This window comes from Micromonospora sp. NPDC005252 (genome assembly GCF_042872475.1).
Taxonomy (GTDB): domain Bacteria; phylum Actinomycetota; class Actinomycetes; order Mycobacteriales; family Micromonosporaceae; genus Micromonospora.
Genome location: NZ_JBIAKN010000001.1, coordinates 644,524 through 701,272 on the forward strand (window position 1 = coordinate 644,524; position 56,749 = coordinate 701,272).

At 72.2% G+C, this 56,749-nt stretch carries 53 protein-coding genes, 1 tRNA gene and 1 pseudogene (2 of these 55 running past the window's edge); 40 read left to right on the forward strand and 15 right to left on the reverse strand.

From position 1 onward, the window contains the following. Positions 1-561, reverse strand: the 5' portion of a protein-coding gene (locus tag ACFYPH_RS03150) for a hypothetical protein (protein ID WP_355062948.1). It extends 453 nt beyond the left edge of the window; the window shows 561 of its 1,014 coding nt (coding positions 1-561); it begins with the start codon at positions 559-561; its stop codon lies beyond the left edge, outside the window. A 590-nt stretch (positions 562-1,151) separates the two neighbouring features. Continuing rightward, positions 1,152-2,060, reverse strand: a complete 909-nt coding sequence (locus tag ACFYPH_RS03155) for a cyclase family protein (protein ID WP_355062949.1) — start codon at positions 2,058-2,060, stop codon at positions 1,152-1,154. A 370-nt stretch (positions 2,061-2,430) separates the two neighbouring features. Between ACFYPH_RS03155 and mfd the strand changes: the two genes are divergently transcribed. The 4 genes from mfd to ACFYPH_RS03175 all read left to right on the forward strand — a co-directional run bounded on the left by mfd (position 2,431) and on the right by ACFYPH_RS03175 (position 9,673). Next, positions 2,431-6,072 (forward strand): transcription-repair coupling factor, encoded by a 3,642-nt coding sequence (mfd, locus tag ACFYPH_RS03160; RefSeq protein WP_387178482.1) that lies wholly within the window; start codon positions 2,431-2,433, stop codon positions 6,070-6,072. Positions 6,073-6,188: 116 nt separating this feature from the next. Continuing rightward, entirely contained in the window at positions 6,189-6,956 is a 768-nt protein-coding gene (locus ACFYPH_RS03165) for a hypothetical protein (RefSeq protein WP_355132831.1), read from the forward strand. A gap of 2 nt (positions 6,957-6,958) precedes the next feature. Next, entirely contained in the window at positions 6,959-7,963 is a 1,005-nt protein-coding gene (locus tag ACFYPH_RS03170; RefSeq protein WP_354854139.1) for a nucleoside triphosphate pyrophosphohydrolase, read from the forward strand. A gap of 90 nt (positions 7,964-8,053) precedes the next feature. Continuing rightward, positions 8,054-9,673, forward strand: coding sequence for a DUF885 domain-containing protein (locus ACFYPH_RS03175; RefSeq protein ID WP_354854141.1), 1,620 nt, complete (start codon positions 8,054-8,056; stop codon positions 9,671-9,673). A gap of 19 nt (positions 9,674-9,692) precedes the next feature. Here ACFYPH_RS03175 and ACFYPH_RS03180 read toward each other — a convergent pair whose 3' ends face one another. Further along, positions 9,693-10,385 carry a hypothetical protein gene (locus tag ACFYPH_RS03180; protein WP_387178487.1) on the reverse strand — a complete coding sequence of 231 codons (693 nt, stop codon included), beginning with the start codon at positions 10,383-10,385 and terminating at the stop codon, positions 9,693-9,695. Positions 10,386-10,598: 213 nt separating this feature from the next. Here ACFYPH_RS03180 and eno point away from each other — a divergent pair, with 213 nt between their 5' ends. From eno to ACFYPH_RS03205, 5 genes are all read left to right on the forward strand, one after another. Continuing rightward, the gene (gene eno / locus ACFYPH_RS03185; protein WP_355132839.1) at positions 10,599-11,882 is read left to right on the forward strand and encodes a phosphopyruvate hydratase; all 1,284 of its coding nucleotides are present in this window, start codon (positions 10,599-10,601) and stop codon (positions 11,880-11,882) included. 78 nt (positions 11,883-11,960) lie between these two features. Continuing rightward, the gene (locus ACFYPH_RS03190) at positions 11,961-12,599 is read left to right on the forward strand and encodes a septum formation initiator family protein (RefSeq protein ID WP_363938802.1); all 639 of its coding nucleotides are present in this window, start codon (positions 11,961-11,963) and stop codon (positions 12,597-12,599) included. A 34-nt stretch (positions 12,600-12,633) separates the two neighbouring features. Further along, positions 12,634-13,191, forward strand: a complete 558-nt coding sequence (locus ACFYPH_RS03195; protein ID WP_354854148.1) for a DUF501 domain-containing protein — start codon at positions 12,634-12,636, stop codon at positions 13,189-13,191. Continuing rightward, positions 13,188-13,709 (forward strand): amino-acid N-acetyltransferase, encoded by a 522-nt coding sequence (locus ACFYPH_RS03200; protein ID WP_234584104.1) that lies wholly within the window; start codon positions 13,188-13,190, stop codon positions 13,707-13,709. The genes ACFYPH_RS03195 and ACFYPH_RS03200 overlap by 4 nt, the downstream gene beginning before the upstream one ends. A gap of 35 nt (positions 13,710-13,744) precedes the next feature. After that, positions 13,745-14,686, forward strand: coding sequence for an exopolyphosphatase (locus tag ACFYPH_RS03205; RefSeq protein ID WP_387178491.1), 942 nt, complete (start codon positions 13,745-13,747; stop codon positions 14,684-14,686). A gap of 96 nt (positions 14,687-14,782) precedes the next feature. Here ACFYPH_RS03205 and ACFYPH_RS03210 read toward each other — a convergent pair whose 3' ends face one another. Beyond that, the gene (locus ACFYPH_RS03210) at positions 14,783-14,974 is read right to left on the reverse strand and encodes a hypothetical protein (protein ID WP_387178494.1); all 192 of its coding nucleotides are present in this window, start codon (positions 14,972-14,974) and stop codon (positions 14,783-14,785) included. Positions 14,975-15,062: 88 nt separating this feature from the next. Between ACFYPH_RS03210 and ACFYPH_RS03215 the strand changes: the two genes are divergently transcribed. The 12 genes from ACFYPH_RS03215 to ACFYPH_RS03270 all read left to right on the forward strand — a co-directional run bounded on the left by ACFYPH_RS03215 (position 15,063) and on the right by ACFYPH_RS03270 (position 25,084). Further along, positions 15,063-15,428: a hypothetical protein gene (locus ACFYPH_RS03215; protein ID WP_387178497.1), complete on the forward strand. Its 366-nt coding sequence runs from the start codon at positions 15,063-15,065 to the stop codon at positions 15,426-15,428. A 138-nt stretch (positions 15,429-15,566) separates the two neighbouring features. Further along, positions 15,567-15,899 carry a PadR family transcriptional regulator gene (locus ACFYPH_RS03220; RefSeq protein WP_234584103.1) on the forward strand — a complete coding sequence of 111 codons (333 nt, stop codon included), beginning with the start codon at positions 15,567-15,569 and terminating at the stop codon, positions 15,897-15,899. Then, complete coding sequence (locus tag ACFYPH_RS03225) at positions 15,896-16,909, forward strand: HAAS signaling domain-containing protein (protein WP_363938794.1); 1,014 nt, start codon at positions 15,896-15,898, stop codon at positions 16,907-16,909. The genes ACFYPH_RS03220 and ACFYPH_RS03225 overlap by 4 nt, the downstream gene beginning before the upstream one ends. Before the next feature lie 130 nt (positions 16,910-17,039). After that, a complete protein-coding gene (locus ACFYPH_RS03230) occupies positions 17,040-17,546 on the forward strand; it encodes a hypothetical protein (RefSeq protein WP_363938792.1) in 507 nt (168 codons plus the stop codon). Positions 17,547-17,757: 211 nt separating this feature from the next. Further along, positions 17,758-18,444, forward strand: a complete 687-nt coding sequence (locus tag ACFYPH_RS03235) for a dienelactone hydrolase family protein (RefSeq protein ID WP_354854158.1) — start codon at positions 17,758-17,760, stop codon at positions 18,442-18,444. Next, positions 18,437-19,177, forward strand: coding sequence for a uracil-DNA glycosylase (locus ACFYPH_RS03240; RefSeq protein ID WP_355062969.1), 741 nt, complete (start codon positions 18,437-18,439; stop codon positions 19,175-19,177). Before ACFYPH_RS03235 ends, ACFYPH_RS03240 begins: the two co-directional genes overlap by 8 nt. 20 nt (positions 19,178-19,197) lie before the next feature. Continuing rightward, the gene (locus tag ACFYPH_RS03245) at positions 19,198-20,007 is read left to right on the forward strand and encodes a DUF4129 domain-containing protein (RefSeq protein WP_387178502.1); all 810 of its coding nucleotides are present in this window, start codon (positions 19,198-19,200) and stop codon (positions 20,005-20,007) included. Between the two features lie 22 nt (positions 20,008-20,029). Beyond that, complete coding sequence (locus ACFYPH_RS03250) at positions 20,030-20,617, forward strand: hypothetical protein (protein WP_387178505.1); 588 nt, start codon at positions 20,030-20,032, stop codon at positions 20,615-20,617. Beyond that, positions 20,617-21,624 carry an AAA family ATPase gene (locus tag ACFYPH_RS03255; RefSeq protein WP_387178507.1) on the forward strand — a complete coding sequence of 336 codons (1,008 nt, stop codon included), beginning with the start codon at positions 20,617-20,619 and terminating at the stop codon, positions 21,622-21,624. Before ACFYPH_RS03250 ends, ACFYPH_RS03255 begins: the two co-directional genes overlap by 1 nt. Beyond that, on the forward strand, positions 21,624-23,066 hold the full coding sequence (locus ACFYPH_RS03260) for a DUF58 domain-containing protein (RefSeq protein ID WP_387178510.1): 1,443 nt from the start codon (positions 21,624-21,626) through the stop codon (positions 23,064-23,066). Before ACFYPH_RS03255 ends, ACFYPH_RS03260 begins: the two co-directional genes overlap by 1 nt. A 19-nt stretch (positions 23,067-23,085) precedes the next feature. Beyond that, a complete protein-coding gene (locus ACFYPH_RS03265; RefSeq protein ID WP_355062975.1) occupies positions 23,086-23,649 on the forward strand; it encodes a hypothetical protein in 564 nt (187 codons plus the stop codon). 103 nt (positions 23,650-23,752) lie between these two features. Continuing rightward, complete coding sequence (locus ACFYPH_RS03270; RefSeq protein ID WP_387178513.1) at positions 23,753-25,084, forward strand: NAD(P)/FAD-dependent oxidoreductase; 1,332 nt, start codon at positions 23,753-23,755, stop codon at positions 25,082-25,084. 58 nt (positions 25,085-25,142) lie between these two features. Here ACFYPH_RS03270 and ACFYPH_RS03275 read toward each other — a convergent pair whose 3' ends face one another. Further along, positions 25,143-27,002, reverse strand: a complete 1,860-nt coding sequence (locus ACFYPH_RS03275) for a hypothetical protein (protein ID WP_387178516.1) — start codon at positions 27,000-27,002, stop codon at positions 25,143-25,145. Positions 27,003-27,103: 101 nt separating this feature from the next. Here ACFYPH_RS03275 and ACFYPH_RS03280 point away from each other — a divergent pair. From ACFYPH_RS03280 to ACFYPH_RS03295, 4 genes are all read left to right on the forward strand, one after another. Then, positions 27,104-27,184: transfer RNA gene (locus ACFYPH_RS03280), tRNA-Leu, on the forward strand. Between the two features lie 111 nt (positions 27,185-27,295). Continuing rightward, a complete protein-coding gene (locus ACFYPH_RS03285; protein ID WP_354854173.1) occupies positions 27,296-28,111 on the forward strand; it encodes a Bax inhibitor-1/YccA family protein in 816 nt (271 codons plus the stop codon). Positions 28,112-28,247: 136 nt separating this feature from the next. After that, entirely contained in the window at positions 28,248-29,006 is a 759-nt protein-coding gene (locus ACFYPH_RS03290; RefSeq protein ID WP_354854175.1) for a Bax inhibitor-1/YccA family protein, read from the forward strand. A gap of 46 nt (positions 29,007-29,052) precedes the next feature. Next, positions 29,053-29,373, forward strand: a complete 321-nt coding sequence (locus ACFYPH_RS03295) for a hypothetical protein (RefSeq protein ID WP_354854177.1) — start codon at positions 29,053-29,055, stop codon at positions 29,371-29,373. 7 nt (positions 29,374-29,380) lie between these two features. Here the strand turns inward: ACFYPH_RS03295 and ACFYPH_RS03300 are convergent, their stop codons facing one another. From ACFYPH_RS03300 to ACFYPH_RS03310, 3 genes and pseudogenes are all read right to left on the reverse strand, one after another. After that, positions 29,381-30,643, reverse strand: coding sequence for an acetyl-CoA C-acetyltransferase (locus tag ACFYPH_RS03300; RefSeq protein WP_387178521.1), 1,263 nt, complete (start codon positions 30,641-30,643; stop codon positions 29,381-29,383). A 78-nt stretch (positions 30,644-30,721) separates the two neighbouring features. Further along, positions 30,722-31,510 carry an SGNH/GDSL hydrolase family protein gene (locus ACFYPH_RS03305; RefSeq protein WP_387179344.1) on the reverse strand — a complete coding sequence of 263 codons (789 nt, stop codon included), beginning with the start codon at positions 31,508-31,510 and terminating at the stop codon, positions 30,722-30,724. Next, positions 31,502-32,583 (reverse strand): annotated as a pseudogene (locus ACFYPH_RS03310) (SGNH/GDSL hydrolase family protein); the annotation flags it as partial. The gene ACFYPH_RS03305 and the pseudogene ACFYPH_RS03310, both read right to left, overlap by 9 nt. Before the next feature lie 150 nt (positions 32,584-32,733). Between ACFYPH_RS03310 and ACFYPH_RS03315 the strand changes: the two are divergent. Both ACFYPH_RS03315 and ACFYPH_RS03320 read left to right on the forward strand, forming a co-directional pair. Beyond that, positions 32,734-33,090: a YkvA family protein gene (locus ACFYPH_RS03315; protein ID WP_354854181.1), complete on the forward strand. Its 357-nt coding sequence runs from the start codon at positions 32,734-32,736 to the stop codon at positions 33,088-33,090. A gap of 72 nt (positions 33,091-33,162) precedes the next feature. Then, entirely contained in the window at positions 33,163-34,533 is a 1,371-nt protein-coding gene (locus ACFYPH_RS03320) for a cystathionine beta-synthase (protein ID WP_354854182.1), read from the forward strand. Positions 34,534-34,765: 232 nt separating this feature from the next. Here the strand turns inward: ACFYPH_RS03320 and ACFYPH_RS03325 are convergent, their stop codons facing one another. The 4 genes from ACFYPH_RS03325 to ACFYPH_RS03340 form a co-directional block, all read right to left on the reverse strand. Then, a complete protein-coding gene (locus ACFYPH_RS03325; RefSeq protein WP_355132859.1) occupies positions 34,766-35,275 on the reverse strand; it encodes a GNAT family N-acetyltransferase in 510 nt (169 codons plus the stop codon). Then, entirely contained in the window at positions 35,272-36,201 is a 930-nt protein-coding gene (locus ACFYPH_RS03330; protein ID WP_363940143.1) for a ribonuclease Z, read from the reverse strand. The genes ACFYPH_RS03325 and ACFYPH_RS03330 overlap by 4 nt, the downstream gene beginning before the upstream one ends. A 363-nt stretch (positions 36,202-36,564) precedes the next feature. Then, complete coding sequence (gene msrA / locus ACFYPH_RS03335) at positions 36,565-37,227, reverse strand: peptide-methionine (S)-S-oxide reductase MsrA (RefSeq protein ID WP_387178527.1); 663 nt, start codon at positions 37,225-37,227, stop codon at positions 36,565-36,567. Between the two features lie 74 nt (positions 37,228-37,301). Then, entirely contained in the window at positions 37,302-37,724 is a 423-nt protein-coding gene (locus ACFYPH_RS03340) for an HIT family protein (protein ID WP_355132863.1), read from the reverse strand. A 137-nt stretch (positions 37,725-37,861) separates the two neighbouring features. On the opposite strand from ACFYPH_RS03340, the gene ACFYPH_RS03345 reads away from it, so the two are divergent. From ACFYPH_RS03345 to ilvA, 4 genes are all read left to right on the forward strand, one after another. Then, a complete protein-coding gene (locus ACFYPH_RS03345) occupies positions 37,862-39,004 on the forward strand; it encodes a cystathionine gamma-synthase (RefSeq protein WP_354854192.1) in 1,143 nt (380 codons plus the stop codon). Positions 39,005-39,016: 12 nt separating this feature from the next. Beyond that, the gene (locus ACFYPH_RS03350; protein WP_387178531.1) at positions 39,017-40,426 is read left to right on the forward strand and encodes an amidase; all 1,410 of its coding nucleotides are present in this window, start codon (positions 39,017-39,019) and stop codon (positions 40,424-40,426) included. Positions 40,427-40,472: 46 nt separating this feature from the next. Continuing rightward, positions 40,473-41,483, forward strand: coding sequence for a DUF4328 domain-containing protein (locus tag ACFYPH_RS03355; protein WP_387178533.1), 1,011 nt, complete (start codon positions 40,473-40,475; stop codon positions 41,481-41,483). Positions 41,484-41,607: 124 nt separating this feature from the next. Further along, complete coding sequence (ilvA, locus tag ACFYPH_RS03360; protein WP_354854197.1) at positions 41,608-42,828, forward strand: threonine ammonia-lyase; 1,221 nt, start codon at positions 41,608-41,610, stop codon at positions 42,826-42,828. Positions 42,829-42,933: 105 nt separating this feature from the next. Here ilvA and greA read toward each other — a convergent pair whose 3' ends face one another. Together greA and ACFYPH_RS03370 are read right to left on the reverse strand one after the other, a co-directional pair. Next, positions 42,934-43,431 (reverse strand): transcription elongation factor GreA, encoded by a 498-nt coding sequence (greA, locus tag ACFYPH_RS03365; RefSeq protein WP_354854199.1) that lies wholly within the window; start codon positions 43,429-43,431, stop codon positions 42,934-42,936. 168 nt (positions 43,432-43,599) lie between these two features. Beyond that, positions 43,600-44,040: a DUF4307 domain-containing protein gene (locus ACFYPH_RS03370; protein ID WP_355062995.1), complete on the reverse strand. Its 441-nt coding sequence runs from the start codon at positions 44,038-44,040 to the stop codon at positions 43,600-43,602. A gap of 198 nt (positions 44,041-44,238) precedes the next feature. Between ACFYPH_RS03370 and mca the strand changes: the two genes are divergently transcribed. From mca to purE, 9 genes are all read left to right on the forward strand, one after another. Then, positions 44,239-45,120: a mycothiol conjugate amidase Mca gene (gene mca, locus ACFYPH_RS03375; protein WP_354854202.1), complete on the forward strand. Its 882-nt coding sequence runs from the start codon at positions 44,239-44,241 to the stop codon at positions 45,118-45,120. A gap of 48 nt (positions 45,121-45,168) precedes the next feature. Further along, entirely contained in the window at positions 45,169-45,462 is a 294-nt protein-coding gene (locus ACFYPH_RS03380) for a hypothetical protein (RefSeq protein ID WP_354854204.1), read from the forward strand. Between the two features lie 230 nt (positions 45,463-45,692). After that, positions 45,693-48,173, forward strand: a complete 2,481-nt coding sequence (locus tag ACFYPH_RS03385; RefSeq protein ID WP_387179347.1) for a putative bifunctional diguanylate cyclase/phosphodiesterase — start codon at positions 45,693-45,695, stop codon at positions 48,171-48,173. Positions 48,174-48,423: 250 nt separating this feature from the next. Next, positions 48,424-49,107, forward strand: a complete 684-nt coding sequence (locus ACFYPH_RS03390) for a hypothetical protein (RefSeq protein ID WP_387178539.1) — start codon at positions 48,424-48,426, stop codon at positions 49,105-49,107. A 568-nt stretch (positions 49,108-49,675) separates the two neighbouring features. Beyond that, positions 49,676-50,737 (forward strand): class I SAM-dependent DNA methyltransferase, encoded by a 1,062-nt coding sequence (locus ACFYPH_RS03395; protein ID WP_387178542.1) that lies wholly within the window; start codon positions 49,676-49,678, stop codon positions 50,735-50,737. Next, a complete protein-coding gene (locus ACFYPH_RS03400) occupies positions 50,734-51,369 on the forward strand; it encodes a restriction endonuclease subunit S (RefSeq protein WP_354854210.1) in 636 nt (211 codons plus the stop codon). Before ACFYPH_RS03395 ends, ACFYPH_RS03400 begins: the two co-directional genes overlap by 4 nt. Positions 51,370-51,410: 41 nt before the next feature. After that, the gene (locus ACFYPH_RS03405) at positions 51,411-53,447 is read left to right on the forward strand and encodes a thioredoxin domain-containing protein (protein ID WP_354854212.1); all 2,037 of its coding nucleotides are present in this window, start codon (positions 51,411-51,413) and stop codon (positions 53,445-53,447) included. Positions 53,448-53,564: 117 nt separating this feature from the next. After that, positions 53,565-54,740, forward strand: coding sequence for a 5-(carboxyamino)imidazole ribonucleotide synthase (locus ACFYPH_RS03410; RefSeq protein WP_387178546.1), 1,176 nt, complete (start codon positions 53,565-53,567; stop codon positions 54,738-54,740). A gap of 31 nt (positions 54,741-54,771) precedes the next feature. Then, complete coding sequence (purE, locus tag ACFYPH_RS03415; protein ID WP_355063003.1) at positions 54,772-55,263, forward strand: 5-(carboxyamino)imidazole ribonucleotide mutase; 492 nt, start codon at positions 54,772-54,774, stop codon at positions 55,261-55,263. Between the two features lie 94 nt (positions 55,264-55,357). On the opposite strand, the gene ACFYPH_RS03420 is transcribed toward purE, so the two are convergent. Continuing rightward, positions 55,358-56,749, reverse strand: partial view of an SCO7613 C-terminal domain-containing membrane protein gene (locus ACFYPH_RS03420; protein ID WP_387178549.1) — the final stretch only. The gene runs 3,510 nt beyond the window's last position; the window shows 1,392 of its 4,902 coding nt (coding positions 3,511-4,902); the start codon falls outside the window, past its right edge; its stop codon occupies positions 55,358-55,360.

The window sequence follows — 56,749 nt, forward strand, 5'->3', positions numbered from 1 at the left end:
GCGCAGTCCGGCGCGGCGCAGGGTGCGCGGGGCGGTGCCGGCGGAGATGCCGAGCACGGTCGAGGCCAGGTATCCGCCGAGGACGTACCCGATGGCCAGGTAGAAGGGGACCAGGCCGCGGGGGTCGGTGCCGGCGACCGGCACCTCGTCGGTCACCCGCAACGGCAGTCCGGCCTGTTGGGCGGCGCTGGTGAGCACCTGGATGACCAGGTCGGTGGCGGACGGTGCGCTGGCGCTGGCGGTGGTGAGGACGAGGCCGCCGTCGGGGGCGGAGCTGAGCACCGCGTACACCTCGCGGCCGGTCAGGCCGTCGTCGGCGGCGCCCGGGTCGGCGTACTCGATGGCTTTGATCTTGTTGGTCCGGTCACGGACGGCGGCCAGGACCGTGCGCGCGGGCTGGTCGCTCGTCGCCACCCCGACCGGCACGTCCCGGGGGTGCGGCTGGTGCAGGGCGCCGACGTACGCGGCGATGAAGGCGGCGGCCAGCGCGAGGGTGCCGAGCAGCAGGCCTGCGGTGCGGGGGAGCCAGTCGCGTACCCGGACCTCCGGCGCCTCGTCCACCACGTCAGCCTAGGGCGACATTCAACCTGTTTGCGGCATTTCCCGGCGAGCGGCGAAGGTGAGCAATTTTCTTCAAGACCGTCCGGGGTGCCTCTCGCAAGGATGGTCCCCGTTGGTCCGGAAGCCACCCGTCCGGGGTGGCCGGATCGGGGCACGCGGGCCTGTTCGGGGAGGTCCGACGCCTGGGCCGGACCTGTCGCGGGCCGCTTCGTGCGCGCCTGGAGGAGCGCCCCAGGACGATCTTGTGCCGGTCCTCCGCGACCGTCTCCGTCCAGCCGTGGTTCTCCACGATGCAGCGCACCTGGTAGATCAGCATTCCGTCCGGATGCCCCAGCACCCGCCACCGGGCGGGCGTTGTGCGGCGACGCGGATCACTGCCGACTCCCTCAGCGGGCATCGTCCCCCCTTGGCGCGGCGACCTTGTCACTACCCGGCCCGATTCTGGTCACTCGCCAACCCCTGGTCCACCCCGAGCGGCGGATCGCTCCGACCCGGCTCTGCGGGTCTGTCCGGCCGGTGCCGGCCGACCTGGGCCGGTTCGGTCGCCAGGCTCGTCGGCTGGGGTCCGCGGGTCGGAGAGTTGGCGTGGATCAGGGATTGACGACGGCGAAGGCGCGGACCGGGAAGGTGCCCATGCCGGCCACCATCGGTGGGGCCGCGGTGAAGCGGAACCCGCTCGGCGGCAGCGCCCCGAGGCCGGTCAGGTGCTCCACGATCGGGACACCGGCGGCGAGCAGGGTGCTGTGCGCGGGGCGTACGCCTCCGGCCGCCGGGCTCATGTCGTCGATGTTGATCGAGTCGATGCCGACCAGGGCCGCGCCGGCGTCGACCAGCGACTGGGCGGCGTCCCCGGTCAGGTACGGCGCCTCCGGCCCGCCGTACCGCTCGGTGCCGAAGTGCGCATCCCACCCGGTGTGCAGCAGCACCGCGCGCCCGGCCACCTCGTACGGGGCCAGCATCAGCCGGTCCACGGCTCGGGTGCCGGCCGGTACGCGGACCAGCACCCCGGGCAGGTCGGCGAGGCGGTCCAGCGACACCCCGGTCAGGTCGTCGCCGCCCGACCAGCGGTGGGCGGGAGTGTCCACGTACGTGCCGGTGTTGGCGATCATGTCGATCCGGGCCACGTGGAACTCGGTGCCCGGCGCGTACCGCTCGCGGGATGCCGCGAAGGTCAACCAGTCGGTGAGTCGAGGAGCGGGCCACCCCGGCAGGGTGGTCATCCCGTCGCGGATCACGTGGCTCAGCTCGACCAGCCGGCGATCGGTGCCGGAGGCGTCGACGCCCCGGCCGCCCTTGTGCGGCTCCTCGATGATCGTCTTCGCGCTGATCCGGACCTCGGCGACCATCAGCAGCCCGAGGTGCCGGACGAACAACGCCGCCAGATCGTCGTCGGTGATCTCCCGACCCGGAATGTCCAGCCGGAAGCCCTCGGTGCGCAGCCCGCCGCCGTTGGCGAAGCTCACCTCCGCGTCGAACTGTGCGCGCCACTGCTCACCCATCCCGAAACCCGACCACGCCTGCCGGCGGCGGTCAAGATCTTTCCCGTTTCCGACCGCCTCGGGCCCGGTCAGCGCTCGCCCGCCGCCCTCTGCGGCAAGATCCGCACAACATCAGGGAAGTTGCTGCCTCCCACGCCCCGGAAGCAACTTCCGGGAAGTTGCGTGGATCTTGGGACGAGGGGTGGCCTGCGCGGGAGCGGACCCGGGCCGGGGTGCGGACCCGGGCCGGGGGTGCGCGGCGCGGGGCGACGCGACCTGGGCGGAACGGGGTGGCTGTCAGTGCACGGGGATAGGCTTGTTGGCGTGCACCCCCCGTCCGGCTGGACGAGGGGCCGCCGTGGTGTGCGCCGACTCCCCTGGAAGGATCCCCTTGCTCACCGGTCTGTTCTCCGCCGCCCTGGCCGACCCCGGGCTGACCCGGGCGCGTGACCTGGCGCGCTCCGGTGCCGCCCAGGTCGACGGCCTCGACATCACCGCTCCGGCTGCGCTGCGCCCGTTCGCGGTGGCCGCCGTCGCGGCCGACCCCGACGGCGCCGGTGGCGGGGCCGGGCGACCCGTGCTGGCGGTGACCGCCACCACCCGGGAGGCCGACGACCTGGCCGCCGCGCTGGGTGCGCTGCTGCCGCCGGAGCAGGTGGTGGTCTTCCCCTCCTGGGAGACGCTGCCGCACGAGCGGCTCTCTCCCCGCTCCGACACGGTGGGCCGCCGGCTGGCCGTGCTGCGCCGCCTCGCGCACCCCGAGTCGACCGACGCGCACGGCGGCACCGGGCCGCTGCGGGTGGTCGTGGCACCCGTCCGTTCGCTGCTGCAACCGCAGCTCAAGGGGCTCGGTGACCTGGAGCCGGTGCAGCTCGCCGCCGGCGAGGAGGCGGACCTGGAGGAGGTCGCCCGCCGGCTGACCGACATGGCGTACGCCCGCGTCGACCTGGTCACCAAGCGCGGCGAGTTCGCGGTGCGCGGCGGCATCCTGGACGTCTTCCCGCCCACCGACGAGCACCCGTCCCGGGTCGAGTTCTGGGGCGACGAGGTGGAGGAGATCCGCACCTTCGCCGTCGCCGACCAGCGGACCATCGAGCAGGTTCCGCTGCTCTGGGCGCCGCCCTGCCGCGAGTTGCTGCTCACCCCGGCGGTCCGTGAGCGGGCCGCCGCGCTGGCCGAGCAGCACCCCGAGCTGGCCGAGATCCTGGACAAGCTGGCCGAGGGCATCCCGGTGGAGGGGATGGAGTCGCTGGCCCCGGTGCTGGTCGGCCCCGACTCGCTGGAGCTGCTGCTGGACGCCATGCCGGCCGGCACCCACGTCCTGCTGTGCGACCCGGAGCGCATCCGCACGAGGGCGCACGACCTGGTGCGTACCTCGGAGGAGTTCTTGCAGGCCAGCTGGGCCGCCGCCGCGGTCGGTGGCCAGGCCCCGGTGGACGTCGGCGCCGCCGCCTTCCGCACCCTGGGCGAGGTCCGCGCCACCGCCGCCGACCTCGGCCAGCCGTGGTGGACGCTGTCCCCGTTCGGTCTGGGTGAAGCCGAGACGGCGCAGGCGCGCCAGCCCTGGGAGGACGCGCCCGAGCAGGCCGTGGTCACCCCGGACGACGCCATCGCGGTGACCCTCGCCGCGCAGCCGGCGCCGCTCTACCACGGCGAGACCGCGCGGGTGGTCGACGACCTCAAGCGCTGGGCCGGCGAGGGCTGGTCGATCGCGCTGGTCTTCGAGGGCCACGGCCCCGCCCAGCGGGCGGTGGAGGTGCTACGCGACGCCGGGCTGGGCGCCCGGCTGACCGAGGAGGTGCCGACCGCGCCCGCCCCCGGCGAGCTGGTCGTCTCCTGCGGCGCGCTGGGCAGTGGGTTCGTCGACGAGGCGTCCCGTTTCGTGCTGCTCACCGGCAACGACGTCACCGGCGGTCGGGGCACCTCGACGCGCGACATGCGCAAGATGCCGAGCCGTCGGCGCAACACCATCGACCCGCTGGAGCTCAAGGCCGGCGACTTCGTGGTGCACGAGCAGCACGGCATCGGCCGGTACGTCGAGCTGGTGCAGCGCACCGTCAACGGCGCCAGCCGGGAATACCTGGTCATCGAGTACGCGGCCAGCAAGCGTGGCCAGCCCGGCGACCGGCTGTTCGTCCCGACCGACCAGCTCGACCAGCTCTCCCGCTACGTGGGCGGCGAGCAGCCGACGCTGCACAAGATGGGCGGCTCGGACTGGCAGAAGTCCAAGGCGCGGGCTCGCAAGGCGGTCCGGGAGATCGCCGCGCAGCTCATCCAGCTGTACGCCGCCCGCAAGGCGTCAAAGGGCCACTCGTTCGGCCCGGACACCCCGTGGCAGCGGGAGTTGGAGGACGCGTTCCCGTGGCAGGAGACGCCGGACCAGCTCGCCGCGATCGACGAGGTCAAGCGGGACATGGAACAGACCGTCCCGATGGACCGGCTGATCTGCGGCGACGTCGGCTACGGCAAGACCGAGATCGCGGTCCGGGCGGCGTTCAAGGCCGTGCAGGACGGCAAGCAGGTGGCGGTGCTGGTGCCGACGACGCTGCTGGTGCAGCAGCACTACAACACGTTCGCCGAGCGGATGAGCCAGTTCCCGGTGCAGATCCGGCAGCTGTCGCGGTTCCAGACCCCGAAGGAGACCGAGCGGACGCTGGAGATGGTCGCCGACGGCACCGTCGACATCGTCATCGGCACCCACCGGCTGCTCCAGACCGCGACCCGGTTCAAGCAGCTCGGTCTGGTGATCGTCGACGAGGAGCAGCGGTTCGGCGTCGAGCACAAGGAGCACCTCAAGACGCTGCGGGCCTCGGTCGACGTGCTGAGCATGTCGGCCACCCCGATCCCGCGCACCCTGGAGATGGCGATCACCGGCATCCGGGAGATGTCCACCATCGCCACCCCGCCGGAGGAGCGGCACCCGGTGCTCACCTTCGTCGGCGCGCAGGACGACCGGCAGGTCGCCGCGTCCATCCACCGTGAGCTGCTTCGCGACGGGCAGGTCTTCTACCTGCACAACCGGGTCGAGTCGATCGACCGGGCGGCACGGCGGCTGCGGGAACTGGTCCCCGAGGCGCGGGTCGCGGTGGCGCACGGCCAGATGGGCGAGGAAGCCCTGGAGAAGGTCATGGTCGGCTTCTGGGAGAAGGAGTTCGACGTCCTGGTCTGCACCACGATCGTCGAGTCGGGCATCGACATCCCGAACGCCAACACCCTGATCGTGGAGCGGGCCGACCTGCTCGGTCTGGCCCAGTTGCACCAGATCCGCGGCCGGGTCGGCCGGGGTCGGGAGCGGGCGTACGCCTACTTCCTCTACCCGCCGGAGAAGCCGCTCACCGAGCACGCCCACGAGCGGCTGGCCACCATCGCGCAGCACACCGAGCTGGGCGCCGGCATGTACGTGGCCATGAAGGACCTGGAGATCCGGGGCGCCGGCAACCTGCTCGGCGGCGAGCAGTCGGGGCACATCGAGGGCGTCGGCTTCGACCTGTACGTGCGCATGGTCGGCGAGGCCGTCTCCGCGTTCAAGGGTGAGCGGCCGGAGGAGGAGGCCGACGTCAAGATCGACCTGCCGATCGACGCCCACCTGCCGCACGACTACGTGAGTGTGGAGCGGCTGCGCCTGGAGATGTACCGCAAGCTCGCCGAGGCACGCGACGAGGAGCGTCTGCGCGAGGTCGTCGCCGAGATGACCGACCGGTACGGCGAGCCGCCGGCCCCGGTGCAGAACCTGGTGGCGGTGGCCCGGTTCCGCCTGCTGGCCCGCCGGTACGGCCTGAGCGACGTGACCATGCAGGGCAAGCACATCCGGTTCGGGCCGCTGCCGCTGCCCGACTCGAAGCAGATGCGGCTCAAGCGCTACCACCCGGACGCCGTCTACAAGCAGGCCACCGACCAGGTCAGCGTGCCCCGACCGACCACCCGTCGGATCGGCGGCGAGCCGCTGCGTGACCAGGCGCTGCTCGAGTGGTGCGCGCAATTGCTCTCCGACGTGCTGGGCGCCCCCGCCCCGCTGGTCGCCGCGGCCGGGTGAGCACGGCGCTTCCGTCGTACCCCCAGGTGCGGGTGCGTCGGAGTCGCCGTGCCGAGCGCGCGGGTGGAGGTGGGGGGCGTCACAGCGCCCGGTGATGGCGTGAGAGAGTGACGGTCATGCGTGCTCGCCGTCTTGTCGCCGTCGCCACCGTGGCGGTCGGCATCGTCGCCCTCTCCGGTTGCCGTGCCGAGCCCGGTGTCGCCGCCTACGTCGGGGATCACCGCATCACCCAGGATGCGGTCACCGCCATGCTGGACGACCTGCGGGCGAAGAACCCGACGCCCCCCGCGGAGGACCCGTCCGCCGCCGCGCAGCCGCGGCTGCCCGGCCCGGCCGAGGTGGCCAGCGTGCTGGTGCTCGGCGAGGTGTGCGGGCGGGTGTCCAAGGAGAAGAACTACCAGCCGCGCGCCCAGGTGTCGCCCGAGCAGGCCGCCCAGCAGTTCGGGCTCTCGCCCGACACCCGGTACGTGCGCTCGGTCGCCGAGCTCTACACCTGCCTGTCCGGGGTGCCGTCCGGCGAGGCGGTCGCCCCGACCGACAAGGAGTTGGCCGACGTGGTCGCGGCGGGTCGCAAGGCCGCCAAGATCCCGGCAAACGTGAGCGACGAGGACGCCGCCCGTCAGCTCGACGGCGAGCAGTCGCGCGACCAGTTGCGCGCCGCGCTCGCGACCCGCAGGTCGCTGGTCGAGGCGGTCGAGAGTCACGACGTGACCGTCAACCCCCGGTACCGGCCGCTGGAGTTCCCGGTGCTGACCTTCGAGGGCAACGCTCCCGCGGTGAGCGTGCCGCTGGGCGAGGCGGGCTCCGGAACGGTCACCGACGTCTCCACCCCGGACGCGGTGCCGTCGAGCGCGAACCCGGACGCCGAGGGCACGGCCAGCTGAGCATGACGGCACGGATCGTCCTGCTGGTCACCTCACCCCGGTTGCCGGCCGGCCTGCTGACCTCGGCCGCCTGGGACGCCGTACGCCAGCATCCGGTCCTGGCCGGCGCGGAGAGCGAGTTGACCACGGCCGTGCGCCAGGCGGGCGCCGAGGTGAGGATCGTGGACGGCCCGGCGACGCAGCCCCTGCTCGACACGGTCGCGGCGCACGGCACGGCGGTCTGGTTGGCCGGCCCGGCCGGCGACGAGGCCCTGGCCCGGGAGCTGGGTCTGCGGCTGGCCCGGGAGCCCGGGCTTGCCGAGTTGGAGCTGATGTACGGCTCGTGGGACCCGCCGGGGGCCCGGCTGCTCGACGCGGTGGCCGTGCTGGACCGGCTGGCCTCGCCGGGCGGCGACCCGTGGAAACGGGCGCAGACGCACCGCAGCCTCGCGGGCTACCTGCTGGAGGAGAGCTACGAGGCGTACGACGCGATGGTCGCGGACGACACCGACTCGCTACGTGAGGAGTTGGGCGACGTGCTGCTGCAGGTGGTCCTGCATGCCCGGCTCGCCGAGGAGCTGCCCGAGGGCGAGCGGTGGACCATCGACGACGTGGCGGGTGGCCTGGTCGACAAGATGATCCGGCGCAATCCGCACGTCTTCGCCGGCGCCGAGGCGGGCACGCTGGAGGAGATCACCGCCAACTGGGAGCGGATCAAGCGGGTCGAGAAGGCGCGCGATTCCGTCCTGGACGGTGTGGCGCTGAGCCAACCCGCCCTGGCCCTGGCCGCGCAGATCCTGGAACGCGCCACCCGCAACGGCATCGAGGTCCCACCTCCGCTGGCCGCCACGCAGGTGGACGCCGAAGCGAGACTGGGCGCGAGCCTGCTGGCAACCGTCGTCGCGGCCCGCGAGGCGGGTATCGACCCCGAAGCGGCCCTCCGCCGGGCCACCCTGGCCTACGCCCAAGCCGTCCGAGCCGCCGAAACCCAGCCCGCACCCCCACCCCCACCCGTCGACCCGCGGTGATCAAGAGGTTCGCGTCAGGATCCGGCTCGGATCTGACCCAAACCTCTTGATCACCGAGGTGGGCGCGGGGGGCTGGGTAGGGTGGGGCCGGTGGAGGAGTTTGGGGTACTCGCGGAGCGGGTTGTTGAGGCTCTGCTGGAGTCGCGGCCGGGGGTTGCCACCTCGGCGGGCGATCATCGGTTCGACGACCGGCTGCCGGATCTGTCCGCCGACGCGCTGGCCGCCGATCGGGTGATGCTCTCCGACGCGGCGAACGCGCTGTCCGAACTGGACCCCGACTCGCTGGACGTCGACGAGCAGGTGGATCACGCGCTGCTCACCTCCTTCGTGGACCGGGAGCTGTTCGAGCTCACCGAGATCCGGTCGCACGAGTGGGATCCGCTGCACCACAATCCCGGTCCGCTGCTGCACCCGCTGCTGGCCCGTCCGTACGCCCCGGCCGAGGTGCGGTTGACGCAGTTGGCCGGCCGGCTCGCCGCCGTACCGGATGCCCTCGCCACCGCCCGCGCGACGCTGCGGGACATGCCGCGGATCCACGCCGAGACGGCGGTCGGGCAGTTCACCGGCACGGCCGCGCTGATCCGCGACGAGCTGCCGCCGCTGATCGCCCAGGCGCCGGGCAGCCTCGACAAGGTCGAGCCGGCGGCCACCGCCGCGATCGCCGCGCTGGAGGAGTTCGTCGCCTGGCTGCGCGTCGGCCTGGCCGCCGACGCGGGCCCCGGCCGCGACCCGCGACTGGGCCGCCGCCGCTGGGAGGCGCGGCTCTGGCACACCCTCGACACCGAGCTGGGGGCCGCCGAGATTCAGCGCCGCGCCTGGGCCAACCTGGACCGGGTCACCGCCGAGATCCGCGACGCGGCCGTCGAGCTGGTCGGTGGCCGGGCCGACGACGAGACGGTACGCCGGGCGCTGGACGTGCTCGCCGCCGAGCACCCGGACGACTCGACAATCGTCGAGCTGGCCGGGGTGACCCTGGACGAGGCGACCGACTTCGTCCGCCTGCACGACCTGGTCACCCTGGTCGACGACCGGTGCGTGATCCAGGAGATGCCGGAATTCGCGCGGGGCGTCGCCGTGGCGTACTGCGACTCGCCCGGCCCGCTGGAGACCGCGGCGGTGCCGACCTTCTACTGCATCGCGCCCACCCCGGCGGACTGGTCGGCGCTGCGCGTGGACTCCTTCTACCGCGAGTACAACGACCACATGGTCCGCAACCTCACCGTGCACGAGGCGATGCCCGGCCATTTCCTGCAGCTCGCCCACGCCCGGCGTCACGTCGGCGGCACGAGGGTGCGGGCGCTGGCCCGCTCCGGCCCGTTCGTCGAGGGATGGGCGGTGTACGCCGAGGAGCTGATGGCCGGGCTCGGCTTCGGTGGCCTGCCGGTGCGGTTGCAGCAGCTCAAGATGCAGCTCCGGATGACCATCAACGCGCTGCTCGACCAGTTGGTGCACGCCGAGGAGCTGCCCGAGGCCGAGGCGATGGCGCTCATGACCGGGCGCGGCTTCCAGGAGGAGGGCGAGGCGGCCGGCAAGTGGCGCCGGTCGCTGCTCACCTCGACGCAGCTCTCCACCTACTTCGTGGGGTACAGCGAGATGGCCGAGATCGCCGCAGCCCGCCCGGACGGGGTGTCGGTGCGCGACTGGCACGACGCGATGCTCGCCCAGGACTGCCCGCCCCCGCGCCACCTGCGCACCCTGCTGGGCATCTGACCCGGCTCGGTCGAGCCGGTCAGGAGCCGCCCGGCCGACGGTCCACCACGCCGGCTCCGGCGGGCGGGTCGAAGGCGTTCTTCTCCACCGTCTCGGAGTAACTGGTCAACGCCAGCTCCATCGGTTTGCCGTCGACCGCGCCGAGGAAGCTGCCGAGCACGCCCTCGGTGGTCACGCAGGCGCTGAAGTCGCCGTCCGAGCGCTGCACCTCGACGCACGCGGCGTGGTGCCCGGCGACTGTGGTGTCGCTCTGCTTGATCACCGCCTGCGGGTCGAGTGCGGCGGCGGTCAGCAGCCCGACCACCACCGGCGGGGTGACGAGACCCTGCCGGTTCGCCTCGGTGAAGAGCGCCACGGTGGGCTTGGTGCCCGGGGTGGGTGGCGCCACGAGCGTGCACGCCATCCGACCGCCGGTCGACGCGCAGCGGGTGACGGCGTCCGGCGTGACGGTGAGCCGCCCACCCGGGTAGGTGTACGCGGAGCGGGCCGGATCCTGCGCCTGCACGATCGCGGCGCTCTGGCCGCCGGGCAGTTGGTAGTCGGCCGAGTAGGTCAACTCCAGCGCCCGGTCCAGGCGGGCGGCGAGGTCGTTGACGAGATCCGAGCGACCCATGGCGGTGCCGGCGTCCTCGTATGTCTGACAGCCGGTGACCGTGAGCGACGCGATGACCGACACGGCGAGCATGCGGAGGGTGGTCGAGGCGGCGGGCATGACGACCAGCCTGGTGGATCAAGTCGGCGCAGCGCAAACCCGTTGCCGGTTGACGCCCGGAAATCCGGGAATGTCCGTCAGTGCGGGGCGACTCGGGTGCGCGGGCGACGCCGTGCCCGATCCCGCCGCCCGATACGCTGCGTTCAACACCTGCCTCAGCCGCACCGTCGCGGCCCACCCACGGACCGGATCACAACAACGAGGAGCGACTCAGTGGCAACCATCGAGGGAATCGTCGCCCGGGAGATTCTCGACTCGCGGGGCAACCCGACGGTCGAGGTCGAGGTCGGCCTGGACGACGGCACGGTGGCCCGCGCCGCAGTGCCCTCCGGCGCCTCCACCGGCGCGTTCGAGGCGATCGAGCTGCGCGACGGTGACGCCGACCGCTACCAGGGCAAGGGCGTGGAGAAGGCGGTCTCCAACGTCGAAGACAGGATCGTCGACCAGATCATCGGGTACGAGGCCAGCGAGCAGCGGCTCATCGACCAGAAGATGCTCGACATCGACGGCACCGACAGCAAGTCGGAGCTGGGCGCGAACGCCATCCTCGGGGTCTCCCTGGCGGTGGCGAAGGCGGCTGCCGGCAGCGCCGAGCTGAGCCTCTTCCGCTACCTGGGCGGCCCGAACGCGCACCTGCTGCCGGTGCCGATGATGAACATCCTCAACGGTGGCGCGCACGCCGACTCCAACGTCGACATCCAGGAGTTCATGGTCGCGCCGATCGGTGCGCCCACCTTCCGCGAGGCGCTGCGCTCGGGCGCGGAGGTCTACCACGCGCTGAAGTCGGTGCTGAAGAAGAAGGGCCTGTCGACCGGGCTCGGTGACGAGGGTGGCTTCGCGCCGAACCTGCCCACCAACGCGGCAGCCCTGGACCTGATCGCCGAGGCGGTCGAGAAGGCCGGTTACCGGCTCGGCACCGACATCGTGTTCGCCCTCGACGTGGCGGCCACGGAGTTCTTCGACAACGGCACCTACACCTTCGAGGGCGCCGCGAAGTCCGCCGAGGAGATGAGCACCTACTACACCAAGCTCGCCGACGCGTACCCGATCGTGTCGATCGAGGACCCGCTGGCGGAGGACGACTGGACGGGCTGGCAGACGCTGACCGCGTCGATCGGCGACCGGGTGCAGATCGTCGGCGACGACCTGTTCGTGACCAACCCGCAGCGCATCGCCCGCGGCATCGCGGAGAAGGCGGCCAACGCCGTCCTCGTCAAGGTCAACCAGATCGGTTCGCTGACCGAGACCCTGGACGCGGTGGACCTGGCCCACCGGGCCGGCTTCAAGTGCATGATGAGCCACCGCTCCGGCGAGACCGAGGACACCACCATCGCCGACCTGGCGGTGGCGACGGGCTGCGGCCAGATCAAGACCGGCGCGCCGGCCCGCTCGGACCGGGTCGCGAAGTACAACCAGCTGCTCCGGATCGAGGAGGAGCTGGCCGACGCGGCGCGCTACGCGGGCGCCGGCGCGTTCCCGCGCTACCGTTCGGCCTGAGACGTGGTCGGGAAGCCCCACCGCGGGGCTTCCCGGCAATCTCTGTAACGCATGGAGCCTCGGGGGAGGGGTGTGACGATGCAGCGCCGCACACCGGGTGGTCAACGTCCCGCCCGTCGACCGGGTCAGTCCGGCCGGCCGGGTGCTGGCCGGGCCGCCCGTGGGTCGCTCCGGGACGCCGGCGTACGCGCCGAACCGCGCGGCGCCGCCGGTCGGGCGCCGGGCGCGGTCCGGGGCGCCGAGGGCGTGCGCTCCGCGAACCGTCCGGCCGCTGCCCGGCGTACGGCCTCGGGCGGCGCCGTGAAGCGGCTCGCCGCACCCCATCCCAATCGCTTCACCGGCCGGGCCACGGTGCTGTGCGCGGTGCTGATCGCTCTCGCCCTCGCGTACACCTATCCGGTGCGCGTCTACCTGGACCAGCAGGCCGACATCGAGCGGATGGAGGCCGCCCAGGCGGCGCAGGAGGCCGAGATCGCCAAGCTCGCCGCCGAGGCCGCGAAGTGGAAGGACGACGAGTACATCACGACGCAGGTTCGGGAGCGGTTCTTCATGGGCCGGCCGGGCGAGAAGATGATGGTGGTGCTGAACGACCCGGAGGGCGCGGCCCGCGACGCCGGGAAGTCGCCCGGCTCGGGCGCCCCGGCCGGTCCGACGACCTGGTACGACACGCTCTGGTCGAGTGTGCGGGCGGCGGACAGCCAGCAGCCGGGCAAGTGAACCACCGACCAGCACACCAGGAGAGACGAGCACCGTGACTGTCGCACCACCGCCGGAGTCGGCGGCGGATTCCGTACCCCTGCCGCAGCGGGAGCCGGCCACCGAGGCCGACCTGGCCGCGGTGGCGGCGCAGCTCGGCCGGACGCCCCGGGGCACCCGGGCGGTGGCCCACCGCTGCCCGTGCGGCCTGCCCGACGTGGTGGAGACGACGCCCCGCCTCGCCGACGGCACCCCGTTCCCGACGCTGTACTACCTGACCTGCCCCCGGGCCACCGCGGCGTGCAGCCGGTTGGAGTCGGCCGGGCTGATGCGGGAGATGGCCGACCGGCTGACGACGGATCCGGAGCTGGCCGCCCACTACCGGGCCGCGCACGAGGACTACCTGGCCCGCCGGGAGGCGATCGGCGAGGTGCCGGAGATCGCGGGCATCTCCGCCGGTGGGATGCCGGGCCGGGTGAAGTGCCTGCACGTGCACCTGGGCCACGCCCTGGGCGCCGGCCCCGGCGTGAACCCGTTCGGTGACGAGACGTTGGCGCTGGTCGAGCCCTGGTGGGCGAGCGGCCCGTGCGTCGACGTGCCCTCGACCGAATGACAGCGCAGGCCGAGGGGCAGATCCTGGTGCGGCGGGCCCGCACCGGGGACGTACGGGGCATCCGCCGCTTGGTCGACACGTACACCGACGACCGGCGGCTGCTGAGCAAGGCCACCGTCACCCTCTACGAGGACGTGCAGGAGTTCCGGGTGGCGGTCCGGCCCGACGACGGCGTCGTGGTGGGCTGCGGAGCGCTGCACGTGATGTGGGAGGACCTGGCCGAGATCCGCACGGTGGCCGTCGACCCGTCCTGCCGTGGCCAGCGGATCGGGCACCGGCTGGTGGGTGAGCTGATCGACGCGGCCCGGGAGCTGGGCGTCGCGCGGATCTTCGTGCTCACCTTCGAGACCCGGTTCTTCGGCTCGTTCGGGTTCCGGGAGATCGACGGCGCTCCGGTGCCGCAGCCGGTCTACGAGCAGCTGCTGCGCTCGTACGACGAGGGTGTCGCGGAGTTCCTGGACCTGGAGCGGGTCAAGCCGAACACGCTGGGCAACACCCGGATGCTGCTGCGCCTGTGAGCGGCGCGGGTCGCCGGTTGTCGTAGGGTTGCCGGGTGACGACGCGTGTTGCGGCCATCGACTGCGGGACCAACTCGATCCGACTGCTGGTCGCCGACCTGCCCGAGAAGTCGGCCGGGCCGCAGGCCCCGCTGACCGACGTGACCCGGCGGATGGAAATCGTCCGGCTCGGGCAGGGCGTGGACCGGACGGGGCGGCTGGCGCCGGAGGCGATCGAGCGGACGCGGGTGGCGCTGGCGTCGTACGCCGCCGACATCGAGAAGTTGGGCGCCCAGCGGGTGCGGATGTGCGCCACCTCGGCCTCCCGGGACGCTTCGAACGCGGCCGATTTCACCGAGATGGTGCGGGCCACCCTCGGGGTCGAGCCCGAGGTGGTCAGCGGCGACGAGGAGGCCCGGCTGTCGTTCACCGGTGCGGTGCGCGGCCTGCCCGCCGACGCGTTGGAGCCGTTCCTGGTCGTCGACATCGGCGGTGGCTCCACCGAGTTCGTGGTCGGTGACCGGGCGGCCGGCGTGCGGTCGGCGATCTCCGTGGACATCGGCTGCGTCCGGATGACCGAGCGGCACCTGGCGGGCGACCCGCCGACGGCCGAGCAGATCGCCGCCGCGCAGGCCGACATCGCCGCCGTGGTGGACCGGGCGCTCGCGGCGGTGCCCGGCCGCGAGGCGGCCACCCTGGTCGGCCTCGCCGGTTCGGTCACCACAGTGGTCGCCATCGCCCAGGGCCTGCGGGAGTACGACCCGGAGCGCATCCACCACGCCCGGGTGTCGTACGAGGCGGTGGTCCAGGTGACCGCGGACCTGCTTTCGCGGACCAGCGCGCAGCGGCTGGAGATTCCGGTGATGCACCCGGGCCGGGCCGACGTGATCGGGGCGGGCGCGCTCGTGCTCCGCGTGATCATGGAGCGGGCCGGAATGCCCTCGGTGGTCGCCTCGGAGCACGACATCCTCGACGGCATCGCCTGGAGCCTCCAGTAGGCAACCCGCGTCCTTGATCGACTCGCTTTCCGTGAAGTCGGGGTGTCAAGGCGGCTCGGATACCCCGACATCGGCGATGTCGTGTTGATCTGAGGGTCAGTCCGTCTTCAGGTCTGGCCGGTGCTGCCGGATCCACGCTTCGACATCGGAACGCCGCCAGATCTGCCCCATCCGTAACACCTGGTGCGGTGCGGGGAAATCGCGCCGGGAAGCGACCACGGAAGCCCGAGCGCGTGAAACGCCACCGAGCATGTCTCGAATCTCCGCGATCCCCACGAACTCGCCCATGGGTTGACGGTAGGTACCAGCGATTGTTCAACGATCGGTAACAGCGACCGTGGTTGACGACCGTCTACGGAAGTAGCACGATCGGGGGATGGCAGCGTCCAGCGTCCCCCCAGTTCACGACCGCCAGCGTCGGGCGGTGCGTCCGCACCTGCCGATGCGCCCCCTCTGGCTGTGCCGGGTGTGCGCCGCCGCTTGGCCATGTCAGCCGGCGCGGCTGTTGTTGACCATGGAGTACCGACGTGACCGGGTCGGCCTGAGCGTCTACCTGGCTGGCCTGTTGTTCGAGGCCACTGCGGATCTGATCAAGCTCAATCCGAATCCGGCGCCATCCCCGGCCGAGCTGTTCGCCAGATTCGTGGGCTGGACCGCCAGGGGGGCCGAGTCTGGCCCGACCGGCCCTGGGCGTCGTGCCGCTGATCCCGCAGACCGGGACGACCCCCCGCGTTCTCGATGATCGACTCAATATCGGCGATGTCGCGGTATCCCGCTGGCCGGAAGTCCCCACATCGCCGATCTGGAGTCGATCACCCGCTCGGCGCGGCGAGGGGCGGATCGTTGACGGTACTTCGCATTGCACACTAGTGTGCAATGCGTGGACACCACACAGTTGTTGAAGGGCGTGCTCGATCTGGCCGTCCTGGCCGTCCTGAAGGAGGAGGACGGCTACGGTTACGACATCCTGCGCCGGCTCCGCGAGGCCGGCCTGGAGGAGATCGGCGACGCCTCGGTCTACGGCACGCTGCGCCGCCTCTTCGCCGCCGGCCTGCTCACCACCTACGTCGTGCCGAGCGAAACCGGCCCGCACCGCAAGTACTACTCACTCAACGCCGCCGGGCGTGACCAGTTGACCCGCTCCGGCAAGCTCTGGCGCTCGTTCGCCACCACAATGGACACTCTGCTCGACGATCGGGGGCTGGCGGCATGACCGTCACGGAGCAGGAGATCACCGACTACGTGGCGCGGGTCCGGGCCGCTCTGGCCGACCTGCCGCCCGACCGGCTCAACGAGCTGACCGAGGATCTCGCCGACCATCTCACCGAGGTCGCCGCCGAGGCCGAGGGCACCCTCGTCGAGCGGCTGGGTGAGCCGGAGACGTACGCCGCCGAGCTGCGCGCCGCTGCCGGCGTCGGCGTGGGCGGTGGGCGCAACCTCGACCAGCGGGTCGCCACCGCCGTGGTCCGGCTCCGCGGCCGGCTGCGCGCGATCGACACCCGGCTCGGCCCACCCCTGGGGTACGCGACGGCCAGCGACTTCCTCCGTCTGCTGCGCCCGGGCTGGTGGGTAGCGCGCGGCTATCTGGCGGCGATGCTGGTCACCGTGATCACCACGGGTGGGAGTTTCGGTCTGCTGCCCCGGTTCGGTGGGGAGCTGCTGGCCGGCCTGATCATGCTCGTCGGTTTCGTGCTCGCCTCGATCTGGCTCGGTCGCCGATCCGGTCAGTTGAGCCGCTGGCCACGGTCCGCCTTGCAGGTCGGCAGCGCGGTGCTTGTGGTGTTCGCGCTCTCGGCCCTGATGCAGGCCGAGAACCGGATGCGCTACGGCGACTACGGCTACGACCCGACGTCTGTCGACAACCCGTACGACCGGATCAGGGACGTCTTCGTCTACGACAGCGAGGGTCGGCTGGTGGAGAACGCCCGGCTCTTCGACGAGAACGGCAACCCGATCCGGCTCGGCTATCCGGACTGCGCCGACCCGGCCGCGGCCTACGGCAATCCGCTGCTGCGGGCCTACCCGTACTGCCCGGACCAGGCGCCCTTCGGGCCGCGAGGCCCGGGCATGCCCGGCCGGCCGACGAGCGGGCCGCAGCCGACCGGCACGTCGACGCCGAGCGAGACCCCGGCGGTTCCGACCCCTGCGCCGAGCACGGCGAGCCCGAGCGTGACGCCGAGTGCCACACCGAGTGGCGACCCGACCCCGACCGCGACGAGCTGACGGGTGATGTGAACCAGATCATGCACACGATGCTGGGAAATAGCTGAACGGACGAGGCGAGCGGGACGACACCGGAAATCAATGATCGTTACGGTGTCGTCTGCTCATCCACCCCTCGGAAGGAACCCCCGTGTCAGAGCAGGTCGCACCGCCCCCCGCGTCCGACGCCGCGCCGCAGCAGCCGGCCGTCGAGACGCCCGCCCAGCCGGGTGTCGAGACGCCGCCCCCGGCCGAGCCGGAGGCGAAGAAGTCCGGTGGGAAGAAGGCGCTCGGCATCATCGGCGCGATCGTCGTGTTTCTCGTCGTCGCCGGCCTGAAGTTCGGTCTCGGCGCGGCGATCGGCAACTTCCTGAACAAGGACGAGACGGCCGACGCCAAGGCCGGCGACTGCATCGCGGAACTGCCCGAGATCAAGGGCGACAAGGAAGAGGAGGTCGACGGCGCCAAGGTCGTCGAGTGCACCTCCACCGACGCCGCCTACAGCGTGGTCGGCCGGATCGACGGGCAGACCGAGGCCCAGGCCAAGGCCGAGACCACCTGCAACGAGTTCTTCAAGGAAGACCAGGAGGGGTACGTCTTCTACAGCATCGAGTCGGGCAAGAAGGGGTACGTGCTCTGCCTGACCAAGAAGGCCTGACCGAAAAGGTCAGACCGACCTGAGAGACCGATGACGGCGGCGGGGGAGCGTTCCCCGCCGCCGTCGGCATACCCCGGTCACCGTCCGGCGAACAGGAGGTGAATGCCACTGTTCCGGCGTCTTCCCGGCGGAGGCGCGGCATGGCAGGCTACCGGCACGTAGGACCACTGGGCGACCAGCCAACGATGACTGACCGCTAGGAGGACGGCCGATGGGCGACATGGTGAGCTACCGCAGCAACGGGGGTACGAGCGAGGGGTATCTCGCGATACCCGCCAGCGGCACGGCCAGCCCCGCCGTCATCGTCATCCAGGAGCGGTGGGGTCTAGTCCCGCACATCCGGTCGGTCGCGGACCGGTTCGCCGAGGCCGGCTTCGTCGCCCTCGCCCCGGACTTCTACCACGGTGAGACCACCAGCGAGCCGGACGAAGCGCAGCGTCTGCTGCTGGCGATGCGGATGGACGAGGCGGCGAAGGACATCGCCAGCGCCGCCGACTACCTCGCGGGGCGGCCGGAGGTAACCGGCAAGGTCGGCGCCGTCGGCTTCTGCGCCGGTGGCAGCCTCGCCCTCTGGTCGGCGACCCTCTCCGAGCGGATCGTCGCCACCGCCGGCTTCTATCCCGTGCTGCCCTGGGAGTCGATGCGCCCCGACTGGGTCGACTACGCCGGCAAGACGGCCGTCATCCACTGCTCCGAAGAGGACGGCACCTCGGCCGCTGAGGGTGTGCAGACCGCACGCCGGGCCATCGAGGAGGCCGGCGGCACCTGCCAGCTCTACGACTACCCGGGCACCTCGCACTCGTTCTTCAACGACGACCGGCCGGAGGCGTTCGACCAGCGTTCCGCCGCCAGCGCCTGGGCCCGCACCCTCGAACTCTTCCGGGCCAAGCTTGGCTGAGCCGCGTACGCCCGACCAGGTCGTCGCCCGCGCCGCGCGGGCGACGGACCTGGCCGACCTCGACGCGGCGGTCAGTGACTGTTTCGCCTGTCCACGGCTGGTCCGGTGGCGGGAGGAGGTGGCCCGCACCCGGCGGGCCGCCTTCCGCGACCAGGAGTACTGGGGTCGACCGGTGCCGGGCTTCGGCCCCGCCGACGCGCGGATCGCCATCCTCGGGCTCGCGCCCGCCGCGCACGGTGGCAACCGCACCGGCCGGATCTTCACCGGCGATCGTTCGGGCGACGTGCTCTTCGCGGCCCTGCACCGGGCCGGGCTGGCGAACCAGCCGACAAGCGTCGCCGCTGACGACGGGCTGGCGCTGCGCGACACCCGCATCTTCTCGGCCGTCCGCTGCGCCCCGCCGGACAACAAACCAACCCCGGACGAGCGGGACACCTGCGCGCCCTGGCTGCACCGCGAGGTCACGCTGATCCGGCCCACCCTGCGCGTCGTGGTCGCGCTGGGCGCGTTCGCCTGGGCCGCGTGGTGGCCGGTGCTGCGCCAGGTGTACGGGCAGCGCCCGCCCAGCCCGCGACCGGCGTTCGGTCATGGGGCACACTGGTCCGGCGCGGCCGTGCCGGAGTTGCTCGGTTGCTACCACGTCAGCCAGCAGAACACCTTCACCGGGCGGCTGACACCGGGGATGTTGGACGATGTCTTCGGCCGGGCCAAGCAGCTGGCCGAAGTGGACTGAGAACGCGTGGGGTGGTGGCGATGACGAACGGAACGCGCCCGCCCACGCCGTCCCCGGTCGCCGGGTCGGGTGTGGTCCGCCCGGTGCTCGGTCTGCTGCGTCGGTGGTGGCCGGTGGGTGCGGTGGCGGCGCTGCTCGCGGCCGCCGCACTGGCCTCGGCGCACTCGTCGATCGGCGCCAGTCAGATCCCGCCGGCCGCGGAGAACGTCCCCTGGGTGCCCGAGTACCCGACGGATATGCCGTCGCCGCCGCCGTCGATCCCGGTCGAGCCGAGGGACGCCGGCGAGGCCACCCAGGCGCACATCCCGCAGTGGATCGCCACCGTGGCGATGGCTCTGCTCGGGCTGGCCATCCTCGCGGTGCTGGGTTATCTCAGCTGGCTCCTGCTCCGTGGCGCGCTGCGCCGCACCTCGCGGGCGCTGCCGGCGCAGCGGGCCCGGCGTACGGCCGAGGGCACCGCCCGCGAAGTGGTCGCCGCCCTGGACGCCGGCCTGGTGGAGCTGGACGACCAGGCCACCGATCCCCGCGTCGCGGTGATCGCCTGCTGGGTACGCCTCGAGGAGGCCGCCGCCGCGGCCGGTGTGCCCCGGCGGCCCGGCGACACCCCGACCGACCTGGTCACCCGGCTGCTGCGGGGTGACCCGTCGACCGGGGTCCCGGCGATCGTCAGCGCCGACGTGCTGGCCGAGTTCGCGCACGTCTACCGCGAGGCCCGGTACGCCACGCGCGAGGTCGACGAGGGCACCCGCGACCAGGCCCGCGCCGCGCTGCGGCGGCTACGCGGTGAACTCACCATCGTGACGACTGGCGCTTCCGAGGTGCCGTCGTGAACCGGCCGGGGGTGGTGCGACGGTGAGCGGCAGCGCCAGCATCGACGACCTGCTCACCTTCGAGGAGGAACGGCCGAGGCAGGCCGAGCGTGAGCGGGGTGGCCGGGCCGGGCGCGTCTTGCGGGCCCTGGCCGGCAACGCCGCAGTGGTCGCCGTGCTGGTCGTCGGTCTGCGGGCGGTCGGTCTGCAGGTGTCGCTGGTGATCCTGGTGGCCGGGGTGTTCGCGGTGTCCGGGGTGCGCCGGGTCGCTGCCGCGCTCGCGCCACCACCGGCGGCGAGGTCTCGTGCTCCGCGTCATCAGTACGACGACGACGGCACCTGGAACTGGGGTGCCCGGGACGCGCTGCGCGCCGCCATCAACGGCTGGGAACTCCCGCTGGACTGGTCCACGACGCGACCCGAACGCTTCACCGGGGTCATCCTGCCCCGGCTCGCGGAACTGGCCGACGAACGGCTGCGCCTCAAGCACTCGGTGACCCGTGAGTCGGATCCCGCCCGTGCCCGTGCCCTGCTGGGCGATCGGTTGTGGACGTTCCTGGAATCCCCGCCCCGCCGCCCCCCGTCGCCGCGCGATCTCGCGGTGATCGTCGCCGAACTGGAGAACATCTGATGAACGACGTGGACCGGAGCATGCCCGCCGCCGAGGTCGGTCGCCTGGCCCGGGCCGTCCTGGACGCGGTCGGCACCGTCGTGGTCGGCAAGCGGGACGCGTTGGAGCTGGTCCTCGCCGGGATCCTGGCCGGTGGGCACGTGCTCCTGGAGGATCTGCCCGGCCTGGGTAAGACGCTCACCGCGCGCTCCTTCGCCCAGGCGCTCGGGTTGGACTTCCGCCGCCTCCAGTTCACCCCGGACCTGCTCCCCGCCGACGTCACCGGCTCCTTCCTCTACGACCAGCGCAACGGCGACTTCACCTTCCGCGCCGGGCCGGTCTTCACCAACCTGCTCCTCGCCGACGAGATCAACCGGACGCCGCCGAAGACCCAGTCCGCGCTGCTGGAGGCGATGCAGGAGAAGCAGGTCTCGGTGGAGGGCGTGACGTACAAGCTGGACGAGCCGTTCCATGTGCTGGCCACCGCCAACCCGATCGAGTACGAGGGGACCTACCCGCTGCCCGAGGCGCAGCTGGACCGGTTCCTGCTGCGGGTCTCCTTCGGCTATCCGGAGCACGAGGAGGAGTGGGAGGTGCTGCGCCGTCGGATGGGCCGCCGCCGCGAGGAGGCGGACATCAAACCGGTCGTCGACGCCGCCACCCTGCGGGCGATGCAGGCCGCCCTGGAGGACGTGGTGGTGGAGGACTCCATCGGCCGGTACATCGTGTCGTTGACCGCGGCCACCCGGGAACATCCGTCGGTGCTGGTCGGCGCCTCGCCGCGTGGCTCGTTGGCGCTGCTGCTGCTGTCCCGGGTGCGCGCGGTGTTCGGCGGCCGGGACTACGTGGTGCCGGAGGACGTCAAGGAGGTGGCGGCGCCCGCCCTGGCCCACCGGATCACCCTGCGCCCGGAGATGTGGCTGCGCCGCGTCGACCCGGCCTTCGTGGTGGGTGAGGTGTTGGAGGCGACGCCCGCCCCGGCCAGCGGCGCGCTGCCCAGCTACGCCGCCGGCGGGCTCCGGCGCTGATGACCGGCCCGACCGCGCCCGCGCCGCGATCCACCGAGCCGGAGTCGTCCGCCGGCTGGGCGCCCACCCCGGCGCTCGGTCGAGCGGTGCTGCTCGCCGGCCTGTTGCTGGTGGCGGGGGTCCTGCTGGGGCGGGTCGATCTCGTCGTGCTGGCGGCCCCGTTCGCGCTGGGCACCGCGTACGCGCTGCGCCGCCGGCCCACGACGCTGCCGCAGGTCTGGATCACCGCCGGGGACGACGGACCGCTCGTCGAGGGTGGCGAGGTGTCGGCCGCCGTCAGTGTCGGCAACCCGGACGCGGTCGACTACGACCTCGTGGTGGTGCGGTCCCGGGTCTCGCCGTGGTTGCGGATCACCCGTGCCGGTTTCGCCGGCACCGGCCCGGCCGACGACGCCCCGCCCGCCGACGCCCCGCCCGCTGCTGGCGCGTCCGCCCGCACCGGCCGCTCCGTCGCCGATCGGCCGTTCGTGACCTCAGTGCCCGCCGCCGCGGCGGTGGACCTCGAGTTGGCCGGCCGGGCTCTGCGCTGGGGCCGGCACCCGGTCGGTCCGGCCGGCGCGCGGGTCGCCACGGCGGGTGGCCTGCTGGTCTCCCGAGCGGTGTTCACCGAGCCGGTCGGGGTGCGGGTCTATCCGCGCACCGAACCGTTCGAGGCGGTGGAGGCGATGCCCCGCGCCGCCGGCCTGGTCGGCGCGCACCACTCCCGCCGGCCCGGTGAGGGCGGCGAGCTGGCCGGCGTACGGATCTTCGCCCCCGGCGACCGGCTCCGCCGCGTCGACTGGCGGGTGTCGCTGCGCGCCCGGCAGTTGCACGTGGCGGCCACCCTCTCCGACCGGGACGCCGAGGTGGTGGTGCTGCTCGACGTGCTCGCCGAGGCGGGGCGCTCCGGCGGCGTGGACGGCTCCGCCTCGGTGCTGGACACCACAGTGCGGGCCACCGCGGCGATCGCCGAGCACTACCTGCACCGGGGCGACCGGGTGTCGCTTGTGGAGTACGGGCCGGGTGCCCGCCGGTTGCGCGCGGCCGCCGGCCGCCGGCAGTACCTGACCGTCCTGGAGTGGCTGCTCGACGTGCGCGCCGAAGCGTCCCAGCACGAGCCGTACGACCAGGTCTTCGGCCCGCAGCAGCTTTCCTCGGACGCGTTGGTGGTGGTCCTCACCCCGCTGCTGGACGAGCGGTCGGCGCAGATGCTGGCGCGGCTGGCCCGCTCCGGCCGGTTCGTGGTGGCGGTCGACACGCTGCCGGCCAACCTGACGCCGCCGAAGGATCGGGGTTGGGCCGAGGTGGCGTACCGCCTGTGGCGGCTGGACCGGGAAACCATGATCGGGCAGCTCCGGGAGCACGGCGTGCCCGTCGTGCGCTGGGCCGGCGCGGGCAGCCTGGACCAGGTGCTGCGGGACGTGGCGCGGCTGGCGACGGCCCCAAGGGTCGGTTCCCGGTGAGGATCGAGGGTGTGGGCAGATGATCGACGCGATCACCGGGCGGGTTCGGGCTGCTCAGGATGCTGTTGCACGGATCAGCGCCGTTCCGCTGATGGTCCGGGCCGCGATCTTCGTCACCGCGCTGGCCGGGCTGGCGCTGGCGTTTCCCGCCGAGGTGTTGACCGGCCGGCCGCTGCTGCTCCTGGCGGTGGCGGCGCTGCTGCCCGCGGTGGGTCCGCGGCGGCTGTGGCCGACCTTCGTGGCGCTGGTCATGGCCGGCGGCTGGCTGCTCGCCACCGACGGATACGGCCGACCGGTGGCGTTGTGGCGGCTGCTCGCCGTCGCTGCGCTGTTGTACCTGGGGCACTCCCTGTGCGCGCTGGCGGCGCTGCTGCCGTACGACGCGATGGTGGATCCGGAGCTGGTCACCCGGTGGTTGCTGCGGGTGGCGGCGGTGCTGTTGGGTACGGCCGTGCTGGGGGTGCTGCTGTTGCAGGCGGCGGGCCTGGGCGGGGAGGCCGGTCATCAGTGGGTCACCGTGCTGGGGCTGGTGGTGGCGGTGGGTCTCGTCGCGTTGCTGGGTTGGCTGCTGCGGCGTAGGTGAACCCCTGAGGCGACAGAGTTATGCAGGTCACAGGGGTTGTGTTCCGTCACAGATGGGGGGCGCGAGCGGGATTACCTGAGCCCGGCGGGGAAAGATAGATGACGTGAATCCGAAGCGGATCCTTGTGGTGGGTGCCGGGCACGTCGGTCTCTACGCGGCCCTGCGCCTGTCAAAGAAGCTCAGCTCCCGTGAGGCTGAGGTCATCGTCGTGGACCCCCAGCCCCACATGACCTACCAGCCGTTCCTGCCCGAGGCCGCGGCGGGGAACATCTCCCCCCGGCACTCCGTGGTGCCGCTGCGCCGGGAGCTGCGCCGGTGCAAGGTGGTGGCGGGAACGGTCACGCGGGTCGAGCACGACCGCAAGGTGGCCACCGTGCAGCCGATCGTCGGCCCGGCCCGGGAGATCGCGTACGACCACGTGATCGTCGCGCCGGGTTCGGTGTCCCGGACGCTGCCGATTCCGGGCCTGCACGAACAGGGCATCGGGTTCAAGACCATCGGTGAGGCGATCTACCTCCGCAACCACGTGTTGGACCGACTGGACGTCGCGGCCGTGACCCCGGATGCGGAGGTGCGCCGCTCGGCGCTGACCTTCACGTTCGTCGGTGGCGGTTACGCGGGCATCGAGGCGCTCGCCGAGATGGAGGACATGGCCCGGGACGCCCTGCGCTACTACCCGGAGCTGAAGCCGGAGGACATGCGCTGGGTGCTCGTCGAGGCCACCCAGCGGGTGCTGCCCGAGGTCGACCGGGACATGGGCGCCTACACGGTGCAGCAGCTCATGAAGCGCAACATGGACATCCGGCTGGACACCCGCCTGGAGTCCTGCGTCGACGGGGTGGTCAAGCTCTCCGACGGGGACAGCTTCCGGTCCGACACGATCGTCTGGACCGCCGGCGTGAAGCCGTCGCCAATGCTTGACGCGACGGACTTCCCGCGTGACGAGCGCCGGCGGGTCACCTGCATTCCCACCCTCCAGGTGGTCGACGGTGAGCGGGTCATCGAGGGCGCGTGGAGCGCCGGTGACTGCGCCGCCGTGCCGGACCTGACCAAGGAGCCGGGCAACTTCTGCTCGCCGAGCGCGCAGCACGCGGTGCGTCAGGCGGCGCGAATGGCCGACAACATCGTCGCGGTGATCCGCGGCCGCGAGCCGGTCAACTACAAGCACAAGCACGCCGGCAGCGTCGCCAGCCTCGGCCTGCACAAGGGCGTCGCCCAGGTGTACGGCATCAAGATGACCGGCTGGCCGGCCTGGTTCATGCACCGGACGTACCACATGAGCCGGATCCCCTCGTTCAACCGCAAGGTCCGGGTGGTGGTGGACTGGTCGCTGGCGTTCTTCCTCAAGCGCGAGGTCGTCGCCCTGGGCCAGCTGCACGACCCGCGCGAGGAGTTCGTCGAGGCATCCCAGCCGGTGGGCGCGCCGCGCGTCTGAGCAAACTGGACGAAAGGGCCCCTCCTGCTCAGGAGGGGCCCTTTCGCGATACTCGGCGTCAGACCCGCCAGATCCAGGCGTCGGCGATGCGGGTGGCCGGGCCGTACAACTGCTCCAGGGTCGCCCGCAGGCTGTCGGCGTGCGGCGCGTCGTCGGCCAGCGCCACGCAGGACGCGCCCCAGAAGTCGACGTCCCGGGCGGCCTGCCGGCGCTGCTCGTCGCCGATGGCCGGCTGGTCGCCGCGGCGGGCGACGTCGGCCAGCAAAGCCGAGGTGGGCTGCTTGAAGGTGCCCATGGCGGCGGTGCCACCGCGCCCGTACGGGCCGATGAAGAACCCCTCGGGCAGGCCGAACCCGGCGTCGGCGGCGGCTGCCCAGCGCATCGGCCACGGTTCCTTGGGGGTGGGCAGTGGCACCGGGACCAGCACACCGCCCGGGCGGACGCACTGCCGCCAGTGCCCGCCGGTGATGAACTCCGGCACGGCGGGCCGCTCGGCGGTCGGCAGTGGGGTCGGGAAGATCGGCAGCAGGGCTGCGATGACGGCGAGCGGCACCAGCCGCCGCGCCCGGCCGGTGCCGCGCAGTGCCCGGTCGACGGCCACGACGAGCACCGTCGCCACGATCGGGAGCAGCGCCAGGCCGAACCGCATCGGCAGCGCGCCGTCCACCACCGGCAACCCGGCCAGCAGGGCGTACGGGCCGGGCAGCGCGGTGCGGGTGCCGCCGAGCACCACCTCCGGGCCGAGGGAGAGCGCGCCCATCACCAGCGCCGCCACCACGCAGGCGAGCACCAGCCGGCGCCGGCCGGCCCAGACCGCGCAGGCGGCGGTGACCAGCAGCAGCGGCCAGCCGAGGAAGGTGTTGTATTCGGCGGGGCCGGTGGTCAGCCGGGACGCCTCGTCGCTGCCGGCGACCGACAACGGGGAGACCGCCCACCAGCTGCTGAGGTCGGCCGAGAAGTAGGCCGGGCTGAACATCCCGTCGGCGACGCCCTGCGGCCCGGCGAACTGGAACCACAGTGGGTAGCCGAGCACCAGCAGCGCCAGGCCGGCGGCGATCGCCAGCCCGCCGGCGAATCCGGGCAGTGCGCGCCGGGCGAGGTCCCGGTCCGCGACGGTGTAGCTGATCGCCATCACCAGCAGTGTGACGGCGCAGAGGAAGAGGACCTCCTCGCCGATGAAGACCTGCGCGGTGACGGCCGCGGCCAGCCCGGCAGCGGAGCTGATCATCCGTCGTCGGTCCGGGCCGACCGATCGGGCGCGGCCCGTCGCGTCGGGTGTCGTGGGGCCGGGGTCGGACGCGCGGAGCAGCCGGAGCACCAGCCAGACGATCACCGGCACCAGCCACTGCGCCGTCATGTGCAGGTGGCTGTTGGACTGCGAGATCATGCCCGGACCGAACCCGCACAGCCCGCCGCCGAGCGCGGCGGCGAGGCGGTTGGCGCGCAGCGTCCGGTGGAACAGCAGGTACCAGGCGAGGGCGGTGCCGGCCAGGTTGGCGGCGGCGAGCAGCGCGAAGGTGGTGGGCGCGCCGAGCAGGAGGGTGATCGGCGCGCAGACGACGCCGAGCGCGATGACAGTGGTGTTGGCCATCAGGTTGACGCCGTCCGGGGCGTTGAGCCGGTCGGTGAGCAGGTGGAAGTCGCCGAGCAGCGCCCTCGCGTCGACCGCCAGGAACCATTCGTAGAGCGTCTGGTCCTCGGGGTTGAGCGCCAACGTCCGCCCACCCGGGTCGGGCCACAGGCCGTGGGTCAGCCAGCCGGCGAGCGCCACCCAGACCACCGCGATCAGCAGATCCGCCCGGTGGCGGCGGACGGCGGCCAGCAGCCGGACGGCCCGGGGTCGGCGGTTGACCTGATCGTCGAGACGGAAGACCTGGTCAGGGGCGGCGTCGGGGGCCGTTGGGGCTGCGCTGCTCACGGCATCGACCCTAATGTGGCCAGCCCGGCGGGGTACGCCGGGTCGCCGCGGACCGGCTACGGTGACACTGCACCGTGCGTGTCGGCGCGCGGGTGCCACCCGCCCGGGTGGTGGAACGGCAGACACGGCCGCCTTAAAAGCGGCTGCCGAAAGGCGTGCGGGTTCGACCCCCGCCCCGGGCACCCAGCGGCCACGGCGTCCGCGTTCCCATCGTGATCACCAGGAGTGGGCCGGGCAGTTTACTCTTGGGGTGCACGTTCACGTGCAAACGACCCCCTGAGGGAGGCCAGACAGTGAAGACCTCGAACCCGGTGCTCGCCCGGCTCGGCCAGGCGGCCGAGCGGGAGCGCTCCGCCGGGTACGCACCGGCCGGGCCGTACGGACAGCCCGGCATTCCGCAGCAGTACCCGTCCCAGGCCGGCTACCCGGCCGCACCGCCCGCCGTGGCACCGATGACCGTCGACGACGTGGTCGTCAAGACGGTCGCGCTGTTCGGCATCCTCGGCATCACCGCCGCGGCCGCCTGGGTGCTCGTGCCCGACGCGCTGGTCGGCACCGCCTGGATCGGCGCGGCGGTCGTCGGCCTGGTGCTCGGCCTGATCATCTCGTTCTCCCGGATGGCCAACCCGGCGCTCGTCATCGCGTACGCGGTCGTCGAAGGTGTCTTCGTCGGCATGGTCAGCAAGGCGTTCGAGTCCGCTTACGACGGCATCGTGCTCCAGGCCGCCGTGGCCAGCTTCGGCATCTTCTTCGTGATGACGATGATCTACAAGGCGAAGATCATCCGGGCCACCCCGGTCTTCGTCAAGGTCATGACTTCGGTGATCATCGGCCTTGCCGCGGTCATGCTGATCAACCTGGTGCTGGCGCTGTTCGGCATCAACACGGGTCTGCGTGACGGCAGCCCGCTCGCCATCGGCTTCAGCCTCGTCTGCATCGTGGTCGCTTCGCTGAGCTTCGTGCTCAGCTTCAAGGAGATCGAGGACGGCGTCCGGATGGGCCTGCCCCAGCGCTACTCCTGGGTGGCCGCGTTCGGCATCCTGGTCAGCCTGGTCTGGCTCTACATCGAGATCCTGCGCCTGCTGAGCTACTTCCAGGGCGACGACTGATCTCGTCCGTCCCGCTGACCGGCGCCCGCTCCCGCTCTCGCGGGGGCGGGCGCCGTCGTCCGCGCCGTTTCGCCGCCGCCGCCGGGCCGTCCGGGGCAGAGTGACTGCGAGGGGTACGCGGGCGAAGGAGGCGACGGTGCGCAGCAACAACCCGGTGCTCAACCGGCTGGACGAGACCGGCCGGTTGGAGTCCCGGGTGGTCAGCTCCCGCGACGTCGAGCCGATGACCGTCGACGACGTGGTGGTGCGTACCGTCGGATTGCTCCTGCTCACCGGCGCGGCCGCCGCGGTGTCCTGGGCGGTGGTGCCCGACGCGGTGTGGTTGGGGGCGGCCCTGGCCGGCAGCGCCCTGGCCTCGATCGTGCTGGTCCTGGTCATCTCGCTGCGGGGGATCACCAACCCGGTGCCGATCGTCGGCTATGCGGTGCTCCAGGGGCTGCTGCTGGGGGTCGCCAGCCGGACCTTCCAGCAGGTCTACCCCGGGATCGTGGTGCAGGCGGTGGCCGGCACCTTCGGCGTCTTCCTCGGCATGGCGGCGCTGTACCGGGCCCGGGTGATCCGCGCGACGCCCCGGCTGGCCCGCCTGGTGATCGGCACGCTGCTCGGTATCGCCGTGCTCAGCGTGGTCAACCTGGTGTCGTACCTGATCTCCGGACGGCCGGGGCTGGCGGTCTACAGCGTCAGCGGGGAGGTCGGCTGGTTGCCGTACGCCTTCTCGGTCGTGGCGATCATCGCCGGTGCGTTCAGCTTCATCCTCGACTTCGACCTCGTCGAGCGCTCGGTGCGCGACGGCCGACCCCGCCGGTACGCGTGGCTGAGCGCGTTCGGCCTGCTCACCGGCCTGGTCTTCCTCTACTGGCAGCTGCTACGGCTGCTCAGCTACCTGCGCCGCTGAGTGGCCCGGAATGTCGGGGTCGGCGCCGGCCGTAGACTCGGCGGCGATGAGCGCAGCGGAGTTGGAGCGGGCCGTGCAGTTGCTGGTCCGCCAGGTCGGGCACTGGGAGCAGCCGCGCTGGGCGGCGGCCGCGACCACCGGCAACGTGCCCCGCGCCGACCTGATGCACCGGTTGGTGCAGGAGATCGCCAATCTGGCCGCCGACGCCGAGGGACAGCCCCGCCGGACCGTGCCCCGGCTGGACAACGACCTGGCCCTACCCGACCAGTTGCGGGTGGTGACGGCCGACCTGCTGGCCGCCGGGGCCGACGCCGAGGCGCTGGCGCGGGCCGCCGCCGAGGTGACGGCGACCCGCGGCGCGCTCTGACGTCGGGTCAGCTCAGGCGTTCGAGCACCATGGCCATGCCCTGGCCGCCGCCGACGCACATGGTCTCCAGACCGATGGTCTTGTCGTGCCACTCCAGCGCGTTGAGCAGGGTGCCGGTGATCCGGGCGCCGGTCATGCCGAACGGGTGGCCGACCGCGATCGCGCCGCCCATGACGTTCAGCTTCTCCTCCGGGATGCCCAACTGCCGGTAGGAGGGGATCACCTGGGCGGCGAACGCCTCGTTGATCTCGACCAGGTCGACGTCGTCGATGGTCATGCCGGCCCGGCGCAGCGCCTGCCGGGACGCCTCGACCGGTCCGAGACCCATGATCTCCGGCGACAGCGCGGTCACGCCGGTGGAGACGATCCGGGCCAGCGGGGTCAGGCCCAGCTCCTCGGCCCGCTGGGCGCTCATCACGACGACGGCGGCGGCGCCGTCGTTGAGCGGGCAGCAGTTGCCCGCGGTGATCCGCCCGTCCGGACGGAACACCGGCTTCAGGCCGGCCACCGCATCCAGGGTGACGCCTGCGCGGGGGCCGTCGTCGGTGCTCACCACGGTGCCGTCCGGCGTGGTGACCGGGGTGATCTCCCGGGCCCAGAAGCCGTCGGCGATGGCCTTCTCGGCGAGGTTCTGACTGCGCACACCGAACTCGTCCATGTCGGCGCGGGTCACGTCGTACACCTGGGCGAGGTTCTCCGCGGTCTGCCCCATGGTCAGGTAGATGTCCGGCAGCTCACCGGCCTCGCGCGGGTCGGTCCAGACCTCGGCGCCGCCCCGCGCGCGGCGCTTCGAGCGCTCAGCGGCCGTCGCGAAGCGCGGGTTCTCCCAGCCGCCGCCGACGAGGGCCTGCGCCTCGGGAGGCAGCCCGTCGGAGCTGCCGCGGGCGTAGCGGGAGACCATTTCGACACCGGCGGAGACGAACACGTCGCCCTCGCCGGCGCGGATCGCGTGCAGCGCCATCCGGGTGGTCTGCAGCGAGGAGGCGCAGTAGCGGGTCAGCGTGGCGCCGGGAACGGTGTCCAGACCGAGCAGGGTGGCCACCACGCGGGCCATGTTGAAGCCCTGCTCACCGCCGGGCAGGCCGCACCCGAGGTAGATGTCGTCGATGGTGGTCGGGTCGAGTTCGGGGATCTTGTCCAGCGCGGCCTGGACGATGGTCGCGGCGAGGTCGTCGGAGCGGACATCGCGCAGGGACCCCTTGTGCGCCCGGCCGATGGGGGAGCGGGCGGTAGCGACGATGACGGCGTCGCGGGACGACTCAATCGGCATGAGCCAACGTTAACCCGCCGGTAACATGGCACGGAAGAAGCAGGCGCGGCGGGAAATGTCACCCCGGCCGGGCGTGCTCTAGCGCCGGGAGGCGACCGCCGCCGCGGCCGCGACGGCCGGCAGCAGGGCGTGCGCCCACACCCGGTAGCCGTCGGCGGACGGGTGGAAGCCGTCGTGGCAGAGCGTCCCCGCGTCGGCCCGGAAGACCGGCCCGGTCTCGGTGGCCAGGTCGACCACCGCACCGCCCGCCTCCAACACCGCGGTGGTCTGCGCGCGGGCCATCCGCCGCCCGGACCAGCCGACCAGCTGACGCAGCGGCGGCGCGATGGCGCGTACGGCGCCGAGGTCGGGGCAGGTGCCCACCACCACCTCGACGCGCGCCTCCCGCAGCCGGTGCACCGCCGCCCCGAGATAGGCGGACGCGTCGGCGGGCCGGCGCAGCCCGGTGGCGTCGTTCGCGCCGATCAGGATCAGCGCCACGTCGGGCCGCTCGCCGAGCAGGGCCCGGGCGACCTGGGTGGCCAGGTCCGTCGAGCGCGACCCGGAGACGCCGACGCTGGACAGGTGCACCCGGCGACCGGTCGGACCCTCGGCGAGCAGGTTGGCCAACTGTCCGCCGATGGTGTCGTCGAGGCGGTCGACGCCCACGCCCAACGCCGACGAGTCACCGAGCAGCACCAGCCGCAGCGGCGCGGCGTCGGCCCGACCGACCGTGGCCCGCAACGCCAGCCCCAGCTCCGGCTCGGCGTAGCGCCGGTGCCGGGCGACGAACGCCTCACCGGCCAGGACGGCGGCGCCGCCCACCGTGCCGGCGAGCAGCGACAGCGCCGCCGCCCGACCCAGGCGGCCGGGAAGACCGGCGGTCACGCCCCGCTCGCTGCGCTCGTTCATGCCAGTCCCTCCACTGTCGAGGTGTCCGTCGCGGAGCCGGACTGCGGCACCGTGTTGACACCGAAGAACGCCCGGCGACGCAGCTGCGCCCACCGGCCGGCCGGTCCTCGGTCGCGGCCCCGGACCTGGGTGCCGCTGACCTCGGTGCCGGCGTGCCGGGCCGCCTCCTGCGCGGCCTTTGGCAGCGACCGTACGCCCTCGCCCCGCGCCGGTGTGGCCCGTCGCTCCGGCCCGGAGCCGAGCGCCGAGAGCATCGTCGGCAGCAGAGCGGCGGCGGCCATCGCGTACCCCTCGGCGGAGGGGTGGAACCGGTCCCAGGCGAACATTCGGTGCGGTTCGGCGGCGAACCGTGGGCCGAGCAGGTCGCCGAGGGACACCGTCGAGCCGCCCGCCTCGACCACCGCCACCGTCTGGGCGGCGGCGAGCTGGCGACTCCACCGGTGCGCCAGCCAGCGCAGCGGTGGCTGGATCGGCCGGATCGCGCCGAGGTCGGGGCAGGTGCCGACGACCACCTCGCAACCGGCGTCGCGCAGCGCGTGGACCGCCTCGACCAGGTAGCGCACCGCCAGGCCGCGCGGCGTGCGGTTGGTGATGTCGTTGCCGCCGATCAGGATCACCGCGATGTCCGGCGCACACTCCAACGCCGCCTCCACCTGGTGCCGGAGCGCCGCGGAGATGGCGCCGACCACCGCGAAACGGCGCACCAGGACCGGCCTGTGCAGCCGCCGGGACAGGCCGGTGGCGAGCAGCGCCCCCGGTGTCTCCCGGCGGCGGTGCACCCCGTAGCCGGCCGCCGACGAGTCACCGAGCACGACCATGGTGAGCGGGGGGCCGGGGAACTTCGCGCCGTACATCCCGTCGCAGCGCGGCGGCGGGGCCTCGGCCATCGGGATGGTGCGCCGGGCCTGGCGGGCCTGGCCGAGCAGCACCCCGCCGGTCGCCATCGCGGCCGCCGCGGTGGCGCCCGTCCCGATAGCCGCCAGCCGGGCGATCCGCCAGGCCTGCCGCCAGCGCGGACCAACGGGTACGACAGAACCAGCGACCCCCATATGCCGACATTATCGCGCCGGCCCGACACGCCGCTGTCGTCGTCCCGGCTCGGGAGTGCCTGGAAACCGACGAGACGGGGTACCTGTCCGGTGGAGGCCGGCCGACTTGCGCCGACCCGCCACGCTGATCCGGCGGAGAGGAGCGCGACGATGGGGAAGACACTGAAGCGCAGCGCGGCGTTCACGGCCCTGGCGCGGGCACTGGCGGCGGGGGCGCGCGGCGGGCCCTCGCTGGGCAGCCGACTGGCGGCGCTGCCCCGGATGATCCGGGCCACGACCCGGGGGGAGTACGACGGTGGCCTCCGGCTGGCCCTGATGACGGCGGCCACGGCGTACATCGTCTCGCCCATCGACCTGCTGCCGGAGATCCCACTGGCGATCTTCGGGCTGGCCGACGACGCGGTGATGATCACCTGGCTGGCCGGCAGCGTGCTCGCCGAGACCGACCGTTTCCTCGAATGGGAGGCCCGACGCAGCTCGGTCATCCCCGGGGGGCTGGTGCCCTGACGGCACGTACGCTGGTCGGCGAGGATACGTCTGCCCGGCCGCCGTCGCCGGCGCCGCAACGAAGGGCACACCGTGCAGTACTACGACAACGTCGTCGACATGATCGGCAACACCCCGCTGGTCCGCCTGCGCAACGTCACCGAGGGCATCCAGGCCACCGTGCTCGCCAAGGTCGAGTACGTCAACCCGGGCGGCTCGGTGAAGGACCGGATCGCGCTGCGCATGGTCGAGGACGCCGAGGCGGCGGGCCTGCTGCGGCCCGGCGGCACGATCGTCGAGCCGACCAGCGGCAACACCGGCGTCGGGCTCGCCCTGGTGGCCCAGCTCAAGGGCTACAAGTGCGTCTTCGTCTGCCCCGACAAGGTCAGTCAGGACAAGCAGGACGTGCTGCGGGCGTACGGCGCCGAGGTGGTGGTCTGCCCGACCGCCGTCGCGCCGGAGGACCCGCGCTCGTATTACAACGTCTCCGACCGGCTGACCCGCGAGATTCCCGGCGCGTGGAAGCCCGACCAGTACAGCAACCCGGCGAACCCGCGCTCGCACTACGAGACGACCGGCCCGGAGCTGTGGAAGCAGACCGAGGGCCGGCTCACGCACTTCGTGGCGGGCGTCGGCACCGGCGGGACGATCTCCGGCATCGGGCAGTATCTGAAGGAGGCGTCCGAGGGGCGGGTGCGGGTCATCGGGGCCGACCCGGAGGGCTCGGTCTACTCCGGCGGCACCGGCCGGCCGTACCTGGTGGAGGGCGTCGGCGAGGACTTCTGGCCGGAGACGTACGACCGGGGTGTGGCCGACGAGATCGTCGAGGTCTCCGACAAGGCGTCCTTCGAGATGACCCGGCGGCTGGCCCGCGAGGAGGGCCTGCTGGTCGGGGGCTCCTGCGGGATGGCCGTGGTCGCCGCGTTGGAGGTGGCCCGCAAGGCCGGCCCGGACGACGTCGTGGTGGTGCTGCTGCCCGACGGCGGTCGCGGCTACCTCTCCAAGATCTTCAACGACTCGTGGATGGCCCGGTACGGCTTCCTGGACAACTCCGGCCACGAGCCGACGGTGGCCGACGCGCTGGCCAGCAAGCCGGGCGGCCTGCCCGAGCTGGTGCACGTGCACCCGACCGAGACGGTCCGGGACGCGATCGACTACATGCGCGAGTACGGCGTCTCGCAGCTGCCGGTGCTCAAGGCCGAGCCGCCGGTGGTGACCGGTGAGGTCGCCGGCTCGATCGCCGAGCGGGATCTGCTCGACGCGCTGTTCACCGGTCAGGCCCACCTGCACGACACCATCGAGCGGCACATGGGTAACCCGTTGCCGATGATCGGTGGCGGCCAGCCGGTGAGCGAGGCCGTCGGCCTGCTGGAGAAGTCCGACGCCGCGCTGGTCCTGGTCGACGGCAAGCCCAAGGGCGTCCTGACCCGCCAGGACCTCCTGGCTCACCTCGGCGCCCACTAGTTCTCGCCCCCGCCTGTCCGCATGCTCGCCTCCGGGGCGGCACGGGCACCTCTGCCGGTCCTTTGCTCTGCTTCACTCCACGCAACACCGAGTGTCCGGTAATCGGACACTCGGTGTTGCGTATGTTGAAGCAGAGCAAAGGCCGTGAGGCAGGGCGGGGCGGGGTGGACGCCGCACGAACCGCACGTGGGCGAGCGCCCCACGAAACGCACGATCGTCGGGCAGCAGGGCGTCAGAGGGGGCGGGTGTAGCGGAGCTGGGGCGCGGGGGCGGTGCCCATGTGTTCCTCGCGTTCCGCTCCCGTCGGGGTCCAGCCGCCGCGCTCGTAGAAGGCGCGGGCGTGGGCGTTGTCGCGGAGCACCCAGAGCACCGCCCGCTGCCAGCCCCGCGCCCGCATGGCGTCCAAAGCGTCCACCATCAACGCGCGGCCGGTGCCCCGCCCCTGCTCGGCCGGGTCCAGGTGGATCGCGTTGAGCAGTCCGGTCGCCGGGTCGTCCTCGTCGTCCGGGCCCACGTAGCTGAAGCCGACCAGCACGCCGACGCGTTCCGCCACGGTCAGCCGGTGGTTGTCGCGCTCCCAGGCCCACCGCTCGGTCCAGTACCGTCCCATCGCCTCCCCGGTCGGCTCGGCCAGCGCCTCCGCCGGCAGGAACGACGAGTAAGCGGCCACCCGGGAGCGTTGGTGCAGGGCGCCGATCCCCATCAGGTCGTCGTCGGTGGCGGGGCGGAGCGTGACGGTCATCCGGCCGAGGCTACCCGGCGCGGCGGGACCTGCACGGTGGTCAGATCCTCGGCGATGACCAGGTCGCCGTCGAAATGCCCGCGGGCCTCGTCGAAGAACCGGCGGGGGTCGGGGTAACGCTGCGAGAAGTGCGTGAGCACCAGCGTGCGTACCCCCGATTCGGTCGCCACCCGCGCGGCCTGCGCCGCGGTCAGGTGGCCGACCTCGGCGGCGAGCGCGGCCTCCGACTCCAGGAAGGTCGACTCGATGACCAGCAGGTCGGCGTGCTCGGCCAGGGCGTACACCCCGTCGCAGAGGCCGGTGTCCATCACGAAGGCGAACCGCTGCCCCGGCCGGGGCACGCTCACCTCGTCGCGGGTGACGCGACGACCGTCGAGGTCCAGGTGCCCGTCGCGGATCAGCTCGCCGACGGCCGGACCGGCGATGCCGTACGCGGCCAGCTTCTCCGGCAGCATCCGGCAGCCGTCCGGCTCGACCAGCCGATAGCCGTACGTCTCGATCGGGTGCCGCAGCCGGCGGGCCTCCAGCGTGCCGCAGCTCAGGGCGATCCGTTGACCGTCGGTCTCGATCGGGGTGACCGCCAGCTCGGCGGTCTCGTAGAAGGAGGTGGCGTGCCGCAGTCGGGCGAAGTACTCGGCGCCGCCCGCCGGGAAGTGCACGGCGACCGGATGCGACACCCGGTCCAGCGAGAGTCGCTGGATGGTGCCGGGCAGGCCGAGGCAGTGGTCGCCGTGGAAGTGCGTGACGCAGATCCGGGTCAGGTCGGTCGCGGTGACCGTGGTGTGCAGGAGCTGCCGCTGGCTGCCCTCGCCCGGGTCGAAGAGGATCACCTCGTCGTCCCAGCGCAGCACGTACCCGTTGTGGTTGCGCTGCCGGGTGGGGGCCTGGCTGGCCGTCCCGAGAATCACCAGCTCGCGCATCGACACGCTGATCTCCCACAGATATGGAGCGACCCCCGGGGCGCTCCGCGCTGTCGCGCGGGCCGGCTGGACTTGGCCGGCACCCCGGGGGTCGGGTGGCTGTCGTGGATTCGCCGCACCGCTGCCACACGGTCTCGACGGTCGTACTGGTTGCCCGCCTCGCGGCGGACGGATCACTGTCGAGGACAGCGGCTAGCTGACAGCCACCTCACGAGTCCGATTGCTATACAAGTCTGGACCACCTCCTTTCACGTGTACGGCCACGTTATCGAGTTCTCGCCGGGCGCGGCAACGGATTTCGATCACAGGGCCAGACGGGAATGCCCGGCCACCTCGTCGGCGGCCGGGCATCGCGCTCAGGCAGGTGGGTCAGCCAGCGGTACGCGCCACGCCGACCGGGCAGCTCAGCCCGTTCGGGCCGTGGTTGCAGTACCCGTTCGGGTTCTTGGTCGGGGCGAGGTACTGCTGGTGGTAGTCCTCGGCGAAGTAGTAGCTGCCGAGCGGGGCGATCTCGGTGGTGATCTCACCCTTGCCGGCCCGGCTCACGATCGGCTGGAAGGCGTCCCGGGACGACTCCGCGATGGCCCGCTGCTCGTCATTGGTCGTGTAGATCGCCGACCGGTACTGGGTGCCCACGTCGTTGCCCTGGCGCATGCCCTGGGTCGGGTCGTGGTTCTCCCAGAAGACCTTCAGCAGGTCCTCATACGTGATCTTGCTGGGGTCGTACACCACCTGGACTACCTCGGCGTGCCCGGTCCGGCCGGAGCACGCCTCCTCGTACGTCGGGTTCTTGGTGATGCCGCCCGCGTAGCCGGCGGAGGTGGTGTAGACGCCGGGCAGCGTCCAGAACAGCCGCTCGGCACCCCAGAAACAGCCCATGCCGAAGACGGCGACCTGGAGACCCTCCGGGAACGGGCCCTTCAGCGGGGTGCCCAGCACCTCGTGGCGGTCGGCGACCGGCATGGCGATCGGCCGGCCCGGCAGGGCCTGCTCGGGCGAAATCATCTCGGCGTTCATACGGCGCAGGAACACGGTGGGACTCCTCTCGTACCTCTCCCAGCGTGTAACACCGGTGGGTCTTTCTTCCTTACCCGTGCCACTGTGACTCAGGCCCCGCCACCCAGGCCGGCGGCGATCCGGTCGGCGTAGGTCTGTGCGTCGGTGTCGTCGGCGTACCGGGTGCGCGGCCAGAAGAAACCCCGCAGCCCGTCGCCCTTGGTTCGCGGCACCACGTGGGTGTGCAGGTGCGGAACGGATTGGGACACCTTGTTGTTCACCGCCACGAACGTCCCACCCGCCCCCAGAGCGGCCTCCACCGCCACCGCCAGCCGCTGGACCAGCGCGAAGTAGCCGGGCAGCAGGTCGGCCGGAAGCTCGGCCAGGGTCACCAGGTGCGCCCGGGGCACCACCAGCACGTGCCCCTTGAACACCGGACGGGTGTCCAGAAATGCCACCCCGTCCGGCTCGTCGGCGACCCGGAACGCCGGCACGTCACCCGACACGATCCCGCAGAACACGCACCCGCTCATCGCCCCAGGCTATGTCGCCGGCTGACCGGCCCGCCGCCCCCTGGCCGGCACGTGGGGGCCGGGCCGGACAGGCCCGTCCCCACCCGGAGCGCGGGTTCCGTTCCAGCCCGCCGGACGGGGGCACTAGCCTCACCAGAATGAGTCACGGCTTCGAGACGCTCGCCATTCACGCCGGTCAGGACCCTGAGGCCCGCACCGGCGCGGTGATCCCGCCGATCTACCAGACCAGCACGTACGCCCAGGACGCCGTCGGCGCGCCCCGGCTCGGCTACGAGTACAGCCGCTCCGGCAACCCGACCCGTGACGCCCTGCAGGAGTGCCTGGCCGCGCTGGAGGGCGGGCCGGTGGGCCTCGCCTTCGCCAGCGGCCTGGCCGCGGAGGACACCCTGCTGCGGGCCGTCTGCCAGCCGGGCGACCACGTGATCATCCCGGACGACGCGTACGGCGGCACCTACCGGCTCTTCGCCCGGGTGGCCCAGCGCTGGGGCCTGGAGTTCACCCCCGCCAAGGTCTCCGACGCGGCCGCGGTCCGGGCCGCCGTGCAGCCCGGTCGGACGAAGATCGTCTGGGTGGAGACGCCGACGAACCCGCTGCTCGGCATCGCCGACATCGCCGCCCTGGCCGCCGTGGCGCACGACGCGGGCGCGCTGCTGGTTGTCGACAACACCTTCGCCTCGCCGTACCTCCAGCAGCCGATCGCCTTCGGCGCGGACGTGGTGGTGCACTCCACCACCAAGTACATCGGTGGGCACTCCGACGTGGTCGGTGGCGCGCTCGTCGTCGCCGACGCCGGGCTCGGCGAGGAGCTGCGCTACCACCAGAACGCGATGGGCGCGATCAACGGCCCGTTCGACGCCTGGCTCACCCTGCGCGGCATCAAGACCCTCGGGGTACGCATGGACCGGCACTGCGACAACGCCGAGCGGCTCGCCGCGTACCTGGACGGGCACGCCCAGGTGGCCGAGGTGATCTACCCCGGGCTGCCCTCGCACCCTGGTCACGAGGTGGCCGCGAAGCAGATGCGTCGGTTCGGCGGCATGATCTCGTTCCGCGCCTCCGGCGGTGAGGACCACGCCGTGGAGATCTGCAACCGCACGAAGCTCTTCGTGCTCGCCGAGTCGCTCGGCGGCGTGGAATCCCTGATCGAGCACCCGGGCCGGATGACACACGCAAGTGCTGCCGGCTCGCCGCTTGAAGTTCCCGGCGATCTCGTGCGACTGTCTGTCGGCATCGAGACGGTCGACGACCTGCTCGCCGATCTGGAGCAGGCGCTGGGCTGACCGCTGGGGAGGATGGCCGTGCAGGACATCATGTCGACCTGGGTCGGGGCGACCGCCAAGCAGATCGCCCGGGGCGTACGCAGGGGTGACGTCTCGGCCACCCAGGTCGTCGCCGACCACCTGGAGTACATCGCCTCGGCCGACCGCGAGCTGGCGGCTTTCCGCGCCGTTCGCGGCGGCGAGGCGATCACCGAGGCCGAGAAGGTCGACGAGCAGGAGGACCTGGCCAACCTCCCCCTGGCCGGGGTGCCGGTGGCGGTCAAGGAGAACACCCCGGTCGCCGGCCTGCCCACCTGGAACGGGTCGGCAGCCGTGCGGACCGACGTCGCGGAGGCCGACCACGAGGTGGTGCGTCGGCTGCGCGGCGCGGGCGCGGTGATTCTCGGAGTCACCCGGATGCCGGAGCTGGGGCTGTGGGCACTCACCGACGACGACAGCGCGGTGACCCGCAACCCGTGGGACAACACGCGTACCCCCGGCGGCTCCTCCGGCGGCGCCGCCGCCGCGGTGGCCGCCGGGCTGGTGCCGATCGCGCACGGCAACGACGGTCTCGGCTCGATCCGGATTCCCGCGGCCTGTTGCGGCCTGGTCGGGCTCAAGCCCGGCCGAGGCGTGGTCCCCTGCCAGCTCGGCGCGGACGACTGGTTCGGCCTCACCGAGCACGGCATGCTGACCAGCACGGTCGCCGACGCGGCGGTCGGCTTCTCGGTGCTCGCCGGTCGGCGTCCCGAGAAGCTGGTCCCGCCGCAGCGGCTGCGGGTGGGCGTCTCGCTGCGCTCCCCGGTGCGCGGCGTCGCAGCGGACGCGCCCAACCGGGACGCGGTCGCCGCCGCCGGTCGGCTTCTCGCCGCCGCCGGGCACGACACGGTGCCGGCCGATCCGGTCTACCCCACGGCCCTGGGCCTGCAGGGCATCGCCACCTGGTTCGCCGCCGCCGCCACCGACGTCCGGGCTTCCGGGTTGGACCGGCGTGGCCTGCAACGGCGTACCCGGCGGCACGTCGCGCTGGGCGAGTGGGCGCAGCGTCGCGGCTACGTGCGGGAGGCTGACCGGGCCGCCTGGCGGCAGCGGTCGGTCGACTTCTTCACCGACCACTCGGTCGACCTGCTGCTCACCCCCGCGCTGGCCAGCGCGCCGCCGGAGGCCGGGCGCTGGTCCGAGCGGTCCTGGCGGGCGAACATGTCGGCCAACATCCGGTACGCCCCGTACGCCGCACCGTGGAACATCGCCGGCCTGCCGGCGATCGTGGTGCCGGTGGGCCGCCGGCCCGACGGCCTGCCGGTCGCCGTGCAGATCGTCGGCCCGCCCGGCTCGGAACTGCTGCTGCTCGGCGTGGCCGGTCAGTTCGAGATGGCCGCCCCGTGGTCGCGTCACGCCCCCGGTTATCCCCTCGTCGGAACGGGGTCGCCGGCCGCCGCATGATCGTCTACCGTGTGCGCGCAACGTCGCGCGGACCCGGGGGACACCAATGCGCTGCCAGACCTGCGGGGACCCCACGTCCCCCGAGCACAACGACTGCCAGCGCTGCTACACGCCGCTGGGCCAGCCCGCCGTCACGCCGGGTCTGCCGACCTACCGCGTACGCGGGATCGGCCTGGCGGCGAACATCGCCGTCGGCGCGACCGCCCTGCTCTACCTGGTGGTGGCGCTGTCCCCGCTGATCGGGATGGCGATGGCCCGGCAGGCCAGGGCCAACGACGACGTGGACCTGCTGCTCGGCGCGGCGATCGTCGGAGGGCTGCTGTCGCTGCCCATGGTGGTGGCGCACCTCACCGCTGCCGTACTGGTGATCATCTGGACGTGGCGGGCGCGGAAGAACACCGACGCCTTCCCCGGCGCCCTGCCAACGCTGGGGGCCGGCTGGGCGATCGCCGGCTGGCTGGTGCCCTTCGCGAACTTCGTGGTGCCGGCCCGGGTGGTGGCGGGCGTGGCGCGGGACAGCCTCTGGCGGCGGTTCACCCCGACCCTGGTGGTCGTCTGGTGGTGCGCCTGGCTGGTGTTCAGCGTCGGCGATCGGGTGCGCAGCCGCGTGGACGAGCAGGCGTACAACCGGCTGCCGGAGACCCCGTTCACCGACGCCGGCTACCAGGCGTACGTCGACTACTACCGGGACTCCCTGCTCCGCAACACGCTGCCCGCGCTGGGCTGCGCAATCGCCGCGGTGACGCTGATCCTGCTGATCCACCGGATCTCCGCCGCGCAGGAGGCCCGGATCGCCCGCGCCGCCCCGGTGTGGCCGACCGCCCCGGTGTGGCCGACCGCCCCGGTCTGGCCGGGGGCGCCGGTGTGGCCGGCGGCGCCGGTGTGGCCCGCGTCCGCTCCGCCCTCGGCCGGTCCGGCTCCGACGATGGCGACCCCGGCGGCCCCTGCCCCGCCAGAGGCTCCTGCCGCGGCCCCGGCGGGTCCTGCCGCGGCCCCGGCGGGTCCTGCCGCGGCCCCCGCGGGCCCTGCCGCACCGGAGGCCGCGCCGACACCGTGATCCACTCGGGATCGCTGATGTGGCGGTGTCCGGGCGCGGTTGATACCGCGACATCGGGGATGTCGAGTGGATCAACCCGGTGTCGCCGCAGGGGACGCCGGGGCCGGATGGCACGATCGGGGGCATGACGGAACTGGTCGGCCTCGACGACGTACGGGCTGCGCGGAAACTGCTCGCCGACGTCGTCCGGACCACCCCGCTGGAGCCCTGCCGGCCACTGAGCGCGGCACTGGGCGGACCGACCTGGCTCAAGTGCGAGAACGTGCAGCGCGCCGGCTCGTACAAGGTGCGCGGCGCGTACGTGCGGATCTCCCGGCTGTCGGCGGCCGAGCGCGAACGCGGCGTGGTCGCGGCGAGCGCCGGTAACCACGCCCAGGGAGTGGCTCTCGCCGCCGGGCTGGTCGGCACGCACGCGACGGTCTTCATGCCGGTCAACGCGCCGCTGCCGAAGGTCGCCGCCACCAAGGGGTACGGCGCGCAGGTCGAGCTGGCCGGCAACACGGTCGACGAGTCGCTGGTGGCGGCGCAGACGTACGCCGAGCGCACCGGCGCGGTGCTCATCCACCCGTTCGACCACCGGGACGTGATCGCCGGGCAGGGCACGGTGGCGTTGGAGATCCTCGAACAGTGCCCGGACGTGCGGACGATCATCACCGGGGTGGGCGGCGGCGGCCTGATCTCGGGCATGGCGGTGGCCGCCAAGGCACTGCGGCCCGACGTTCGCATCATCGGCGTGCAGGCGGCCGGCGCGGCGGCCTTCCCGCCCTCCCTGGTGGCCGGGGAACCGGTCCGGCTGCCCGCCTTCGCCACCATCGCGGACGGCATCGCGGTCGGGCGACCGGGGGAGATCACGTTCAACCATGTCCGCAAGCTCGTCGACGAGATCGTCACGGTGACCGAGGAGGACATCTCCCGGGCCCTGCTGATGCTGTTGGAGCGGGGCAAGCAGGTCGTCGAGCCGGCCGGGGCGGTCGGCGTGGCCGCGCTCCTGGCCGGCGTGGTGGAGGTGGAGACACCCGTGGTCGCGGTGCTCTCCGGCGGCAACATCGACCCCCTGCTGATGATGCGGGTGATCGAGCACGGGCTGGCCGCCGCGGGTCGCTACCTGCGGGTGACCGTGCGCTGCTCGGACCGGCCGGGGCAACTCGCGTCGCTGCTCAGCCAGATCGCCGAGCACCGGGCCAACGTGGTGGACGTGGAACACCAGCGGGCCAATCCGCACCTGGGCCTCGGGGAGGTGGAGGTGGCGCTGTCGGTGGAGACCCGTGGTGTGGAGCACTCCGACACGCTGATCAGCGCCTTGCGGGCCAGTGGTTACCAGGTGGTCTTCGCCGCCGAGGCGTGACACGGGTGGGTGTCACGCCTCGGCGGCGGCACACGTCAGACGGCGCTCAGGTGCCCTGTGCCCTGAAAAGCCGCTCGGCGACCGCGGCGCAGAGCCGCGTGACGCTCAGCCGGAGAACGGCTCGAAACTGACCACGGTCACCTTGATGTCGGCGCCACTCGGGGCCGTGTAGGTGCAGGTCTGCCCGGAGCGGCCACCCAGGATCGCCTTACCGAGCGCCGACTCGGGGCTGTAGACGGTGAGGTCGGTGGTGGCGGCGATCTCCCGTGAGCCGAGCAGGAAGGTCTCGGTGTCGTCGGCGTCGTCGTCGAAGTAGATCGTCACGACCATGCCGGGCGACACCGCGTCGGCCGTCGGGGCCTCGCCGACCTTGGCGGTGCGCAGCAGTTCCTGCAGGTAGCGGATGCGACCCTCGGCCTTGCCCTGCTCCTCGCGGGCGGCGTGGTAGCCGCCGTTCTCGCGCAGGTCACCCTCCTCGCGCCGAGCGTTGATCTCGGCTGCGATCGCCGGCCGGTTGGCGATGTGCTCGTCGAGCTCGGCCTGGAGGCGGTCGTACGCGTCCTGGGACAGCCAGGTGGCGGGCGCCTCGTTGCCAGTGGACACAGGCGTTCTCCTCAGTTGTGCGTGGCTGGCTGACAGGTGAACTACCAAGTTACCAGTGCGGTACGACACAGCGTGGCGGCGATCACCGCCGGTGTCCGCCTCCGGCACTCGCGGTCGACGCGCCGCGACGGGTTGACCGCAGGCGTTGCGGAGTGACGTCTGCGCAGCTCAGGCAGGAGGCCGGCAGCGCAGCACCTCGCCGATGAACGGTCTGGCGGAGGTGCTCAGACGGTGCCGGGTGGTGACGTGCCGGTCGCCGGGTGCGGCGCTCACCGTGACCTCTTCGCGGGCCACCTCGACGCCGGCGCGGTCCCGGGCGCGCAGCACACAGACCGCCGAGCCGCCCGACGGCACGGTCACCCGGAAGTCGACGACCACCTGGCTGTCCGTGATGTCGGTGTACGTGATCACCTGAGCGTCGTAGACCGGGTCGCCGTACTGCCGGTAGAGCCGCAGCGAGATCAGGCTCAGCACCGTCACCAGCACCAGGAGGACCAGCGCGGCCAGCAGCGTACGGCGGCGGCCCCCGCCGGGCGCCCGGCGGCGACCGTAGCGGCCGGCGGGGAAAACCGGCGCGCCCGGTGAAATTGTGGCGTGCGTCTCGGTCACCGGCGGGTATCTCCTGGCGTTGTTGTCGGCGGCATCGGCAAGAATGGCAGAAGTCCATCCTCCCAGCCCGGCCAAACGGCAGGAATGGCAGGTCGGGCCCCGCGGTGCCGACCGGCAGCGGGGCGAGGAGGGTCCCGGCAGGTCAGCCGGTCGAGCCCGGTCGGGTCCACCGGCCGGCACAGACGAGGAGCGCCGAAGTTGGCAGAGCAGCTGCGTCTCATGGCCGTCCACGCGCACCCGGACGACGAGTCGAGCAAGGGTGCGGCGACGATGGCGAAGTACGTCGCCCAGGGGGTGGACGTGCTGGTGGTGACGTGCACCGGTGGTGAGCGGGGCAGCGTGCTCAACCCCAAGCTCGACCGGCCTGACGTCTGGGCCAACATCGCGGAGATCCGGCGCGCCGAGATGGACGCCGCGCGGGCGATCCTCGGCGTCGACCAGGCCTGGCTCGGGTTCGTCGACTCCGGCCTGCCCGAGGGTGACCCGCTGCCGCCGCTGCCCGAGGGCTGCTTCGCGCTCCAGGACGTCGAGGTGGCGGCCGGCCCGCTGGTGCGCCTGATGCGTGAGTTCCGTCCGCACGTGGTGACCACGTACGACGAGGAGGGTGGCTACCCGCACCCCGACCACATCATGTGCCACAAGGTGAGCGTGGCCGCGTTCGAGGCCGCCGGCGACCCGGAGCGCTACCCGGAGCTGGGTGCCCCCTGGCAGCCGCTGAAGCTCTACTACGACATCGGTTTCTCCAAGGCCAGGATCATGGCCCTGCACGAGGCCATGCTCGCCACCGGCGCCGAGTCGCCGTACGAGGATTGGCTCAAGCGCTGGGACGAGCGCCCGGACAAGGGCCCCCGCATAACCACCCGGGTGGACTGCGCCGAATACTTCCCCGTCCGGGACGACGCGCTGCGCGCCCACGCCACCCAGGTCGACCCGGACGGCTTCTGGTTCCACGTGCCCATGGAGCTGCAGCAGCGTGCCTGGCCGACGGAGGATTTCGAGCTGGCGCGCACCGTGGTGGACAGCCCGCTGCCCGAGTCCGACCTCTTCGCCGGAGTGCGGGAGACGGCGCACGCGGGTTGATTCCGGCCGGGGCTACCCTGGTAGGCAGTCGCACAACGGAGGAACGCCATGCTGACCGCTGCCCAGGTGCTCGCGGAGAACAACTTCGGTGACACCCGCACGGGTGGTCTGGCCGGACCGATGGGCCTCTTCCTCATCCTGCTGCTGTCCGCCGCGACCATCCTGCTGATCCGCAACATGAACGCCCGACTGCGGCGTCTGCCCGACCGGTTTCCCCAGCAGGGGCGGCCGACCGATGCGACCAGGGCCGACGCTTCAGTCGTCGATCCGACAGACGGGACCAGCGCGCATGATTCATCCACGCGCGCTCCCAATGGGCACCAGCAGCAGCGGAACGGGTAGTCCGCGCATGATTCACGCCGAACCGGGTGGTGGACCCCTGTTGCGACCACCCGGTTTGGCTTAGCCTTCCGCCGGGGGGACCAAAAGTCCCCGAGCCGTGCGCGGAAGGGGGCGCCGATGACCGTCACAGCACCGGCCGCCCGCCGTACCGTCGGTCGGTCGGCTGACGGGGGAGGTCGATGACCTCCGGCACGGGCGGCGACCCGTTCGACCGTCTCGGGGTGCACGGCATGCCAGCCCGGCTGCTCGTGCTGACGGCTGCGGTGACGGTGACGGCTCTGGCCGCCGCCGTGGTCGGTCTGACCCTTCCGGCCGGGCTGCCGTCCGATGATCCTCTTGGTGCTCCGGCCCGCTTCGGCATCGCCGTCGCCGTCCTCGCCGTGGCCCAACTCGCCCGGCTTCGCTTCCGCACCTCCGCCGGCATGGTCAGCATCACCTGGGGCGAGGCCGCCCTGATCGTCTGCCTCTACCTCGCGCCGGCCGGCTGGCTGCCGTCGGCCACCCTGCTCGGCACCGGGCTGGCCTGGACGGCGCTGTCGCTGCACAGCGACCGTCGCCCGCCGCTGGAGATCGTCCGGATCGCCGCGTCGCTGACTGCCGCGTCGGCGCTGGCCGTGACCGTGACCACCGCCCTGGGGCATCCGCTGCTCGCCTCGCCGACGCCGATGCTGGCGCTGGCCGTGATCGCCGGTTCGGTGACCTACCTCCTGGTGACCGCGTGGCTCGGTGGCGTGACGCTGGGTCTGCGGCACGGGCTGCCCATCGGGCCGCCGCTGCTCGCCGCGCTGCGCGGCAAGCTGCTGATGTTCGTGGGCAACGTGGCGGTCGGCCTGGTCGTGGTCGCGCTGCTGGAACTGGATCCGCGCTGGTTGCTGCTGCTCCCGCCATTGCTCTGGCTGCTGCAACAGACCTACCGCTACCGGCTGCGCGCGGACCAGGAACGCCGAACGTGGCGTGCCTTCGCCGAGGCCACCGCGGCCCTCAACCAGCTCGACGAGCGGGGCGTGGCCAGCGCGGCGGTGACCGGCGCGCTGGCGCTGTTCAACGCCGAGTTGGTCGACGTCGACGTGGCCCGGGCCGACGGCAGGTGGCGTCGCTACCGGGGAGACGCCGGCGGTCGGCTGCTCGACCGGGAGGTGAGCCCTCCGGACCGGTCGGAGCCCGACGAGTACGAGTTGGTCCGTCCCCTGTCGGTGGGCGCCGCGCCGGTCGGCCAGCTACGGGTCCGGTTCCCGCGCTCCGCTCCACCCGCGACCCGGGAACGGGACGCGGTGGCGGCCTTCGGCGACGCGCTCGCCGCCGCCCTGCACGACGCCGCGACCCATCGCGAGCTGCGGCTGGTCACCGCCCGATCGTCGTACGAGGCGGTGCACGACCCGCTCACCGGGCTGGCGAACCGTACGGCGATGCTCGGCAAGGGCGACCAGTCGCTGCGGCAGCTCGCCCACGACCACCTGGTTGCGCTGCTGCTGCTGGACATCAACCAGTTCAAGGAAGTCAACGACACCCTCGGGCACGCGGCCGGCGACCAGTTGCTGCGGCTGACCGCCAACCGGCTCAGCGCGCTGGCCCGCCCCGGTGACCTGCTCGGCCGGCTCGGCGGCGACGAGTTCGCGCTGCTGCTCACCTCGGTCCCCGTGCTCGGCGACCGGGCCGCGCCGATGGCGCACGCGCTGCGGCAGGCTCGCGAGATCGCCGAGCGGCTGGCCGCACCGACCGAGGTGGCCGGGGTGCGGATGTCCATCGAGGTCTCCGTCGGGGTGGTGGTCGCCGACGCCGGCACCGCCGACCTGACCGAGCTGCTGCGCCGCGCGGACATCGCGATGTACCAGGCCAAGGAGGGCGGCGGCAGCGTCGCCGCGTACGACAGCACCCGGGACGCGGCCAGCACCGACCAGTTGGCCCTGCTGGCCGAGCTGCGCGAGGCGCTGAAGGTCGACGACCAGTTGGTGCTGGCGTTGCAGCCGGCGGTCGACCTGGCCACCGGCGCGCCCACCGGGGTGGAGGCGCTGATCCGCTGGCAGCACCCCCGCCGTGGCTGGCTGAACCCGGCCGACTTCATCCGCCCGGTGGAAAACAGCGAGCAGCTCGGCACCTTCACCCGCTACGTGCTCGACAAGGCGCTCGGCGTGGCCGCCGGCTGGGCCCGCGAGGGGCTGGACGTCCCGATCTCGGTCAACCTCTCCGCGCGCAGTCTGCTCGACCCGCGCCTGCCGGCGGAGATCGCCGACGCGCTGCGCCGACATCAGGTGCCGCCGCACCGGCTGGTCCTGGAGATCACCGAGACGGTGGTGATGAGCGAGCTGGAGATCATCGACGAGGTGCTCGCCACGCTCCGGTCGATGGGTGTGCAGCTCGCGGTGGACGACTTCGGCACCGGCTTCTCCTCGTTGACCTTCCTCACCCGGATCGCCGTGGACGAGTTGAAGGTGGACCGCTCGTTCGTGATCCGGATGACCGACTCGCCGGAGGCCGCGGCGATCGTCCGGACCACCGTCGGGCTCGCCCACGAGCTGGGGCTGCGGGTGGTCGCCGAAGGCGTGGAGACGGCCGAGCAGCGGCTGGCCCTGGCCGAGCTGGGCTGCACGTCGGCGCAGGGCTACCACTTCTTCAAGCCGATGCCGGCGGACAAGATCGGCGCGGTGCTCGGGTCGCTGCGCGACTCGGCCGAGTCGAACGTCTTCCGGCTACGCGCCGACGGCGCCTCCTGACGAGGAAAGCCGGGGGTTAACAGGAATTGCGTAGCGGAGTGCGCTTGCAGAACCGGACACCGGGGCGGTAAGTCCTACTGCACCTGGGGAGCGCTGGCCGCACCGCCCTCCATCGCTAGGGCCAGGCACTCCTGCCCGGACAAAGCCGTGCCCCGGGCGGCATGCAGAGCAGAGGCGGACCCGGGGCTTACGTCCTTGACGGTACCACGCCAACCCACGCAGGTAACCCGTTCGGACGGAGTGACTGAGCATGAGCGCCGACGACCTGCCGGCCTGGATTCGCCGAGCGTTCTCCGTCCCGCGACTGAACCCGTACCTGACGGAGAGCGGGCAGGATCCGGATGAAGCGGTGGGGCTCTACTGGTGGAACATCGAGGTATCTGCTGCCTTCTACGGACCGCTGCACTGTCTCGAAGTTGCGCTCAGGAATGCTCTACACGACCAACTCTGCCGCCGATTCGGTCGATCGGACTGGTGGGCGTCGGCGTCGGTTCCCCTGACCGATCACGGCATCCGACTGGTGACCGAAGCGACGCTCAAGTGCCGTCGCAGGGGCCTGACGCCACCCACGGCCGATGATGTCGTCGCCGAACTGAGCTTTGGATTCTGGGTTTCTCTGCTCAGCAATCACCGCGGCTCCTCCTACGACCGGTTGCTCTGGGTCCCGACGCTGCACCTGGCGTTCCCGCATTACTCTGGCCGAAGGGATGAACTGCACGAGGCGTTCGAAACCATGCGGCTGCTGCGGAACAGGATCATGCACTACGAGCCCATCCACCACCGGGACCTGGCCGCCGACCACCGCAAGCTCTATCTCCTGTTGGGCAGGATGGATCCCACGCTGGCAAAGGAGATCCGAGGGCTGGATCGAGTCGAGACGGTCCTTATGCGACGCGTAGATTTACGTTCGCGAATAGCGCGGCCGGGCTTCTGAGGCTCGCATGGACACCCTCGGCGCAGATCTCGTTTCCCGATCTGACATCGCACGCCTCGCGGGCGTGGAACGCCCGGCCGTCACCAACTGGGAGCGTCGGTACTCCAACTTCCCGAGACCGGTCGAAACGCCTCGCGGACAACTTTTCCAACGAGACGAGGTGGTCGCCTGGCTCTCTCGGCGTCCAATACCTATGAAGTCGCTCCGGGATGACGAACTGCCGGGTAGTACATACGGCTGCCGTGTGGAACCAAGTGCGCAGCCCGGAGCGCAGAGGGAAGAGTCCGCATCCGAAGGGGATTGCCGACTGGTCAGGGAGGTCGTCGGTCTTACGGCGGACCTTCACCGATCGGCGACCCGCGATGGTGTTTTTTGGCACGTCGTCCTGGCGCTCGTATTCCTGCGCCGCTTCCGACCGGTGGTCTGGCACCATCTTCTACTCAACCAGCCGGCCCAACGAAATAATCAGTTCGCCGGCGTATTCGCAGACGCTGGCTTGTTCGAGTCGGCTAGGATTGCCGAGCGGTTGGTCGACGCGCCACCGGCGACTCTGCGCCCCTTGGGTCGCGTGATCGACCTCCTTGACAGCGTGGCCGCGGAGCCGTCTGATCTCCTCGCCGTCTTCGAGCACGCGCTCGACCAGCTCGGCGACGACCTGTCGTACGAGTTTGTCACCCCTCGATCGGCCGCTCGGCTGATTGCGGAGATGGTTGGTCCGATCACTGCTGGCTCGCGTTGTTTCGATCCGTTCTGCCGCACGGGAGAACTTCTCGTCGAGGTCAACCGTGTGGCTGGAGAGGGCGGTGCCGTACCCGTTGTCGTGAGGGGTTCGCACCCCGAACCAGCTTTCGTGGAACTGGCGGAGATGAACCTTTCCATGCATGGGGCGAGTGCCCTCGTGTCGAGGTCGGAGCCGGCTTCACCCGCGATGCCTGTCAGTGACCGGTTCGACGTCGTGGTATCGAATCCGCCTTTCGGCTCGCTGGCGGAAGCCGACGTGATGCATCGGCGGTATGGACCCTCCCGCAGGCGGGAGTTTAACTGGCTGCAAATCGTCGTCGAATCGCTCGACGAGAATGGGCGGGGCGGAGTCATCATGCCCAATGGTGCCGCCTTCACCCTCAGTCACCGGGATCGGGAAATCCGGCGAGCTCTTGTCGAGGATGGAGCGCTTACCGCAGTGGTGGCCCTGCCCACGCAGCTCTTCCGGGGGACATCGATCGGGGTGACCCTGTGGCTGGTGCAACGTCCATCCGGACAGAGCGGTGAGATGCTCTTCATCGACGCCCAGAAGCTGGGCGTCATGTCCACGCGGACCCGCCGGCAGTTGACGCCGCAGGACATCGAGGAAGTGTCCCAGGAGTATCGACGCTGGCGGTTGGCCCTCCGGACGGACGGCACGTTTGTCCCGCGGGCCGGCTTCAGCGCGACAGCCACGGCGGCTGCCATTGCCAAACAGAACTACTCGTTGTTTCCGCCGAGCTACGTGGAGCCTGGCCCGATCGCACCGGACCGCGACTCCGAGGCGGACTTCTGGACGCTGGCGAAAGAGTTGGTTCGATTGACCGATGCTGCGCAAGAGGCAGATGCCGACGTCCGCAAGATGTTGAGGGGGTTCAGCGAAGGATGAGCCTGCTGGATGTCGTACCCCGAGGCTGGGCGGAGTCCAGTCTGGGAGATGTCGCCGATATTCGGTCCGGGCCCTCGGGAGCGGCTGTGAAGACGGACGACCGCAGCGCGGACGGCGTAGGCATGATCGCTCCAAAGGACCTACATGACGGGCGGGTCCAGCCGGGTGCTGTCAGCCGCGTCCGTGCCGATGTGGCGGCCGCTCTCGCGCCCTACACCGTCGTTCTGGACGACATCGTTGTTACCCGAACCGGCACGGTTGGCCGACTCGCATGGATTCCGTCGGCATGCAACGGGTGGCTTTTCTCCACCAGCCTGATGAGGGTACGTCCTCATCGAGTGGTGTCGCGGTATCTCGCCTACTACCTCGCGCTGCCCGAGGCGCAGGAGTGGGTACGGCGGCGAGCCCGGGGTACGGCTGTGCCGTCGATGAGCGCGGCAGTGCTCGCTGGCCTGCCGGTAGTGCTTCCGCCCCTTGAGGATCAGCAAGAGATCGCTCGTGCTCTCGCGCTGTTGGATGCGCAGGTCGAGGCACACGCCACGCTGAGTCGGTTGGCAGCGCAGACACGGAATACGCTGGCCGGAATGATGATGCGAGGTGAAAGGCCGGACCGGCTCGCGCTTCGTGGGTAACTTTTTCACACTCTTCTGGCATGGCTGGTTATGGTCGTCGGGTGAACCGACTCGCCGACGCCACCAGCCCGTACCTGCTCCAGCACGCCGACAACCCGGTCGACTGGTGGCCCTGGTGCGACGAGGCATTCGCCGAGGCGAAGCGACGGGACGTCCCGGTGCTCATCTCGGTCGGCTACGCGGCCTGCCACTGGTGCCACGTCATGGCGCACGAGTCGTTCGAGAACGAGCAGGTCGGCGCCCTGCTGAACGACAACTTCGTGTCGATCAAGGTGGACCGTGAGGAGCGCCCCGACGTCGACGCCGTCTACATGACCGCCACCCAGGCGATGACCGGGCAGGGCGGCTGGCCGATGACGGTCTTCGCCACCCCGGACGGCACCCCGTTCTTCTGCGGCACGTACTTCCCGCGCGCCAACTTCACCCGCCTGCTCCAGTCGGTCACCACCGCCTGGAAGGACCAGCGGGACGAGGTGCTGCGCCAGGGTGCCGCCGTGGTCGAGGCGATCGGCGGCGCACAGGCCGTGGGTGGCCCCACCGCCCCGCTGGACGCCCCGCTGCTCGACGCCGCGGCCGCCAACCTCGCCGGTGAGTACGACGCGACGAACGGCGGTTTCGGGGGCGCCCCGAAGTTCCCGCCGCACATGAACCTGCTCTTCCTGCTGCGCCACCACCAGCGCACCGGCGACCCGCGCAGCCTGGAGATCGTCCGGCACACCGCCGAGGCGATGGCCCGGGGCGGCATCTACGACCAGCTGGCCGGCGGCTTCGCCCGCTACTCGGTGGACGCGCACTGGACGGTGCCGCACTTCGAAAAGATGCTCTACGACAACGCGCTGCTGCTGCGCGTCTACACGCAGCTCTGGCGGCTGACCGGCGACCCGCTGGCCCGTCGGGTCGCCCGGGACACGGCCCGGTTTCTCGCCGACGAGCTGCACCGGCCGGGGGAGGGGTTCGCGTCCGCGCTGGACGCCGACACCGAGGGCGTCGAGGGGCTCACCTACGCCTGGACGCCGGCGCAGCTCGTCGAGGCGCTCGGCGACGAGGACGGCCGGTGGGCCGCCGACCTGTTCACGGTGACCGAGGCTGGCACGTTCGAGCACGGCATGAGCGTGCTCCGGCTCGCCCGGGACGTCGACGACGTCGCGCCCGAGATCCGGGCCCGCTGGCAGCGGGTGGTCGGGCAGTTGCTCGCGGCCCGCGACACCCGGCCCCAGCCGTCCCGCGACGACAAGGTGGTGGCCGCCTGGAACGGGCTGGCGATCACCGCGATCGCCGAGTTCCTCCAGGTCGCCGCGCTGTACGCGTCGCCGCAGGACGAGGACGCCAACCTGATGGAGGGCGTCACCATCGTCGCCGACGGCGCGATGCGTGACGCCGCCGAGCACCTGGCCACCGTGCACCTGGTCGGCGGCCGGCTGCGCCGGGTCTCGCGCGACGGCAGGGTCGGCGAGCCGGCCGGGGTGCTGGAGGACTACGGCTGCGTGGCCGAGGCGTTCTGCGCGCTGCACCAGCTCACCGGCGAGGGTCGCTGGCTCAGCCTGGCCGGTCAACTGCTGGACACCGCGCTGGAGCACTTCGCCGCGCCCGGGGGCGCGTACTACGACACGGCCGACGACGCGGAGCGGCTGGTCGCCCGGCCGGCCGACCCGACCGACAACGCCACCCCGTCGGGTCGGTCGGCGCTGATCGCCGGCCTCGTGTCGTACGCCGCGCTGACCGGGGAGACGCACTATCGGGAGGCCGCCGAGACCGCGCTCGCCACCGTGGCGCCGATCGTCGGGCGACACGCCCGGTTCGCCGGGTACGCGGCCATGGTCGGCGAGGCGCTGCTCTCCGGGCCGTACGAGATCGCTGTGGCGACCGACGACCCGGCCGGCGATCCGCTGGTGGCCGCGGCTCGGCGGCACGCCCCGCCCGGAGCGGTGGTGGTCGCCGGTCGCCCGGACCAGCCCGGGGTGCCGCTGCTCGCCGACCGGCCGCTGGTCGACGGACGGTCCGCCGCGTACGTCTGCCGGGGTTTCGTCTGCCAGCGACCGGTCACCTCGGTCGAGGACCTGGTCGCCGAGCTGGGTTGAGCCGTAGCGCCCGGTAATTGCCGGCGCCGCGCACCGGGCGGTCGGTGCGGCGTTGTCGAGGTGGGTCACCGGCCCTGCGGATCGGCACGGCGGCCGCCCGGATAGGCTGGCCGCGCTATGGATTCCCGTACCGGTCTGCCTGTTGTCGGCATGGTGGGTGGCGGCCAGTTGGCCCGGATGACCCACCAGGCCGCGATCGCCCTCGGCCAGTCACTGCGTGTGCTCGCGAGCGCCCCCGACGACGGCGCGGCGCTGGTCGCCGCCGACGTCCAGTACGGCGACCACACCGATCTGGCCGCCCTGCGCACCTTCGCCAAGGGCTGTGACGTGGTCACCTTCGACCACGAGCACGTGCCCAACGAGCACATCCGCACCCTGGCGGCCGAAGGGGTGACCCTGTACCCGCCGGCGGACGCGTTGCTGCACGCCCAGGACAAGCGGGTGATGCGGGAACGCCTCACCGAGCTGGGCGCTCCCAACCCGGTGTGGCGGCCGGTCAGCGAGCCCGCCGACCTGGTCGGCTTCGGTGAGCAGGTCGGCTGGCCGGTGGTGCTCAAGGCGGCCCGGGGCGGCTACGACGGTCGGGGTGTCTGGATGGTGGACGACGCCACCCAGGCCACCGAGCTGGCGACCACGCTGCTCGCCGGAGGCACCCGGCTGATCGTCGAGGAGCGGGTGCCGCTGCGTCGCGAACTCGCCGTGCAGGTGGCCCGCTCGCCGTTCGGGCAGGTGGCCGCGTACCCGGTTGTCGAGACGGTCCAGCGCGACGGCATCAACGTCGAGGTGCTGGCCCCGGCGCCCGGCCTGGACGAGGAGTTGGCCGTCGCCGCTCAGCAGCTCGCCATCGACCTGGCCACCGCGCTCGGCGTGGTCGGCCTGCTGGCCGTGGAGCTGTTCGAGGTGCGCGACGACGCGGGCCGGCCGGCGATCGTGGTCAACGAGCTGGCCATGCGCCCGCACAACTCGGGGCACTGGACCATTGAGGGCGCCAGGACCTCGCAGTTCGAGCAGCACCTGCGGGCGGTGCTGGACTACCCGATGGGTGACACCGCGCTGACCGCGCCGGTGGTCGTGATGGCGAACGTCCTCGGCGGCGAGCCGGGCGGAATGTCGATCGACGAGCGGCTGCACCACCTCTTCGCCGCCGAGCCGGGCGCCAAGGTGCACCTCTACGGCAAGCAGGTACGCCCCGGCCGCAAGATCGGGCACGTCACGGTGCTCGGCGACGACCTGGACGACGTACGGGCGCGGGCGGCGCGGGCCGCACGCTGGCTGCGCCTGGGGCATGAGTGACCCGGGCGGCCGCGAACCAAGGAGGACCCCGGTGACCACGGTCGGACTGATCATGGGTAGCGACTCGGACTGGCCCACGATGCGGGCCGCCGCCGAGGTGCTGGACGACTTCGAGGTGTCCTACGAGGTGCGGGTCATCTCGGCACACCGGACGCCGGTCGCGATGATCGACTATGGTCGCGACGCCGCCGACCGGGGGCTCAAGGTGATCATCGCCGGTGCCGGTGGCGCCGCCGCCCTGCCGGGCATGGTCGCCTCGGTGACGCCGCTGCCGGTGATCGGCGTGCCGGTGCCGTTGAAGCACCTCGACGGGATGGACTCGCTGCTGTCCATCGTGCAGATGCCGGCGGGGATTCCGGTGGCCACCGTGTCGATCGGCAACGCCCGCAACGCCGGCCTGCTGGCCGTCCGGATCCTCGGCGCCTCCGACGAGACCCTGCGCGCCCGGATGGCGACGTACCAGCGGGACCTGGAGCAGCTCATCAAGACCAAGGACGCAGCCCTCCAAGCCACCCTCCCGTAACCCCTGCGGCCAACCCGGCCGGGTGACGGTGACCGGCGCACGAACCCGGCTCACTCACCGCCCCCACCCACCCACGCCGCCGTGACCCTCCGCTTCATCTCATGCCGCGCAGCGCGGTCTGCAAGCGTTCCTGGGCGCGGCGGCGGCGTTCGTTGCTGGCCCCGAGGACGAGCAGCAGGAGCCCCACGGGGATCAGCGCCAGCCACGGGCCGAGGCTGAACAGCGCGTGGATCGCGGCGATCGCGGTGACCGACGCGCCGACGATCACCGGGGCCTGCTGCCGGCTGGACGAGCCGAAGATCAGCACCGCCACCGCACCGAGCAGCAGCAGCATCTGCCGCAACGTGCTGGAATCGGTGGCCAGCACGATCGCCAGCGTCGGCAGGAACGCGGCGACCAACGCCGGCCCGTACGCCACCCAGCTGCTCAGATCCGGTCGGTGCCGTAGTTCGAGCACGCCGACCAGCAGGGCCAGCGCGGCGAACGGCAGCGTGTACGCCTCGGGCAGCGCCACGTCGGCGACGCGCATCAGGATCCACCAGGCGGTGATCTCGCAGAACACCACAGCCCAGAAGAGGATTCGGCGTTCCACCGGCCGTCGTCCGGGACGGGTCGCCGCCACGCCGAGGACCGCTCCCCAGGCGGCCAGCAGGGCGGCGATGTGCCGGGGGGAGTCGAAGGCGAGCGCCAGCGCGATCAGGGCCGCCGCGTACCCGCTCCACTGCACGGTGGCGGCCTCGCGCTGCGCCTCCGGGCGGCGCAGTCGGGGCAGGGTCGCGGCGAACACCTGCAGGACCGCTCCGACGGCGAGCACCCCGAACGCGGACCAGACCGCTGCCAGCCCGACGATCAGGCCGGCGGTGAGCACGAAGAGCTGGGCCATCAGCGAGGCGAAGAGCCAGCCGAGGATGCGCGCCCGCTGGGTAGTGCCGAACAGGGCCGCCACCACGCCCACGCCGACCGCGCCCCCGAGGGTGAACAGGGTCAGTTGCCGGTCGGCCAGGCTGCCGGCCAGGCCGGCCCCACCGGCGGCGAGGCCGATGGCGAAGACCAGCACCCGGGCCAGCCGCAGCGAACGGGCCGGCTCGACGAGGGGCGGTGGCGGGGTCAGGGCGAGGCCGAGCATGGAGATGGTGAAGACGGAGAGCGCGGCGAGCGTGCTCGCCGGCCACCCACTGCCCAGCGCGATGGGCGCGATCAGCAGCGTGACGGCAGCGCCGGGTAGCACCACCGGTACGGCACGGGACCGCCGTCCGCCGCTGAACCCGGTGGCGGCCAGGGCCGCCGTCGCGGTGAGCAGCAGCGCGGTCAGCACGTGGGTCGGGTTGACCACGTCCGCCGGCGGCGTGAGCAGCTCCGGCGGCGGACCCTGCCAGATCCGGCTCAACGTGCGGTGCGGCTCGACGAGGGCGACGACCAAGGCGGGCGCGATCGACGCGACCGCCAGGGCGGTCGGCAGCGCGGCGGCCGCGAGCGCGCCGGCGGA

Excerpts from the sequence above, each read along its gene's own strand:
- ACFYPH_RS03245 (WP_387178502.1), top strand. The coding sequence starts at position 19,198 with ATGACGAACGGAACGCGCCCGCCCACGCCGTCCCCGGTCGCCGGGTCG.
- ACFYPH_RS03385 (WP_387179347.1), top strand. The coding sequence starts at position 45,693 with ATGCCAGCCCGGCTGCTCGTGCTGACGGCTGCGGTGACGGTGACGGCT.
- ACFYPH_RS03400 (WP_354854210.1), top strand. The coding sequence starts at position 50,734 with ATGAGCCTGCTGGATGTCGTACCCCGAGGCTGGGCGGAGTCCAGTCTG.
- ACFYPH_RS03380 (WP_354854204.1), top strand. The coding sequence starts at position 45,169 with ATGCTGACCGCTGCCCAGGTGCTCGCGGAGAACAACTTCGGTGACACC.
- ACFYPH_RS03170 (WP_354854139.1), top strand. The coding sequence starts at position 6,959 with ATGACGGCACGGATCGTCCTGCTGGTCACCTCACCCCGGTTGCCGGCC.
- ACFYPH_RS03300 (WP_387178521.1), bottom strand. The coding sequence starts at position 30,643 with ATGCCGATTGAGTCGTCCCGCGACGCCGTCATCGTCGCTACCGCCCGC.
- ACFYPH_RS03155 (WP_355062949.1), bottom strand. The coding sequence starts at position 2,060 with ATGGGTGAGCAGTGGCGCGCACAGTTCGACGCGGAGGTGAGCTTCGCC.
- ACFYPH_RS03200 (WP_234584104.1), top strand. The coding sequence starts at position 13,188 with ATGACAGCGCAGGCCGAGGGGCAGATCCTGGTGCGGCGGGCCCGCACC.
- ACFYPH_RS03345 (WP_354854192.1), top strand. The coding sequence starts at position 37,862 with ATGAGTCACGGCTTCGAGACGCTCGCCATTCACGCCGGTCAGGACCCT.
- ACFYPH_RS03215 (WP_387178497.1), top strand. The coding sequence starts at position 15,063 with ATGGCAGCGTCCAGCGTCCCCCCAGTTCACGACCGCCAGCGTCGGGCG.
- ACFYPH_RS03390 (WP_387178539.1), top strand. The coding sequence starts at position 48,424 with ATGAGCGCCGACGACCTGCCGGCCTGGATTCGCCGAGCGTTCTCCGTC.
- ACFYPH_RS03325 (WP_355132859.1), bottom strand. The coding sequence starts at position 35,275 with ATGACCGTCACGCTCCGCCCCGCCACCGACGACGACCTGATGGGGATC.
- ACFYPH_RS03260 (WP_387178510.1), top strand. The coding sequence starts at position 21,624 with ATGACCGGCCCGACCGCGCCCGCGCCGCGATCCACCGAGCCGGAGTCG.
- ACFYPH_RS03410 (WP_387178546.1), top strand. The coding sequence starts at position 53,565 with ATGGATTCCCGTACCGGTCTGCCTGTTGTCGGCATGGTGGGTGGCGGC.
- ACFYPH_RS03180 (WP_387178487.1), bottom strand. The coding sequence starts at position 10,385 with ATGCCCGCCGCCTCGACCACCCTCCGCATGCTCGCCGTGTCGGTCATC.
- ACFYPH_RS03210 (WP_387178494.1), bottom strand. The coding sequence starts at position 14,974 with ATGGGCGAGTTCGTGGGGATCGCGGAGATTCGAGACATGCTCGGTGGC.
- ACFYPH_RS03190 (WP_363938802.1), top strand. The coding sequence starts at position 11,961 with ATGCAGCGCCGCACACCGGGTGGTCAACGTCCCGCCCGTCGACCGGGT.
- ACFYPH_RS03255 (WP_387178507.1), top strand. The coding sequence starts at position 20,617 with ATGAACGACGTGGACCGGAGCATGCCCGCCGCCGAGGTCGGTCGCCTG.
- ACFYPH_RS03315 (WP_354854181.1), top strand. The coding sequence starts at position 32,734 with ATGGGGAAGACACTGAAGCGCAGCGCGGCGTTCACGGCCCTGGCGCGG.
- ACFYPH_RS03340 (WP_355132863.1), bottom strand. The coding sequence starts at position 37,724 with ATGAGCGGGTGCGTGTTCTGCGGGATCGTGTCGGGTGACGTGCCGGCG.
- ACFYPH_RS03355 (WP_387178533.1), top strand. The coding sequence starts at position 40,473 with ATGCGCTGCCAGACCTGCGGGGACCCCACGTCCCCCGAGCACAACGAC.
- ACFYPH_RS03350 (WP_387178531.1), top strand. The coding sequence starts at position 39,017 with ATGGCCGTGCAGGACATCATGTCGACCTGGGTCGGGGCGACCGCCAAG.
- ACFYPH_RS03265 (WP_355062975.1), top strand. The coding sequence starts at position 23,086 with ATGATCGACGCGATCACCGGGCGGGTTCGGGCTGCTCAGGATGCTGTT.
- ACFYPH_RS03295 (WP_354854177.1), top strand. The coding sequence starts at position 29,053 with ATGAGCGCAGCGGAGTTGGAGCGGGCCGTGCAGTTGCTGGTCCGCCAG.
- ACFYPH_RS03225 (WP_363938794.1), top strand. The coding sequence starts at position 15,896 with ATGACCGTCACGGAGCAGGAGATCACCGACTACGTGGCGCGGGTCCGG.
- ACFYPH_RS03165 (WP_355132831.1), top strand. The coding sequence starts at position 6,189 with ATGCGTGCTCGCCGTCTTGTCGCCGTCGCCACCGTGGCGGTCGGCATC.
- ACFYPH_RS03235 (WP_354854158.1), top strand. The coding sequence starts at position 17,758 with ATGGGCGACATGGTGAGCTACCGCAGCAACGGGGGTACGAGCGAGGGG.
- ilvA (WP_354854197.1), top strand. The coding sequence starts at position 41,608 with ATGACGGAACTGGTCGGCCTCGACGACGTACGGGCTGCGCGGAAACTG.